The organism is Oleiagrimonas citrea, assembly GCF_012395255.1.
Classification (GTDB): Bacteria; Pseudomonadota; Gammaproteobacteria; order Xanthomonadales; family Rhodanobacteraceae; genus Oleiagrimonas; species Oleiagrimonas citrea.
Map to the genome: position 1 here is coordinate 630,107 of NZ_JAAZQD010000001.1, position 56,771 is coordinate 686,877.

Annotated in this window: 55 protein-coding genes and 1 riboswitch (1 of these 56 cut by a window edge); of the genes, 31 read left to right on the forward strand and 24 right to left on the reverse strand. The window is 65.9% G+C overall.

The features are described 5' to 3' along the window. On the reverse strand, nucleotides 1-180 hold the start of the coding sequence (locus HF690_RS02780; protein WP_168608357.1) for an alpha/beta hydrolase. Its footprint begins 342 nt before the window's first position; 180 of the gene's 522 nt are visible here — the first part of the coding sequence; it begins with the start codon at nucleotides 178-180; its stop codon lies off the left edge, out of view. An 86-nt stretch (nucleotides 181-266) separates the two neighbouring features. Here HF690_RS02780 and HF690_RS02785 point away from each other — a divergent pair, with 86 nt between their 5' ends. The 4 genes from HF690_RS02785 (at nucleotide 267) to HF690_RS02800 (ending at nucleotide 2,992) form a co-directional block, all read left to right on the forward strand. Further along, nucleotides 267-833 (forward strand): N-acetylmuramoyl-L-alanine amidase, encoded by a 567-nt coding sequence (locus tag HF690_RS02785; RefSeq protein WP_168608358.1) that lies wholly within the window; start codon nucleotides 267-269, stop codon nucleotides 831-833. Between the two features lie 51 nt (nucleotides 834-884). Further along, on the forward strand, nucleotides 885-1,757 hold the full coding sequence (locus tag HF690_RS02790; RefSeq protein WP_113065225.1) for an acyl-CoA thioesterase: 873 nt from the start codon (nucleotides 885-887) through the stop codon (nucleotides 1,755-1,757). A gap of 21 nt (nucleotides 1,758-1,778) precedes the next feature. Then, nucleotides 1,779-2,180: a putative signal transducing protein gene (locus HF690_RS02795; RefSeq protein ID WP_113065226.1), complete on the forward strand. Its 402-nt coding sequence runs from the start codon at nucleotides 1,779-1,781 to the stop codon at nucleotides 2,178-2,180. A 74-nt stretch (nucleotides 2,181-2,254) separates the two neighbouring features. Continuing rightward, entirely contained in the window at nucleotides 2,255-2,992 is a 738-nt protein-coding gene (locus tag HF690_RS02800; protein WP_113065227.1) for an arginyltransferase, read from the forward strand. A 142-nt stretch (nucleotides 2,993-3,134) separates the two neighbouring features. Here the strand turns inward: HF690_RS02800 and purT are convergent, their stop codons facing one another. Next, entirely contained in the window at nucleotides 3,135-4,316 is a 1,182-nt protein-coding gene (purT, locus tag HF690_RS02805; protein WP_113065228.1) for a formate-dependent phosphoribosylglycinamide formyltransferase, read from the reverse strand. 84 nt (nucleotides 4,317-4,400) lie between these two features. Further along, nucleotides 4,401-4,778, reverse strand: coding sequence for a DUF423 domain-containing protein (locus HF690_RS02810; protein WP_168608359.1), 378 nt, complete (start codon nucleotides 4,776-4,778; stop codon nucleotides 4,401-4,403). Between the two features lie 52 nt (nucleotides 4,779-4,830). On the opposite strand from HF690_RS02810, the gene HF690_RS02815 reads away from it, so the two are divergent. Then, nucleotides 4,831-5,457, forward strand: a complete 627-nt coding sequence (locus HF690_RS02815; protein WP_113065230.1) for an SCO family protein — start codon at nucleotides 4,831-4,833, stop codon at nucleotides 5,455-5,457. 5 nt (nucleotides 5,458-5,462) lie between these two features. Continuing rightward, nucleotides 5,463-5,927: a copper chaperone PCu(A)C gene (locus tag HF690_RS02820; RefSeq protein ID WP_168608360.1), complete on the forward strand. Its 465-nt coding sequence runs from the start codon at nucleotides 5,463-5,465 to the stop codon at nucleotides 5,925-5,927. Here the strand turns inward: HF690_RS02820 and HF690_RS02825 are convergent. From HF690_RS02825 to HF690_RS02855, 7 genes are all read right to left on the reverse strand, one after another. Next, complete coding sequence (locus HF690_RS02825) at nucleotides 5,917-6,762, reverse strand: cytochrome c oxidase assembly protein (protein WP_168608361.1); 846 nt, start codon at nucleotides 6,760-6,762, stop codon at nucleotides 5,917-5,919. The genes HF690_RS02820 and HF690_RS02825 overlap by 11 nt on opposite strands. A 59-nt stretch (nucleotides 6,763-6,821) precedes the next feature. Continuing rightward, entirely contained in the window at nucleotides 6,822-8,669 is a 1,848-nt protein-coding gene (locus HF690_RS02830) for a Gldg family protein (protein ID WP_168608362.1), read from the reverse strand. A gap of 1 nt (nucleotide 8,670) precedes the next feature. Continuing rightward, complete coding sequence (locus HF690_RS02835) at nucleotides 8,671-9,405, reverse strand: ABC transporter permease subunit (protein ID WP_168608363.1); 735 nt, start codon at nucleotides 9,403-9,405, stop codon at nucleotides 8,671-8,673. Continuing rightward, nucleotides 9,402-10,337 (reverse strand): ABC transporter ATP-binding protein, encoded by a 936-nt coding sequence (locus HF690_RS02840; protein WP_168608364.1) that lies wholly within the window; start codon nucleotides 10,335-10,337, stop codon nucleotides 9,402-9,404. Before HF690_RS02840 ends, HF690_RS02835 begins: the two co-directional genes overlap by 4 nt. Nucleotides 10,338-10,526: 189 nt before the next feature. Further along, complete coding sequence (locus HF690_RS02845; RefSeq protein ID WP_168608365.1) at nucleotides 10,527-11,996, reverse strand: SRPBCC family protein; 1,470 nt, start codon at nucleotides 11,994-11,996, stop codon at nucleotides 10,527-10,529. 190 nt (nucleotides 11,997-12,186) lie between these two features. Continuing rightward, nucleotides 12,187-12,828 (reverse strand): response regulator, encoded by a 642-nt coding sequence (locus HF690_RS02850; protein WP_168608366.1) that lies wholly within the window; start codon nucleotides 12,826-12,828, stop codon nucleotides 12,187-12,189. A gap of 52 nt (nucleotides 12,829-12,880) precedes the next feature. Continuing rightward, nucleotides 12,881-14,110, reverse strand: a complete 1,230-nt coding sequence (locus HF690_RS02855) for a sensor histidine kinase (RefSeq protein ID WP_168608367.1) — start codon at nucleotides 14,108-14,110, stop codon at nucleotides 12,881-12,883. Between the two features lie 236 nt (nucleotides 14,111-14,346). On the opposite strand from HF690_RS02855, the gene HF690_RS02860 reads away from it, so the two are divergent. Genes HF690_RS02860 through HF690_RS02880 form a run of 5 tightly spaced genes read left to right on the forward strand, consistent with a single transcriptional unit; the run spans nucleotide 14,347 to nucleotide 17,352 of the window. Continuing rightward, nucleotides 14,347-14,961 carry a GNAT family N-acetyltransferase gene (locus HF690_RS02860; protein WP_113065239.1) on the forward strand — a complete coding sequence of 205 codons (615 nt, stop codon included), beginning with the start codon at nucleotides 14,347-14,349 and terminating at the stop codon, nucleotides 14,959-14,961. Continuing rightward, nucleotides 14,958-15,725, forward strand: a complete 768-nt coding sequence (minC, locus tag HF690_RS02865) for a septum site-determining protein MinC (RefSeq protein ID WP_168608368.1) — start codon at nucleotides 14,958-14,960, stop codon at nucleotides 15,723-15,725. Before HF690_RS02860 ends, minC begins: the two co-directional genes overlap by 4 nt. A gap of 49 nt (nucleotides 15,726-15,774) precedes the next feature. Then, nucleotides 15,775-16,587 (forward strand): septum site-determining protein MinD, encoded by an 813-nt coding sequence (gene minD, locus HF690_RS02870; RefSeq protein ID WP_168608369.1) that lies wholly within the window; start codon nucleotides 15,775-15,777, stop codon nucleotides 16,585-16,587. A 2-nt stretch (nucleotides 16,588-16,589) separates the two neighbouring features. Beyond that, nucleotides 16,590-16,856 (forward strand): cell division topological specificity factor MinE, encoded by a 267-nt coding sequence (gene minE, locus HF690_RS02875; RefSeq protein WP_113065383.1) that lies wholly within the window; start codon nucleotides 16,590-16,592, stop codon nucleotides 16,854-16,856. Then, on the forward strand, nucleotides 16,843-17,352 hold the full coding sequence (locus HF690_RS02880) for a hypothetical protein (protein ID WP_113065242.1): 510 nt from the start codon (nucleotides 16,843-16,845) through the stop codon (nucleotides 17,350-17,352). The genes minE and HF690_RS02880 overlap by 14 nt, the downstream gene beginning before the upstream one ends. A 15-nt stretch (nucleotides 17,353-17,367) precedes the next feature. On the opposite strand, the gene HF690_RS02885 is transcribed toward HF690_RS02880, so the two are convergent. Beyond that, complete coding sequence (locus HF690_RS02885; protein WP_168608370.1) at nucleotides 17,368-18,627, reverse strand: multidrug effflux MFS transporter; 1,260 nt, start codon at nucleotides 18,625-18,627, stop codon at nucleotides 17,368-17,370. 111 nt (nucleotides 18,628-18,738) lie between these two features. Continuing rightward, nucleotides 18,739-18,814, forward strand: a riboswitch (Fluoride riboswitch). 61 nt (nucleotides 18,815-18,875) lie between these two features. Here HF690_RS02885 and crcB point away from each other — a divergent pair. From crcB to HF690_RS02925, 8 genes are all read left to right on the forward strand, one after another. Next, the gene (gene crcB / locus HF690_RS02890) at nucleotides 18,876-19,262 is read left to right on the forward strand and encodes a fluoride efflux transporter CrcB (RefSeq protein ID WP_113065244.1); all 387 of its coding nucleotides are present in this window, start codon (nucleotides 18,876-18,878) and stop codon (nucleotides 19,260-19,262) included. A gap of 15 nt (nucleotides 19,263-19,277) precedes the next feature. Next, nucleotides 19,278-19,631 (forward strand): DUF190 domain-containing protein, encoded by a 354-nt coding sequence (locus tag HF690_RS02895; RefSeq protein WP_168608371.1) that lies wholly within the window; start codon nucleotides 19,278-19,280, stop codon nucleotides 19,629-19,631. Between the two features lie 173 nt (nucleotides 19,632-19,804). Next, nucleotides 19,805-22,186, forward strand: coding sequence for an alpha/beta hydrolase family protein (locus tag HF690_RS02900; protein WP_168608372.1), 2,382 nt, complete (start codon nucleotides 19,805-19,807; stop codon nucleotides 22,184-22,186). Between the two features lie 36 nt (nucleotides 22,187-22,222). Further along, the gene (cfa, locus tag HF690_RS02905) at nucleotides 22,223-23,356 is read left to right on the forward strand and encodes a cyclopropane fatty acyl phospholipid synthase (RefSeq protein ID WP_425495898.1); all 1,134 of its coding nucleotides are present in this window, start codon (nucleotides 22,223-22,225) and stop codon (nucleotides 23,354-23,356) included. A gap of 68 nt (nucleotides 23,357-23,424) precedes the next feature. Next, entirely contained in the window at nucleotides 23,425-24,300 is an 876-nt protein-coding gene (locus HF690_RS02910) for a TraB/GumN family protein (RefSeq protein ID WP_168608374.1), read from the forward strand. A 63-nt stretch (nucleotides 24,301-24,363) separates the two neighbouring features. Further along, nucleotides 24,364-26,604: a DNA topoisomerase IV subunit A gene (gene parC, locus HF690_RS02915; protein ID WP_113065248.1), complete on the forward strand. Its 2,241-nt coding sequence runs from the start codon at nucleotides 24,364-24,366 to the stop codon at nucleotides 26,602-26,604. A gap of 188 nt (nucleotides 26,605-26,792) precedes the next feature. Next, nucleotides 26,793-29,171, forward strand: a complete 2,379-nt coding sequence (locus HF690_RS02920; protein ID WP_168608375.1) for a penicillin acylase family protein — start codon at nucleotides 26,793-26,795, stop codon at nucleotides 29,169-29,171. Between the two features lie 767 nt (nucleotides 29,172-29,938). Further along, entirely contained in the window at nucleotides 29,939-31,180 is a 1,242-nt protein-coding gene (locus tag HF690_RS02925) for a toll/interleukin-1 receptor domain-containing protein (protein WP_168608376.1), read from the forward strand. Between the two features lie 479 nt (nucleotides 31,181-31,659). On the opposite strand, the gene HF690_RS02930 is transcribed toward HF690_RS02925, so the two are convergent. Beyond that, entirely contained in the window at nucleotides 31,660-32,493 is an 834-nt protein-coding gene (locus tag HF690_RS02930) for an oxidoreductase (protein ID WP_168608377.1), read from the reverse strand. A 151-nt stretch (nucleotides 32,494-32,644) separates the two neighbouring features. On the opposite strand from HF690_RS02930, the gene HF690_RS02935 reads away from it, so the two are divergent. Together HF690_RS02935 and dbpA are read left to right on the forward strand one after the other, a co-directional pair. Further along, a complete protein-coding gene (locus HF690_RS02935; protein ID WP_193568362.1) occupies nucleotides 32,645-33,556 on the forward strand; it encodes an AraC family transcriptional regulator in 912 nt (303 codons plus the stop codon). Nucleotides 33,557-33,827: 271 nt separating this feature from the next. Then, complete coding sequence (gene dbpA / locus HF690_RS02940) at nucleotides 33,828-35,222, forward strand: ATP-dependent RNA helicase DbpA (RefSeq protein ID WP_168608379.1); 1,395 nt, start codon at nucleotides 33,828-33,830, stop codon at nucleotides 35,220-35,222. 163 nt (nucleotides 35,223-35,385) lie between these two features. On the opposite strand, the gene HF690_RS02945 is transcribed toward dbpA, so the two are convergent. Continuing rightward, the gene (locus HF690_RS02945) at nucleotides 35,386-35,874 is read right to left on the reverse strand and encodes an NUDIX hydrolase (RefSeq protein WP_113065253.1); all 489 of its coding nucleotides are present in this window, start codon (nucleotides 35,872-35,874) and stop codon (nucleotides 35,386-35,388) included. A 161-nt stretch (nucleotides 35,875-36,035) separates the two neighbouring features. On the opposite strand from HF690_RS02945, the gene HF690_RS02950 reads away from it, so the two are divergent. The 4 genes from HF690_RS02950 (at nucleotide 36,036) to dsbG (ending at nucleotide 40,692) form a co-directional block, all read left to right on the forward strand. After that, nucleotides 36,036-36,803: a phosphodiester glycosidase family protein gene (locus HF690_RS02950; protein WP_240151535.1), complete on the forward strand. Its 768-nt coding sequence runs from the start codon at nucleotides 36,036-36,038 to the stop codon at nucleotides 36,801-36,803. A gap of 123 nt (nucleotides 36,804-36,926) precedes the next feature. Continuing rightward, the gene (locus tag HF690_RS02955; RefSeq protein ID WP_425495899.1) at nucleotides 36,927-38,888 is read left to right on the forward strand and encodes a CocE/NonD family hydrolase; all 1,962 of its coding nucleotides are present in this window, start codon (nucleotides 36,927-36,929) and stop codon (nucleotides 38,886-38,888) included. Nucleotides 38,889-39,079: 191 nt separating this feature from the next. Next, nucleotides 39,080-39,919: a TlpA family protein disulfide reductase gene (locus HF690_RS02960; protein ID WP_338042867.1), complete on the forward strand. Its 840-nt coding sequence runs from the start codon at nucleotides 39,080-39,082 to the stop codon at nucleotides 39,917-39,919. Next, entirely contained in the window at nucleotides 39,916-40,692 is a 777-nt protein-coding gene (dsbG, locus tag HF690_RS02965; RefSeq protein WP_113065255.1) for a thiol:disulfide interchange protein DsbG, read from the forward strand. Before HF690_RS02960 ends, dsbG begins: the two co-directional genes overlap by 4 nt. A gap of 16 nt (nucleotides 40,693-40,708) precedes the next feature. On the opposite strand, the gene HF690_RS02970 is transcribed toward dsbG, so the two are convergent. The 11 genes from HF690_RS02970 to map form a co-directional block, all read right to left on the reverse strand. Then, nucleotides 40,709-41,545, reverse strand: a complete 837-nt coding sequence (locus HF690_RS02970; protein WP_168608381.1) for an RsiV family protein — start codon at nucleotides 41,543-41,545, stop codon at nucleotides 40,709-40,711. A 3-nt stretch (nucleotides 41,546-41,548) separates the two neighbouring features. Beyond that, on the reverse strand, nucleotides 41,549-42,322 hold the full coding sequence (locus HF690_RS02975) for an alpha/beta hydrolase (RefSeq protein WP_168608382.1): 774 nt from the start codon (nucleotides 42,320-42,322) through the stop codon (nucleotides 41,549-41,551). A gap of 138 nt (nucleotides 42,323-42,460) precedes the next feature. Continuing rightward, nucleotides 42,461-42,874, reverse strand: coding sequence for an NUDIX hydrolase (locus HF690_RS02980; protein ID WP_168608383.1), 414 nt, complete (start codon nucleotides 42,872-42,874; stop codon nucleotides 42,461-42,463). Nucleotides 42,875-42,935: 61 nt separating this feature from the next. Continuing rightward, nucleotides 42,936-44,066, reverse strand: a complete 1,131-nt coding sequence (gene dapE / locus HF690_RS02985; protein ID WP_168608384.1) for a succinyl-diaminopimelate desuccinylase — start codon at nucleotides 44,064-44,066, stop codon at nucleotides 42,936-42,938. Nucleotides 44,067-44,133: 67 nt separating this feature from the next. Further along, nucleotides 44,134-44,619, reverse strand: coding sequence for an AAA family ATPase (locus HF690_RS02990; RefSeq protein ID WP_168608385.1), 486 nt, complete (start codon nucleotides 44,617-44,619; stop codon nucleotides 44,134-44,136). 50 nt (nucleotides 44,620-44,669) lie between these two features. Beyond that, a complete protein-coding gene (locus HF690_RS02995; protein WP_113065261.1) occupies nucleotides 44,670-45,728 on the reverse strand; it encodes a VIT1/CCC1 transporter family protein in 1,059 nt (352 codons plus the stop codon). 1 nt (nucleotide 45,729) lies between these two features. Continuing rightward, on the reverse strand, nucleotides 45,730-46,086 hold the full coding sequence (locus HF690_RS03000) for a Spx/MgsR family RNA polymerase-binding regulatory protein (protein WP_168608386.1): 357 nt from the start codon (nucleotides 46,084-46,086) through the stop codon (nucleotides 45,730-45,732). Then, a complete protein-coding gene (dapD, locus tag HF690_RS03005; RefSeq protein WP_168608387.1) occupies nucleotides 46,083-46,910 on the reverse strand; it encodes a 2,3,4,5-tetrahydropyridine-2,6-dicarboxylate N-succinyltransferase in 828 nt (275 codons plus the stop codon). The genes HF690_RS03000 and dapD overlap by 4 nt, the downstream gene beginning before the upstream one ends. Nucleotides 46,911-47,042: 132 nt before the next feature. Continuing rightward, on the reverse strand, nucleotides 47,043-47,633 hold the full coding sequence (locus HF690_RS03010; RefSeq protein WP_168608388.1) for a DsrE family protein: 591 nt from the start codon (nucleotides 47,631-47,633) through the stop codon (nucleotides 47,043-47,045). Nucleotides 47,634-47,718: 85 nt separating this feature from the next. Further along, nucleotides 47,719-50,382: a [protein-PII] uridylyltransferase gene (gene glnD, locus HF690_RS03015; protein ID WP_240601807.1), complete on the reverse strand. Its 2,664-nt coding sequence runs from the start codon at nucleotides 50,380-50,382 to the stop codon at nucleotides 47,719-47,721. A 266-nt stretch (nucleotides 50,383-50,648) separates the two neighbouring features. Beyond that, nucleotides 50,649-51,413, reverse strand: coding sequence for a type I methionyl aminopeptidase (gene map, locus HF690_RS03020; RefSeq protein ID WP_113065265.1), 765 nt, complete (start codon nucleotides 51,411-51,413; stop codon nucleotides 50,649-50,651). 348 nt (nucleotides 51,414-51,761) lie between these two features. On the opposite strand from map, the gene rpsB reads away from it, so the two are divergent. From rpsB to HF690_RS03050, 6 genes are all read left to right on the forward strand, one after another. Then, entirely contained in the window at nucleotides 51,762-52,643 is an 882-nt protein-coding gene (rpsB, locus tag HF690_RS03025; protein WP_113065266.1) for a 30S ribosomal protein S2, read from the forward strand. 60 nt (nucleotides 52,644-52,703) lie between these two features. Next, a complete protein-coding gene (gene tsf, locus HF690_RS03030; protein ID WP_168608389.1) occupies nucleotides 52,704-53,582 on the forward strand; it encodes a translation elongation factor Ts in 879 nt (292 codons plus the stop codon). A 167-nt stretch (nucleotides 53,583-53,749) separates the two neighbouring features. After that, on the forward strand, nucleotides 53,750-54,475 hold the full coding sequence (gene pyrH, locus HF690_RS03035) for a UMP kinase (RefSeq protein ID WP_113065268.1): 726 nt from the start codon (nucleotides 53,750-53,752) through the stop codon (nucleotides 54,473-54,475). A gap of 97 nt (nucleotides 54,476-54,572) precedes the next feature. Beyond that, complete coding sequence (gene frr / locus HF690_RS03040) at nucleotides 54,573-55,130, forward strand: ribosome recycling factor (RefSeq protein ID WP_113065269.1); 558 nt, start codon at nucleotides 54,573-54,575, stop codon at nucleotides 55,128-55,130. Nucleotides 55,131-55,155: 25 nt separating this feature from the next. After that, a complete protein-coding gene (uppS, locus tag HF690_RS03045) occupies nucleotides 55,156-55,905 on the forward strand; it encodes a polyprenyl diphosphate synthase (RefSeq protein ID WP_168608390.1) in 750 nt (249 codons plus the stop codon). A gap of 15 nt (nucleotides 55,906-55,920) precedes the next feature. Further along, nucleotides 55,921-56,742 carry a phosphatidate cytidylyltransferase gene (locus HF690_RS03050; RefSeq protein ID WP_168608391.1) on the forward strand — a complete coding sequence of 274 codons (822 nt, stop codon included), beginning with the start codon at nucleotides 55,921-55,923 and terminating at the stop codon, nucleotides 56,740-56,742. Nucleotides 56,743-56,771 lie beyond the last annotated feature (29 nt).

Here is a 56,771-nt window from a genome sequence, read left to right on the forward strand (position 1 = left end):
TTCCAGCAGACGCTCGACGCGCGGCGCGACCGAAGCCTGCTCGCCCAGCTCGTCGCAGTCGCGATAATCCGGCCGCTCGGTGGAATAGCCCAGCGCCTCGGCGGTCTCGGCCAGCACGCTGACCTTGGTCGCCTGCGGTCCGCTGCCGGTACCGTGGGAAAGAATGACGTGGCCGCGCATGAGCGCTCCGATACGATGAACAGATCGCCCATTGTAGCCGCTGCCGCCGCCATGACGCGGCGCTGGCTGCATGCGACACTGCGCGCATGCCTTTGCCGCCTCCGCACATCCACGACCAGCCCCTGCCCTACGTGGCCAAGCTCGACGAGCGCCCGGCCAGCGCCGTCGATCTGGTGGTGATCCACTGCACCGAACTGCCCGATCTGGCCACCGCGCGCCGCTACGGCGAAAAAGTGCTGTACGCCTCGGGCACCGGCAACAGCGGCCATTTCTACATCGACCGCGATGGCCAGGTGTACCGCTACGTGCCGGGCACGCGGGTCGCCAACCACACCCGCGGCTACAACGAGCGCTCGATCGGCATCGAACTGGTCAACAGCGGCCGTTATCCGGACTGGCTCGACAGCCGCCACCAGACCATGACCCAGCCCTACACCGCCGCGCAGATCGCCAGCCTGCGCGCGCTGCTGGGGCAGTTACGGCACGACTATCCGAACCTGCGCTGGATCGCCGGACACGAGGACCTGGACACCACCCTGGTGCCGGCCAGCGACGATCCGTCGATCCAGGTCCACCGCAAACTCGACCCCGGCCCGCAGTTCCCCTGGCCGAAGGTGCTCGAGGGCCTGTCCCTGCAGCGCCTGCATCCCTGAGCGCGGCCCCGCCCCGCTATACTTGCGTCCATTCCCGCACCCGGATTCCGCATGAGCAACACGCACGTCGGCGAGCTGATCGAACTGCTGCGCCTGGAGCGCCTCGAAGACAATCTTTTCCGCGGCCAGAGCCGCGACATCGGCACCCGCTTCGTGTTCGGCGGACAGGTACTCGGCCAGGCGCTTTCGGCGGCACAGCAGACCGTCGAACCGCACCGCCATGCCCATTCGCTGCATGCCTACTTCCTGCGCGCCGGCGACATCAACGCACCGATCGTGTACTCGGTCGAGCGCGCGCGCGACGGGCACAGCTTCTCCTCGCGGCGCATCGTCGCCATCCAGCACGGCAAGCCGATCCTCAACTGCGCCGTGTCGTTCCAGATCGAGGAAGAAGGCTTCGAGCACCAGACCTCGATGCCCGAGGTGCCCGCGCCCGAGGACATCGCACCGCAGGACCCGCTGCCGCCGGAGGAATTCGCCAAGCTGCCGGTGAAGCTGCAACGCTGGCTCGGCGCCGACCGCCCGTTCGAGTTCCGCCAGGTCTGGCCGCGCGATGAGATGCATCCGGCCAAGCGACCGCCCTACCAGCACATCTGGTTCCGCCTGACCGCGCCGGTGCCCGACGCCACGGCCGATCAGCAGCGCGCGCTGCTGGCCTATGCCTCGGATTTCCACCTGATCGGCACCAGCACGCTACCGCACGGGATTTCCTACATCAGCCACAACGTGCAGATGGCCAGCCTCGACCACGCGATGTGGTTCCACCGCCCGTTCCGCGTCGACGAGTGGCTGCTGTACTCGTTCGACAGCCCGACGGCGCAAGGTGCGCGCGGCCTGGCGCGCGGCATGATCTTCCGCCGCGACGGCACGCTGGTGGCCTCGACCGCGCAGGAAGGCCTGGTGCGCCTGCGCGACGACGACTGAGCCACGGAGTATCCTTGTCCCATGCGCGAGATCTACACCTCCCCTCGAGACGAGAACATCAACCGCGTGGTCGCCATGCTCGCCGAGCATGGCATCGAGACCAAGATCAACAACCGCGCGTCCTACCAGCGCTCCAGCTACAAGCGCTTCAGCTACACGCAGCCGGGCGATACCCAGCGCTGGCCGCAGGTGGAAGTGCGCTTCGCCGATGATCTGCCCAAGGCACGCGCGCTGCTGCGCGAGGCCGGACTGGAACCGCTGACGCGGCATGCCGACGTGCTGGCTGCCTCACGCGCCAGCGACAGTGCCGAACGCGCCGTGCTCAAGCGCAAGTCCACCGTGCGGCGCGCCCGCACGATCGCCTTCGCCGCCATCGTCGCCGTGATCGCGCTGATGGTGCTGCGGATGACGTTCTCCAGCTGACCCGCCCACGTGCAGCTGGACGCGTTCCGCCGCGATCGTCGTAGACTGTGGATGGACCCCGCCGGACCGATTCGATGCGCTCCGAACGCATTCGCCTGTTCCTGACCCTGCCCCACGCCTGTGGCTACTACGCCGACCGCGCGGCGCAGAATCTGGTGCTGGACCCGGCCGCACCGAACCTCGACCGTCTCTATCCGGGCGCGCTGGCGCAGGGCTTTCGTCGCGCCGGCGGACATCTGTATCGACCGCGCTGCGCGCGATGCCAGGCCTGCATCCCCTGCCGGGTGCCGGTCGAGCACTTTCGTCCCGACCGCAGCCAGCGACGCTGTCTGAAACGCAACGCGGATCTGACCCTGCACGAAGCCGAACCCACCTACACCGAGGAACGCTTCGCGCTGTACACCAAGTACCTGCGCAGCCGGCACCCGGGCGGCGGCATGGACGAGGCCGAGCCGGACGATTTTCGCCACTTCCTGAGCGCGCCGTGGAGTCCGACGCTGTTCCTGGAGATGCGCAAGAACGGCCACCTGCTCGGCGTCGCCGTCACCGACGTCTGCGTCAGCGGCCTGTCGGCCGTCTACACCTTCTTCGACCCGGACGCATCGGCGCGCAGCCTGGGCACCTTCGGCATCCTCAGCCAGCTCGAGCTGGCGCGACGACGCGGCCTGGAATACCTCTACCTCGGCTACTGGATCGAAGGTCACCCGAAGATGGACTATAAGCGGCGCTTCCGCCCGCTGGAGGTCCTCCGCGAAGAGCGCTGGACACCGTTGCGGGACGATACCGACGCGGCAAAGCCGTCAGGAGCGTGAACGGCTTTGCCAACCGGATGGCACGGCCGCCACCTTTCCGGCCATTCTTCGCGTACAGCGACGCTCATGACGCTGGCGAATGGTGGAAACGCGGTCCTCGTGCAACCGACGTCCCGCCTCGGCTGACCCCCGCCTCACGCCGCTAGAACGTAACCTTTATCTGCGCCGCGGCGTCCCGCGCCTTCGCGCGCGCCTCGTCGACGTTCTCTCCGCGCGCCAGCGTCACCGCCATGCGCCGGCGACCGGACACTTCCGGCTTGCCGAACACGCGCAAAGCCGTATCGGGTTCGGCCAACGCCTTGTCCAGCCCGTGGTAGACCGGATGCCGTCCCTCGCCCTCGACCAGCACCGCGCAGGACGCGGACGGCCCGAAACTGCGGATCGCCGGAATCGGCAGGCCCAGAATCGCCCGCGCATGCAGGGCGAATTCGGACAGATCCTGCGAGATCAACGTCACCAGTCCGGTGTCGTGCGGGCGCGGGCTGACCTCGGAGAAGATCACCGTATCGCCCTGGACAAAGCACTCGACGCCGAACAGTCCGTACCCGCCGAGCGCTTCGGTCATGCGAGCGGCGATGCGTTCGGCCTCGGCCCGCGCGGCGTCGCTCATCGGCTGCGGCTGCCACGACTCGCGGTAGTCGCCGTCTTCCTGCACGTGCCCGACAGGGTCGCAGAACGACGTGCCGTCACGATGGCGCACGGTCAGCAACGTGATCTCGTACTCGAAATCGACGAAACCCTCGACGATCACCCGCCCCTGCCCGGCACGGCCCCCGGACTGGGCGTATTCCCAGGCCGGCCCGATGTCGTCGCGCGTGCGCAGCACGCTCTGCCCCTTGCCGGAGGAACTCATCACCGGCTTGACCACGCACGGCAGACCCACCGCTTCGATGGCCTGCTCGTATTCCTCGCGCGTGCCGCAGAACCGATACGGCGACGTCGGCAGCCCCAGCTCCTCGGCCGCCAGGCGGCGGATGCCTTCACGATCCATGGTCAGTCGTGCGGCGCGCGCGGTCGGGATCACATGCAGGCCCTCGCGCTCCATCGCTTCCAGCGTGGGCGTGTGGATCGCCTCGATCTCTGGCACCACCAGGTCCGGCTTCTCCTGCTCGATGAGGCGGCGCAATGCTTCGCCATCGAGCATGTCGATCACGTGGCTGCGATGCGCGACCTGCATGGCCGGCGCGTCCGCGTAACGATCCACGGCGATGACCTCGACCGCGAAACGCTGCAGCTCGATCGCCACTTCCTTGCCGAGTTCGCCCGAACCCAGCAACAGCACGCGCGTGGCGCGTTCGCTCAAGGGTGTGCCCAGTGCTTTCATGATGACTCCAGAGGCTGTCGATCCATTGTAGCGGTCAGCGTTCGCCATGAACGGCGATCGCGTGCCGTGCAGACGGCGACGCCGCTAGTGACGCACGCGCATCGACCACCCCAGGGCCAGCCAGCCGACCACGAAGGCGATGCCGCCGAACGGCGTGACGATGCCGGTCCACCGCGGCGCACCGAGCGCCAGCGCATAGAGGCTGCCGCTGAACAGCACGATACCCAGCGCGAACGCAACCAACGCGACCTTCACCGAACGCCCGCTGGGCGCGAGAACGACCGTCAGCGCCAGCGCCAGTGCATGCCAGAACTGATACTGCACGGCGGTTTCCCAGATCTGCATGTGCTGCGCGTCCAGCGTGGCGCGCAGGCCGTGCGCACCGAACGCGCCCAGCAGCACCGCGCTGGCGCCGGCGATGGCCACCAGCCAGCCACCTGGGGAAGGGACAGAATGTCGCATGCATCGGCTCCCGAAACGAAAACCCGGCCATCTTGGCGTATGCTGACCGGCCATGAACAGCCCTCGCCTACCTCTTCGTCGCGCAGGCCTGCTGACCGGCCTGATCGCGACCCTGCTCGCCGCGGCCCTGCTGGCCGGTTGCCACAGCGCACCGAAGCTGAAATTCCGCCTGACCGATGTCACCGGCCACCTGCCCGACCTGAAGTTCCAGCTGACCGACGATGACGGCCAGACCGTGACCGCGAAGCACTACCGCGGCAAGGTCACGATGCTGTATTTCGGCTACACCCACTGCCCCGACGTATGCCCGCTGACGCTGACCCGCATCCACGTGGTGATGCAGCGCCTGGGCAAGCTGGCTGACGGCGCGCGCTTCCTGTTCGTCACCGTGGACCCGGCGCGCGATACCGTGCCCGTGCTGCACCAGTACGTGACCGCCTTCGACAAGCACGCCGTGGGCCTGACCGGCACCCGCGCGCAGATCCGCGCACTGGCCAAGCGCTACCGCGCCGCGTTCGACCGCGGCAAGCAGGCCAAGAACGGCGGCTACGAGGTCAACCACAGCTCGGCTATCTACATCTTCGACCGCCAGGGCCGCGCCCGCGTGCTGGCCACGCCGGCCACCAGCAACGACGACCTGGTGCATGACCTGCACCTGCTGCTCAACACGGGAGACTGACCGACATGCGCATCCCCAAGACGCTCGCCCTGGCCTTCGTGTTCGTTCTCGCGCTACCCGCTCTGGCTCTGGCCCAGGCCAAGGAAAGCGCTGCCGTGCACGTCAGCGCGGCGTGGATTCGCGTACTGCCTGGCGCGCTGCCCAACGCCGGCTACGCGGTGCTGCACAACGACAGCGATAGCGCCGTGAAGCTGGTCGGTGCCAGCAGTCCGGCCTACGGACAGGTGATGCTGCACAAGAGCAGCGAGTCGGGTGGCGTTTCGCGCATGCATATGGTGCCGAGCCTGACCATTCCGGCGCACGGCAAGGTCGAGTTCGCGCCCGGCGGCTATCACCTGATGCTGATGCGCGCCGTGCACCCGGTGAAAGCCGGCACCCATGTCGCGATCCAGCTGCGCTTCGCCGACGGCAGCATCCTGCACGCTGGTTTCCTGGCCCGCCCGGCCAACGCCACCGGCATCAGCGACTGACGCGACCGCGCACTCCGCGCCTCGGCAGACGGCCGCGCGCGGACAGCGACATCCAATTGCGCAGCGCGATCAATGCGGCGATCACGCTCATCATCGCGCTGGGAATCCACAGCACCAACCCGCCGATCAGCTGCGAGGTCATCGTGCTGATGGACGGGAAGGCACGCCCGCAGATGTCGTAGATCGGATACAGATCATGACGCGCGAAGGTGACCATCGCGCCGATCAGGATCTGCGGTACCGCAACCGCCAGTGCGATCAGCACGCGCACGCCCGGCGCCAGCCGCGCGGGCGGACTCGGTCGTCGATCCAGCACCAGCCACCAGAACATCAACCCGTCGACGGTGACGCTCCAGTTCATGACCCGGTACCAGCGCCAATCCAGCATCGCCACGAAGTGGATCGGCGGCCACAGCCAGATGTAGATCACGCCGAAGAACAGGATCGACGCCACCCACGGATTGAGCAGCACATCGAACAGCACATGCCACACCGGTCCGGCCTGCATACGCGCCAGACCGCGCGTGCGCCAGCGTAGTGGCAGACCCGCACGCAGTACCGGCCCCGGCGCGGACAATGCGATCAGGAACGGCCCGAGATGGTGCAGCGCCAGATGCTGGATACGGTGGATGAAGAATTCGCGTTCGGCGTAGTAGTCCAGGTAGGTATGCAGCGCCACGTAGATCAGCGCCAGACCGGTCCAGAACGCAAATTGCCGCCAGAACCCCGGTGGGCGCCGTCGCGCGCCGCGCACGTACAGCACGGCAGCCATCGCGCAGAACACGACGACCGTCGGCGAGAATTCCCAGGGCACGAACCAGTGCAGCACGCTCATTCGATCCATTACACCAGAGTCACGCCCGCCACGCCTCCGCACTGGCCACGCTTGCGCCCTTATGTCGCATCGCGCTTGCCGCTGCGGCGCTGTCGCAGCCATCCGTAGAGCATGCCGAACAGCATCACCAGCAACGGCATCAACAGGATGTTGAACGCCTTCACGCGCGTGCCCAGTGTATCGATCTCCGCGTCCAGCTGATGTTGCACCTCGCGCAGCTGCCGGCGAATCGACAGCTTGCGCTTGAGCGCCTTTTCCAACTGCTGCTTGACCTTGTTGTCCGGCGCCGCAGTGCCGCTCTTGTCCGGCTGCAGCTTGGCCAGCTCCTGCTCGGTCGCCGCCAGCTCGTCTTCCAGCGCCTTCTCGCGATTGTGGAATTTCACGTCAGCCGCGCGGCGCAGCCCCTGCACGCGTGTGAATGGACGCTGCGAGATGGCATGTCCGCGCACGGAAAGCAGTGCCGAGGAACCGCCCAGATTGTCCAGAATGTTGGCAACGAAATCGCCATTGTTGGCGAACGCGCTGAGCAACTGCTCGCCCAGGAACGGCGTGCGCCGCACCCACAGACGATCCGACAGCAGATCGGTGTCGGCCACCAGAATCACCTGCCCCGGTTCACGCATGCGATCCAGGTGATGCGGCCCCGTCCGATTCGGGAAGGCCGACTGGAACTGTCCGCGCAGCCGCGCGGCGATCACATAGTGCTCGCCGGTCGGCCGGTAGTCCTTGTACAGCTCGGTCGGGTCGGCCGTGTCGCGGACGCGGTCGGCGGAAACCGGCATGGCTTCGCCGCTGGTCTGCACCAGCGGAAACAGGCGTGAATTCGTGTGGCGCACCAGCTCGAAATAGCCGCTGCTGGAGACATCGATGTTCTGCAGGCTCGCCGTGATCACGTCGCGATGATTGAGCTCCTGCGCTCCTAGCCCGAGCACCGCGAAATCACGCACCGGCGCCGAGTTTCCACCCAGCGAGATCGACAGCGAGAGCGAACGGTCCAGCACCACGCGATTCGGATCGAATTCCACACCCCAGGCCCGGAACAGGCGCGGAAGGTCGGAACTGCTGCCCGCGACCGTCCCGGCCAGCGATCCGACCGGCAGCGCATCCATTTCGGCGTCGGGATCGACAAACACTGCCAGATGACCGCCATGCATGACGTACTGGTCGATGGCGTACAGCTCGTCATCGCTGAGGTTCTTCGGATGCACGATCATCAACACGCTGAGCTTGTCGTTGATCTGCGACGGATCGTTCGGGTCCAGCATGTGCACGTCGAACAGCTGATGCAGCTGCCGCATCACGGCCCAGGGCGGCGTGCCGCTAATCGCACTGCCGTCGATGGGCAGCGTACTGAGAATGCCGATCCGCGGCTTGCTGGGCGCGTCCAGCTCGTAGACCAGCCGCGTGATGTTGTATTCCAGAAAGGCTTCCTGACCCGGGTCGAAGAACGGGATCGAAAGCTCGGTGCCGCTGGCCGTGCGTCCGGCCAGACCGAAGAACACGCGTTCGCCATTGCTGCCGCCCGGCATGGCCGTCAGGCCGCCGCCCAGGGCTCGATCCTCGTCGTCCGAGTAGGGCACCGGGTCGACCACCGAAAGATGCAGGCGCCCATGCGAGCGCGACACCATTTCCTGCAGCAGCTCGCGCACCCGCTGTTCGTAGCTGCGCAGTTGCGGAAGATCCCGCGTGGCGTGCCGCGAGAAATACAGCGTCAGGTGCACCGGGCGATGCAGCCCCTCGATAATCTTCTGGGTACCGGGGGACAGGCTGTACAGATGATCCGAAGTCAGGTCCACCCGCACTCCGCGCAGCCACATCGCATTCGCGAAGATGACCCCGACGAATGCAGCCAGCAGCGCTAACAGCCCCAGACGCAGAAGGAACGAGCGGCGAACCAGCGTGCGCATCTCAGTCCCCCCGCTTCAATTGCAGGACGATCACGCCGGCCCAGAGCCAGACCACGATCGAGGTCACGAAGTAGACCAGGTCCTGCACATCGAGCACGCCCCGTGCAATGGCGCGGAAATGAAACAGGATGCTGAACGCGGACACCATCCCGACCAACCGACTCGGGAGCCAGTCGATCAGCATGTCCTGGATCGCCGGCAGACCCGCCAGCACCAGCACGAAACACACCGCGGCGGTCAGGATGAACGCCACGACCTGGCTGCGGGTTAGCGCCGAAAGGCAACAGCCGACGGCCAGGAAACTACCCGCCATCAGCCAACTTCCCAGGTAGCCGGCAAGGATCACGCCGTTGTCCGGGTTGCCGAGATAGTTCACCGTGAGCCACATCGGAAAACTGAGCACGAGCGCCAGCGCGACGAACAGCCAGGCGGCGAGGAACTTGCCCAGCATTGCCTGAGTTACGCTGATCGGCAGCGTCAGCAGCAGCTCCAGCGTGCCGCTCTTTCGCTCCTCAGCCCACAACCGCATGGTCAGCGCCGGCGCGAGCACCAGGTACAGCCATGGGTGGAAATTGAAGAACGGCTGCAGATCGGCCAGACCGCGCTCGTAGAAGTCACCGACATAGAAAGTCAGTACACCGGCCATGAACAGGAAGATGACCAGGAACACGTACGCCAGCGGCGTCACGAAATAGCTGCGCAGTTCGCGCCGCATGATCGCCAGGACCGCGCTCATGCCTCGCCCTCCCGGGCCCGAGCGGTCATGGTTCGGAACACTTCCTCGAGGCGACCGCGTTCGAGCTGGATCTCCAGCACCTTCAAGCCCTGTGCACGCAATAACTCCTGCACCGGGTCGAGCAGTTTCTTGCCCGGCTCGGGCAGCACCGTGACACGGCCGTCGAGCGGGTCGACCTCGACCGCCGCCACCCCGGGCATGCGTTCGAGCATGGCTCGTGCCACGCCTGCGCCCGCGGCGCTGAACGACACCGCACCGTGGTAGCGCGAGCGCGTCTCCAGTTCGGCCGGCGTCGCGTCCGCCAACAGACGCCCTCGCGCCACGATCAGAACGCGGTTGCACAGGGCGTGCACTTCTTCCAGCAGGTGCGTCGAAATCAGGATGGTGCGCTTGCGCGCCATGGCGTCGATCAGCGCGCGCACCTCGCGCTTCTGGTTCGGATCGAGGCCGTCGGTGGGCTCGTCGAGCATGAGCACGGCCGGTTCGTGCAGAATCGCGCGCGCCAGTCCGACGCGGCGGCGGAAGCCCTTCGACAGCGTGTCGATGGTCGAATGCAGCACATCGTGCAAATCAAGGTGCTCGACCGCTGCATCGATATGTCGATGCAGCTCGCTGCCGCGCAAGCCACGCACGCGCCCGATGAAAAGCAGGAACTCGCGTACGGTCAGTTCGCCGTAGCTGGGTGCACCCTCAGGCAGATAGCCGAGCACGCGCTTGGCGGCCAGCGGCGACTTGCGCACATCGTGCCCGCACACGCGCGCCGTGCCGGCAGAGGGTGCGATGAAGCCGCTGATCATGCGCATCACGGTGGACTTGCCCGCACCGTTCGGCCCCAGCAGACCGACGACCTCGCCCGGCTCGGCGCGGAAACTCAGATCGTCCACCGCGGTGAGTCGTCCGTATCTGCGCGTCAGGTGTTCGGCTTCGATCATCAGGCGGCGTTCGTCATGCAGAGGGCGGGCACTCGGGCAATGTACCGTATGGCGCGCGGTGAACAAACGCCCCGTTCCGGCGCCACGTCCGCAACCGTCCGCGTCACGTGCATCGCGCCCTGCCTCGCGTGCAAAAAGAAACGGACCCTCCCGAGGGAGAGTCCGTTTCCATAGAACTGCCTTTCGGCCTCAGTTGGCGCTTTCGGCATCCGCAGGCTCGGCGCTGCTGGCGGCAGGTGCGGCACTGCTGGAATCGGCGGGCGCGCTGCTGGAGGCATCGGCCGGCTGATCGGTCATGCCTGCAGCCTGTTCCGGCGTCTGCTCCGGCGCATCGGTCACCGGCAGGAAGACGTGGAAGGTCTGCTCGTCGTACAGCACCTCGCTGCCATCCGGCTTCTTCGATTCGTACGCGACGATCTGCTTGTTGTAGAAGCGGTGCACCACGGTGTCGGTGTCGTAACCGTGCGTGGCGGCATAGGCTTCCAGCTTCAGGCGGGTCGGCGGAATGCCGGCCGGGTTACCGGTCCAGCTCGCTTCCAGCGCACGACCGCCGAAGGCCAGCATGCCGCGCACGTTCTGATCGACGATCAGATGGCCGTACTTGTCGCGGGTGCCCGGCTTCGGACCGGTGTCCATGTCGGCCTTGTCGGCCTTCTTGCCGGACTTGGCATCGGCCTTGGCGACCTTGTCGGCGCTGGCGGCCATCGCCGGCGCGGCCGCCGAAGCGCCTGCTGCCGCACTGGCACCCTCGGCCGGCGCGCTGGAAGCGCTGCCCGGTCCTTCCAGCTTCGGCTGGACCGGCGCCGTCAGCGCGTAGTCCTGACCGTCGATCTTCAGCGTGCTGGCGTCGATCGGCACAGCCACGTCGAACGTGTAGTTCTGATCACCGTAGTTGGTGGTGAAGATGATGCGCGGACCGGCCTGCTTGACGCCCAGCTTCTTCATCGCGTCCTGAAGCTGCGTCATCGCCGTGGCAGTCGCCGCATCGACATCGGTCAGATTGCGCTTGGCCGCCGTGGAGACGTACAGCACAGGCTGCTGCGGCGTGTCCACCAGCTTCGGGTTCAGATCGTCATAGACGATGTTCGGCACGGCGGCGAGCATGCTCTGCACGTTGCCGAGGCTGTACTGGACCATCGAATCCGGCGTGCCGTGGATGAACAGGTTGGAGTAGCGATCCAGCAGGTTCCAGCCGTAGTCGACGTCGTAGTTCCAGGTCACCTTGACCAGACGCTTGCCGCGACCAGCGCGCTCCATGTTGATGGTGAAGCGCTTGTTCTCGCCCGGCCAGTCGTTGGTGACCTTCCAGACGATCGTGGCCGAACCCTGCTCGCCGACATCGGCGAAACCGGGCGTGGCGGAGGCGATTTCCAGACGGCCGTTGCCGACCTTGGGCACGTCGCTGGTCCAGCTGATCGCAGCGCCCGGACCGTAGGCCTTGCCCTCGAGCTTGTAGGTCAGATTCGGGTCATAGACACGCAGAACGGCGTAGTCCTGGAATCGACGGAAGTTGTTAAAGACATCGTATACGTCACGAATGTCCTTGCTGACCATGGTGGTGCGATCCACATGGCCGGAGCTGGGCATGAGAACGCCGATCACCACGGCAAGAACAGCCACGATGATCAGGGCGGTGATGAATTCTAAAACACGCGTCATTCGACAAGTCTCCGAACGTGGTACCGGTGCGCGCCTCTCCGGCCCTGGCCGGACACAGGCACACCCAACAATTGCGGCGCGCCGTTCCCAAGGTGCGACACCGAAGTCCCCGATGGTACTTGTTCACGCTGCGCCGGGCTAGGGGCAGCGAAAAATTTCCGTTTTGCGCCGTCCGCGCAGGCTCTGCGCCCTACACGATCCCCAATTCCAGCGCCTTGAGCACTGCACGGGTACGGTCCCGGACCCCCAGCTTGGACAGGATGTTGGACACGTGATTCTTCACGGTGCCCTCCGCCACGCGCAAGGAATTGGCGATTTCCTTGTTGCTGTAGCCGCCCGCCAGCAGACGCAGGATCTCCGTCTCACGCTCCGTGAGAGGGTCCGGTTGTTCCAGGCTGGTGAATTCATTCTGGATCCGCCCGACGCCGGCCTTGAGCCGCTGCGTCACCACCGGCGCCACCAGCGAGCCGCCCGCGGCAACCGTCCGCACGGCCTCGACCAGCTGGTCCAGCGACACATCCTTGAGCAGATAACCGCGCGCACCCGCCTTCAGGCCCGCCAGCACCAGTTGATCGTCGTCGAACGTGGTCAGAATCACCGTCGGCGGCAGCGCATCACTGGCCGACAGACGCTGCAGCACCTCGATGCCGGTCATCTTCGGCATGCGCAGATCCAGCAGCACCACATCCGGCTTGAGCTTGGGAATCTGCTCCACCGCCTCGGCGCCATCGGCGCACTCGGCCACCACCTGCACATCTTCGGCCAGATCCAGCAGCGAACGGATGCCTTGCCGCACCAGATTCTGATCGTCGACCAGACACACTGAAATCATGAGTTTTCCTCGCAACCAGTCATGATGAATCGGGCCTCATGCCCACCTGTGTTCATGCCGCGCCCGACGCCTTCGGTCTCGCGCTCACCCCGGGCAGGCCGACCTCGGGCTCCAGCGGCAGCCAGGCGCTGAGGTGAAAGCCGCGCGTCTGCGGGTGAGGAATGTCCAGACGACCGCCGACCTCGGCCAGCCGCTCGCGCATGCCGACCAGTCCGTTGCCCGGCTTCAACTGCGGCGCGCCCCGACCGTCGTCGCGCGCATCCAGCTGCAGGCCGCCGTAGGCCGTGCGTTCGATGTGAAGCCAGAGGTTGCTGGCATGCGCATGGCGCACGGTATTGGTCAGCACCTCCTGCACGCAGCGCAGCAGCACCTGGGCGCGCTGCGGATCCTCCACGGCGAAACGCGGCGGCATCTTCAAGTGCACATGCAGACTGGGCACGCCCTCGATCAGGCTGTTCAGCGCCTGCGTCAGATCCAGTTCGGCGTCCTGGCGCAACTCGCTGACCACCTCTCGCACATCGGCGAGCAATTGCTTGGCCGTACCCTGCGCCTTGCGCACGTGATCGGCCGCCGGCGGCTGCGCCAGATGGCTGGCTACTTCGAGATTCAGGCTCAACGCGGTCAGATGGTGACCGACCAGATCATGCAGTTCGCGCGAAATGCGCATGCGCTCGGCGATGCGGCTGGATTCGGCCAGCAGCGCACGCGTGGCGCGCAATTCGGAATTGAGTTGCCGCTGGCGCTCGCGCTCCTCCGCCTGCTGCTTGGCGACCAGCGACACCACGAAAGCCAGCGCGGCAATGCCCAGATAGACGCTCGACTGCAGCAGAGCCGTGGCGATGCTGTACTGGTTCTCGGGAAACCGCGAGAACACCATCACCAGACTCAGGTTCTGCAGCACCATCCACGCCACACCGATCCACAGTGGCAACAGCCACGGCAGCACTACGGTGATCACCACCATCAGCATGGCCGACAGACCGCTGTGGCTGATCCAACCGACCATGATCGACGCCGCCGTCATCACAGCCAGGCCCAGCGTCTTCAGGACCCAGTAGCGCCGCGAGCCGAAGTTGTGGGTCAGCAGCCAGTAGATGACGCCGAACACCAGATAGCAGCCGGCCCAGATCAGCAAGGCCATATTGGGCCGCTGCAGCATACTCAGACGCTGATTCGCCCATGTGGTCACCAGCGGCACGCCCACACAGAGATAGGTGAACAGGGCCGCGTAGCGCAGCATGCTGGTGTGATTGAGCTTGATGCCGAACATGGCTTGCATCATAGACGCCGCGGAGGGCGAAGCAATCGGTCCGAAGTCATGGCCGCAGCCAGGACGAAATCTGAACGCGCTGTGCATCATGATGCCTCACGACGCCTGCGTCCGTGCGATAATGCGCGGTGTCATGGCAGACGAGGGCTGCCGGATTCGACTGCGATGCGCCCGGCACATGGCCGCGTCGCAAGGGACCCCGCGACGCCTGTGCGGCGCGGTTTCACGTTGTATCAAGCGGAGTAGCAATGGTCTTGGCCGTCCGTGACGTGTGCGAGCACGACCTGGATTCCGTACTGGCAGTCAACAATGCTGCCGGCGAAGGCATCCTCCCCATGAGTAAAGCGCAACTGCGCCACTTCTTCGACACTGCCGACTATTTCCGCGTCGCCGAAATGGACGGCGCCATCGCCGGCTTCCTCATTGCCGTTCGCGAGTACGCGGATCATGACAGTCCCAACTTTCTCTGGTTCCGCGAGCGCCTGCCGCGCTTCCTCTACATCGACCGCATCGTGATCGCCCGCAACAGCCGTCGCCACGGGCTTGGCCGCGTGTTCTACAGCGACGTGCAGAGCTACGCCGAGGTGCGTGTGCCCCAGCTCACCTGCGAAGTCTTCCTGGAGCCGCGCGACGACGCCACGCTGCTGTTCCATGGCAGCTTCGGCTTCCATGAGGTCGGCCAGCAGCGGATGCCCGGCAGCGACCGTCCGGTCAGCCTGCTCAGCAAGAGCCTGTGCAGCTACGACTTCGTCCGCGAGCGCTACCTCGAACAGGGCGGCCTGCCCGACGTACCCTGGCTTTGCGAGCGCCGACGCGCAGATGCCGAGGCACCGCAGCACGCCGTGGGGACCGGCCACGCATGAACGCCGTGAATACTTCTCTCGAATCCGCTTGCGACCTGCGCTTCGGCCAGGTCGGCATGGCCTGTGTGCGCGTGCGCCAGGCTGACGCCGCCGCCATTTGCGAAGAACTGGAACGCCGTGTACAGGCCGCGCCGCAGCTGTTCCTGCGCACCGCCGTGGTGCTGGACCTGAGCCATCTTTCCGACTTGCCGGACGACGGCATGGTCGACGCCATGCTCGAAGCCGTCCGCACGGCCGGCATGCTGCCGGTCGGTCTGGCCTACGGCACCAAGGAAACCGAGGCGCTGGCCGAGCGCATGCATCTGCCGCTGATCGCCAAGTTCCGCAGTGCCTACGAGCGCGCCGACGGCTCGGTCACGGCAGCAGCGCCCGCACCGACAGCAGCGTCGGCAGCCGCAGCTCCCGCTCCGCAGCCGGCCGCCGCGGACACGCTCGGCCTGCGCAGCCAGTACCACGACGGTCAGGTGCGTTCCGGCCAGCAGATCTATGCACGAGAGCGCGACCTGGTCGTGAACGGCGTCGTGGCCAACGCCGCCGAAGTCATCGCCGACGGCTCCATCCACGTCTACGGCACCTTGCGCGGCCGCGCCCTCGCCGGTGCGCAGGGCGACGAGGACGCACGCATTTTCTGCTCCGACTTCCGCGCCGAGCTGGTGTCCATCGCCGGCCAGTACCGCGTGTTCGAACAATTACCCGCCGACATCGCCGGCAAAGCGGTACAGTGCCGTCTGGATGGCGACAAGCTGCTCATCGAACCCCTTTGATCTTCCACCGAACGCAAACAGGGCAACCCCCGAATCTGGAGATACCCACTTGACTGAGATCCTCGTTGTCACGTCCGGCAAGGGCGGCGTCGGCAAGACCACCACCAGCGCTTCGCTGGCGACTGGTCTGGCTCAGCTCGGCAAGAAGGTTGCCGTGATCGACTTCGACGTCGGTCTGCGCAATCTCGACCTCATCATGGGCTGCGAGCGCCGCGTGGTGTACGACTTCGTCAACGTCATCCAGGGCGAAGCGACGCTGAAGCAGGCGCTGATCCGCGACAAACGCCTGGACAACCTCTACGTGCTCGCCGCCTCGCAGACGCGCGACAAGGACGCGCTGACCCAGGAGGGCGTGGAAAAGGTCCTCAAGGGTCTGGAAGAGGACAAGTTCGATTACGTGGTCTGCGACTCGCCCGCCGGCATCGAGAAAGGCGCACATCTGGCCATGTACTTCGCCGACCAGGCCGTCGTCGTGGTCAACCCGGAAGTGTCCTCGGTGCGCGACTCCGACCGCATCCTGGGCCTGCTCGCCAGCAAGACGCGCCATGCCGAGAACGGCAGCGGCGAGGTAGCTCAGCACCTGTTGCTGAGCCGCTACAACCCGGTCCGCGTGGCCGCCGGCGAAATGCTCAGCGTGCAGGACGTCGAGGAAATCCTGGGCATCTCGGTGGTCGGCGTGATCCCCGAGTCCGAGCAGGTCCTGGCTGCCTCCAACGCCGGCGTGCCGGTGATCCTGGACAATGAATCCCTGGCCGGCCAGGCATATCAGGACACGGTCGCACGCATCCTCGGCGAGGAACGTCCGCTGCGCTTTCTGGACGTGCAGCGCAAGGGTCTGCTGAAGCGCATGTTCGGAGGTTGATGATGGGAATCCTGGATTTTCTGCGCAGCAAGCCGAAGAACACCGCCAACCTGGCGCGCGAGCGCCTGCGCATCATCGTCGCGCAGGAACGCAGCACGCGAGGCGGACCGGACTACCTGCCCCTGTTGCGCAGCGAGTTGCTGGAAGTGATCCGCAAATACGTGCACGTCGATCCGGACGCGGTCAACGTCAACCTCGAATCCGACAGCGGCCACGACGTGCTGGAACTGTCCGTGGCGCTGCCCGAATCGGAAGATGACAACGCCTGACCACGCCGTAGCGGAGGCCGAAGCCGATACCGTGCTGCGCGTCGTCGACATCACCTTCGGCGACGCGCAGCATCTGCTCGCCCGTCACGGACTGCAACTCCAGCTCGTCGCGGACGACGCGCCGATTCCCGGCAGCTACTGGGGCGAGCCCGAGGCCGGCATCATCGGCGCGCAGGTCTTCGTGCGTGGCGACACGCCCGTGCACTCGATGCTGCACGAAGCCTGCCATCTGATCGTTCTTCCCGCGGAACGCCGCGCGCAGGTGCACACCGATGCCACCGACTCCATCGAGGAAGAAGACGCGACCTGCTTCCTGCAGATCGTGCTCGCCGATGCCCTGCCCGGCGTAGGCCGCGAACGGCTGATGCGCGACATGGATGCCTGGGGCTACAGCTTCCGGCTCGGCAGTACCCGGGCGTGGTTCGAACAGGACGCCGAGAATGCCCGCGTCTGGTTGGCGCAGCGCCAGCTGTTACCGGACCTCGCCGCCGCCTGATCTGCGCCGGCTGACTCAGGCCGGCTCCACCGGCTCGCTCTCCGCCGGCACCGCTTCCGGTCCCGCCGTCGGGTGCAGGCGCCGCAACGAGCATTCGCAGCGATACCAGGCCACCCACCCGATCGCCGTGAGCAAACAGGCGCCCCAGGCCAGCTCCACCATCGACACCGACAGCAGTGGCGAGAAGACACCGGCGACGATGGCGTTGAACAGCAGACTCAACCCCGCCTGCACCGCCGACACCGAACCGCGCCGATGCGGAAAGCGATCCAGCAGCAGCAGTGTCAGCGTGGGAAACGCCAGTTGCACTCCGATGCCCTGCACCGCCAGCGGCAGCATCGACCACGGCACGCGCGGCTGCGGCAGTGCATAGGCCAGCGTCACGTGCGCCACGCACGCCACGAGCATCAACAGATAGCCCATGCGGATCGTGCGGCGTGCGCTGATGCGGCCGGCCAGCTGTCCGGACAGCGCGCTTCCGCCCATCAGGCCGATCACCACCGGCACGAACAGCCACGGAAATCCGTGCGCTCCCAGTCCGAGATGCTGAAGCACGATCACTGGTGCCGAAGCGATGTACAGGAACAGACTGCTGAAATTGACCGTGGCCGCGATCGTCAACTGCCAGAAACGGCTGTCGCGCGCGATGGCGCGATAGCCCGCAAGCAATGGCCCCGGCGCGAATCGCGTCCGAGCGGCGTGCGGATGCGACTCGGCCAGCAACAGCGCGCAGGCCAGCGCCATCAGCCAGGCGAATCCGGCCAGGCACCAGAAGATCGCGCGCCAACCGCTGACGCCGAGAATGAACGCCCCCACCATCGGCGCGATCGCCGGCGCCACGCTGAAGATCATCAGGGCACGCGCCAGCAGACGCTGCGCCGCCGCACCCTCCAGCCGATCGCGCACCACGGCGCGACCGACCACGATGCCCGCGCCCGCGCAGAGTCCCTGCAAGCCGCGGAATACCAGCAGCATGGTGAAGGAATCAGCCAGCGCCGCACCCATCGAGGCCACGCCGTAGCACAGCATGCCAATCACGATGACCGGCTTGCGGCCATAGGCATCAGACAGCGCGCCGTGGAACAGGCTCATCGCCGCGTAGGCCAGCAGATACACGCTGACCGTCTGCTGCATCGCGTCCGCGCCGACACCGAACTCCGCGCCGATGCGCTCGAAAGCCGGAAAGATCGCATCGATGGAGAACGGCCCGATCATCGACAGGGCCGCAAGCAGCACGGCCAGCAAGCCGTAGCGCTGGGAATCGTTTCGAGTCATGACGGGTTCGCGTGAGCGGGCATCCGATTGTAGCGGGTCTGCCCCGCGCCGCCCGACAGGTGACGCCAACCATGGCAGGCAGTTATGATTCGCCGACGGGCCTCCGGCAATGGGGTCCGGGGAGATGGCATGCCTCCCGTCCGGCCTCCGGACGAACCGCCCGAGGGCTGATGATGTCTGTTCCGTCGAACCCCGCGCCATTCCGGTCGCGGGGTTTCGCTGGCTGACAGGATCACGAGGGAGTCCCGATGGGCATCACCGCAATCATCGCCATTGCCTGCGGCGCCGGTCTCGGCGCACTGCTGCGCTACTGGCTGGGCATGCTGTTCAATCCGATCTTTCCGACGCTGCCGATCGGCACGCTGGCCGCCAACCTGCTGGGCGGTCTGCTGATGGGTGTCGCACTCGGCGCGTTCGCGCATTACCGAACGCTCCCGGCCGAAGTGCAACTGATGATCGGCACAGGTTTCCTCGGCGGTCTGACCACGTTCTCGACCTTCTCGGCCGAGGCCACGACCCTGCTGCTGCGCCAGCAGTACATGTGGTTCGCCGGCCATGTCGCGGTGCACGTGATCGGTTCGATCACCATGACCATCGTCGGCCTGACCTTGATCCGCACCCTGCTGCGCGCTTGAATGGAGACCTGCCGCATGAATGCTACCGAGACGATGCACCTGCAAGGCGTCAATCTGCGCTTCTACGTACACAGCAATGCCAAGCACAAGGGCCGGCTGCTGTACGAATGGATTCTGGAACAGGCCCGTGACCAGGGCCTGGCCGGCGGCTCGGCCTTCCGCGCCATCGCCGGTTTCGGCCGCCACGGCGTGCTGCACGAGGAAGCCTTCTTCGAACTCGCCGGCGACATGCCGGTGCGCGTGGAATTCGTGCTGCGCGACTCGGAAGCCGAACAGCTGTTGAACACGGTGCGCGAGGCCGAAGTGGAACTGGTCTACACCAGCTCGCCCGTCGAGATCGGCGTACTGGGGCAGCACAAGAACAACTGAAGCACCGCCAGCGCGACGAACACGCGCCACCACGGCCCTCGCGCACTGGCATAGGCACGCCGGGGCGCGCGTGGATGCCCCGTATGCAGGACAGGCCATTCACCATACTCGGGAAGTATGGACAAATGGCTCCGCACAGGGGAGTACCGATGCATATTCGTACGTGGCTCGTCATGGCAGCATGCGCTGTCTCCTTTCTGGGCAGCGCTCATGCAGCGCAGCATCGATTCACCGTCAAGGACGACATCCGCATCGCCACCTTCGGCGACTACCCCGTCCCACCCATCACTTGGTCGCCGGACCGCAGCAAGGCCGCCGTCTATGTCGAACGCGGGCAGCTCGAGCAGAACAAAGTCGAAGGCATCCTTCGCATCTATTCCACACGCGCACTGAAGAAATGGATCACGGGACCCAAATCCGCTGTACCACCGACGCCGCTGTGGACCATCGCGATGGCGCCCTACAAGGAAGGGCCGGCAATGAGCAACATTCGCTGGACGCCGGATTCACGCGCTCTGACTTTCCTGAAGTTCGTTCACGGCAAACACCGTCTGGTCTACGCCGATTTGTCCGGTAAACGCCTGCAAATACTTTCACTGCCCGGGCAGGACGTCACTGCGGCGGACATCCACGACCGACATCACTACGTCTACGCGGCACGCGATCCGAAAATCTACAAGCCCCGCGCCAGGCAAACCGGCAGCGAGGACGTGACCGGACGACCGCTGTTCACCATCGTCTACCCAGTCGACAAGTATCCGCAGCAAGCCAAGTTCTATGAACGCAGCGAGTTGTGGGCCGCACGGGGCGGCGCACCGACGCGCCTGGAAGATCCCAACAGCGGCAAGCCGCTGTACATCTTCGGCGAGGGCCAACGCGACCTCAGTCTGTCGCCGGACGGAAATTGGCTGCTTACGGCCCTTCCAGTGCGCAACGTCCCTGTCGCCTGGGAGCAGTGGCCCGTCGTCCTGAAGACCTACAGCGTGCATGGTGGACCGCAGGATCTCGGTCCGCTCAGCCTCAACCAACGCCTCGTCAGCCGCTACGCGCTGATCAACCTGAAAACCGGCGCGCAACGCTTCCCGTCGAAAGCACCGACCGGCTTCTCCGCGACCTGGTTCACGCTGGTGCAGCCGGCATGGTCGCCCGATTCCCGACGCGTGCTACTTCCGGACCAGTTCCTGTTCGGTGCGGACGGGAGCATCACTCGGAACCCGCCATGCGTCGCTCTGGCTCGCGTCGACCATGCAGGCGTGTCCTGCATCGAGCACCTGAAACCGCTCTATGTGGACGGCAAGCCCGCTCGCAAGGAATCGCTCAAGCACCTGCGCTTTGGCGGTCCCGACAACCGTGAAATTCTGATCGACGTCGAGCGTCTGCATGTCCGCGATCACCGCAACGTGACACGCCGCTACATGCCCCATGGGCAACACGACTGGACGCTACTCACCGCGAAAACCGGACACGACGCGACCGACAGCGACACGCTGAAGCTGTCCATCCGCCAACGCTACGACCTGCCGCCGAAGCTGGTCGCGACCGATACCGCGAATCACCGCTCCCGCATTGTCTGGGACCCGAACCCCCAACTGGCCAACGTGACCCTGAACCCGATTTCGATCTTCCACTGGAAGCTTCCGAACGGCCACGTCATGACCGGCGGCCTGTTCAAGCCCGCGGATTATCTACCGGGCAAACGCTATCCGCTGGTCATCCAGACGCACGGCTTTCACATCGGCAAGTTCAGCCCGAGCGGCGTCTACACGACGGCCTTCGCCGCCCAGGAACTGGCCGCGCAGGGCTTCATCGTGCTGCAGACCAACAGCTGCCCGGAAATCCTGACGCCCGACGAAGCCCCCTGCCAGGCGCGTTCGTACGACGCCGCGATCGACAAGCTGCAACGGCTGAAATGGATCGACCCGCAACGCATTGGCATCGTCGGCTTCAGCCGCACCTGCTACTACGTGCTGGAAGCACTGACCCGAGGCAAGCACCATTACGCGACCGCCACCATCACCGACGGCGTCAATGCCGGCTACTGGCAGTACATGCTGTCCCTGGATGCATTCGGCAACAGCACGTCCCGTGAAGACGACACGCTCAACCAGGCGGCCCCCTTCGGCAAGGGTCTGCAGAAATGGCTGAAGAATGCGCCCACCTTCCACATGGACAAGGTGACCACGCCGCTGCTCGTCGTCGGCACCGAAGCCAGCGGCGTCGAATTCCTGTGGGAACCGTATGCCGCGCTGCGCTATCTGCACAAGCCCGTCGCCATGAACTTGCTGCACTCCGACGAGCACGAAAACACGCAGCCGGCCGCGCGCATGGCCTCGCAAGGTGGCACCGTTGACTGGATGCGTTTCTGGCTGCAGGGTCACGAAGACCCGGCACCGGAGAAACGCGCACAGTACCGACGGTGGGAGCATCTCTGCGACATGCAGCGCGCGCAACATCCCGAAGACCCGAGCTTCTGCGTGAAATCACCCGCGTCCATCCCCACTTCGGATACGGCGGCGAGCCACGTATCGAAACAGGGTACGCACACAAGGACCTGACACGACCCGCGACGTTCGCCCCGAAAACTTTTCCGCATCGAGGAGCAGCCTGTGAGCGACGATTCACTCAAGGAACGCGCCATCGCCCTGCTGGCGAAGGCGGACATCCACCTCGACGGCCCCGCGCCGACCGACATCCATGTGCATGACTCCCGTCTGTACGCACGCGTGTTCGCGCATGGTTCGCTCGGTCTGGGCGAGGCCTACATGGAGGGCTGGTGGGATGCCGAGGACCTGCCCGGCTTCTTCACCCGCATTCTGGCCGCGCAGCTGGATCGCGACCTGAAGACGCTGGACACGCTGATCGCGCACCTCAAGGCGCGCTTCGTCAATCTGCAACGCGGCGAACACGCCTTCGAGATCGGCAAGGCCCATTACGATCTCGGCAACGACCTGTTCAAGGCCATGCTGGGCAAACGCCTGGTCTACTCCTGCGGCTACTGGGCCGAAGCCGACAACGTCGACGACGCGCAGGAGGCCAAGCTCGACCTGGTCTGCCGCAAGCTGAAGCTCAAGCCCGGCATGCGCGTGCTCGACATCGGCTGCGGCTGGGGCGAAGCGCTGAAATTCGCCGCCGAACGCTATGGCGTGGAAGGCGTCGGCGTGACCGTATCGCAGGAACAGGCCGAGTTCGCACGCGAACTGTGTGCCGGACTGCCCGTCGAGATCCGCCTGCAGGACTATCACGACGTCGACGAAACCTTCGACGCCATCTACTCGATTGGCATGTTCGAACACGTCGGCGGCAAGAACTACCGCAGCTACTTCGAGATGGTGCGTCGCTGCCTGAAGCCGGACGGTCTGTCGGTGCTGCACACCATCGGCAGCAACGGCGCGCCGGCGCAGCCGGACCCGTGGATCGAGAAGTACATCTTTCCCAACTCCATGATCCCCGCCGCCAGCCAGGTCGCGTCCGCACTGGAGGACCTGTTCGTGGTCGAGGACTGGCACAACTTCGGCCCCGACTACGACCGCACGCTGATGGCCTGGACGGCCAATTTCGACGCCGCCTGGCCGCAGCTTTCGGCGAACTACGACGAGACCTTCCGTCGCATGTGGCACTTCTACCTGGCCACGTCGGCCGCGGTGTTCCGTTCGCGCCGCGACCAGCTCTGGCAACTGACACTCAGCCCGGACGGCGTGCCCGGCGGCTATCGCGTGCCGCGTTGACCCGCACCGGTCGCGCGCCGCGCGAATCGCGCTAAAGTAGGCGGATCGTCGTCCCACGAAGGACCGCCATGACGCTTCTACAACGCCTCGCGCGACTGGCCGTGGTCGCGCTCGCCCTGCTCGCGCTGCCGGCGCTGGCGCAGCCCGCGCTGTGGGTCGCCCACAGCGGCAACAGCACCCTGTACCTGTTCGGCACCGTGCACCTGCTGCCCGACCACACGAATTGGCACGACGCGCAGCTGGACAAGGCGCTGAAGTCCAGCAAGACGCTGTACATCGAGCTGACCGACGACAACCAGGCCAACGTGCAGATGCTGGCGCTGAAGTACGGCCTGGACCTGTCGCACCCGCTGTCCAGCAAGGTCAACGAGGCCGACATGCGCCGCCTGCAGCAGGCCGCGCGGGTCGCCGGCCTGCCCGGCGGCGAAGCCACGCTGGAGCCGATGCGCCCGTGGCTGGCGGGGCTGACGCTGAGCGTCGCCCCTCTGCTGAAGGCCGGCATGGACCCCAACAGCGGCGTCGACAAGCAGCTCAAGGCGCAGTTCGAACAGGCCGGCAAGCCGGTCAAGGGACTGGAGACCGCCGAGCAGCAGATCCGCTTCTTCGCCGACATGCCGCCAGCCATGGAACTGGCCTTCCTGCACAGCGTGCTGAAGGATTTCGGCAACGCCAAGAAGGATCTCAACGAGCTGGTCGGCTACTGGCAGAGCGGCAACGTCGATGCCATCGCGCGCAAGGCCGACCTGAAACTGCGCAAGCAAGCTCCCGGCCTGTACAAACGCCTCATCGCCGACCGCAATGCGCGCTGGGGCAGAAAACTGCACGACATCATGCAGACGCCCGGCGTGTATTTCGTCGCCGTCGGTGCGGCGCATCTGGCCGGTCCCGATAGCGTACAGATGCAACTGGCCAAGCACGGCATCCAGACCCGACGCCTGCCCTGAACGACTTCTCGCGCGCATCACCGGGCGCGCTGGACCCACAGAACGACACAGCAGAACCCACGCATGAACCTGCAAGCCAACTACGAACAGATCCCGCTCAAGGAATACGCTGAACGCGCCTATCTCGACTACTCGATGTACGTCGTGCTGGACCGCGCACTACCCTTCGTCGGCGACGGGCTGAAGCCGGTGCAGCGGCGCATCATCTACGCCATGAGCGAACTGGGCCTGGCCGCCAGCGCCAAGCCGAAGAAATCCGCGCGCACCGTCGGCGACGTGATCGGCAAATTCCACCCGCACGGTGACTCGGCCTGCTACGAGGCCATGGTGCTGATGGCGCAGCCGTTCTCGTACCGTTACCCGCTGATCGACGGCCAGGGCAACTTCGGTTCGCCGGACGACCCCAAGAGCTTCGCGGCGATGCGCTACACCGAGTCCAAGCTGCATCCCATTGCCGAAGTGCTGCTGGCCGAACTGGGCCAGGGCACGGTGGACTGGTCGCCGAATTTCGACGGCACGCTGGAAGAACCCTCGTGGCTGCCCGCGCGCCTGCCGCACGTACTGCTGAACGGCTCCACCGGCATCGCCGTGGGCATGGCCACCGACATCCCGCCGCACAACCTGCGCGAAGTCGCCACCGCCGCGATCCGGCTGCTGGAAGAGCCGAAGTCCACGGTGGCCGACCTGTGCGAGCACGTGAAGGGCCCGGACTACCCCACCGCCTCGGAGATCATCACGCCGCGCGAGGCACTGCTGGAGATCTACGAGAAGGGCACCGGCTCGGTGCGCGCGCGCGCCATCTACCGCGAAGAGAACGGCAACGTCGTCATTACCGCGCTGCCGCACCAGGTCAGCCCGTCCAAGGTGCTCGAGCAGATCGCCGCGCAGATGCGCGCCAAGAAGCTGCCCATGCTGGAAGATCTGCGCGACGAATCCGATCACGAGAACCCGGTGCGCCTGGTGCTGGTCCCGCGCTCTTCGCGCGTGGACACCGAAGGCATGATGCAGCACCTGTTCGCCACCACCGACCTGGAGAAGAGCTACCGGGTCAACCTGAACATGATCGGCCTGGACGGCCGGCCGCAGGTGAAGGATCTCAAGACCATCCTCGGCGAATGGCTGAAGTTCCGCACCGCTACGGTAACGCGCCGCCTGGAACACCGCCTGGCCAAGGTCGAGCGCCGCCTGCACCTGCTCGAAGGCTTGCGCATCGCCTTCCTCAACATCGATGAAGTCATCCGCATCATCCGCACCGAGGACGAACCCAAGCCGGTGCTGATGGAGCGCTTCGGCCTCAGCGTCGAGCAGGCCGAGTACATCCTCGAGACCAAGCTGCGCCAGCTGGCCCGACTCGAAGAAGTGAAGATCAACGCCGAGTGCGACAAGCTCGAGGAAGAGCGCGCGCGCATCAACGTGCTGCTGAAGTCGCCGACCAAGCTCAAGCGCCTGATCCGCGACGAGATCAAGGCCGACGCCGAGAAGTTCGGCGACGACCGTCGCTCGCCGCTGGTCGAACGCGACGCCGCACAGGCGCTGGACGAGAGCGACCTGGTGGTCTCCGAACCGGTGACCGTGGTGCTGTCTCAGAAGGGCTGGGTGCGCGCGGCCAAGGGCCACGATGTCGACGCCGAAGGCCTCAACTACCGCGAAGGCGACCAGCTCGGCTGCGCCGTGCCCAGCCGCACCAACCAGCAGGTCGCGTTCGTCGATTCCACCGGCCGCAGCTACTCGACCCTGGCGCACACCCTGCCCTCGGCGCGCGGCAACGGCGAACCGCTGACCGGCCGCTTCAGCCCGCCCGCCGGCGCGCGCTTCGACGTCATGGCCAGCGGCGGCAACGACACCCGTCTGGTGCTGGCCTCGGACTTCGGCTACGGCTTCGTCGCCCGCTTCGAATCGATGCTCTCGAACAAGAAGGCCGGCAAGCAGCTCATCAACCTGCCCGACGGCGCGCACATGCTGCCGCCGCCGGTCACCGCCGAGCCATCGCGCGACCGCATCGTCGTCGCCACCACCGCCGGCCATCTGCTGATGTTCTCCGTCGCCGAGCTGCCGGAACTGGACAAGGGCAAGGGCAACAAGCTCATCAGCATCCCCAAGGCCAAGCTGGACAGCGGCGACGAACGCGTCGCCGGCGTCGCCGTGATCGCCGAAGGCAGCGGCGAGGTCACCCTGTTCGCCGGCCAGCGCAAACTGATCCTGAAGTGGGCCGACCTGGTCGAATACGGTGGCACCCGCGCCACCCGCGGCGGACTGCTGCCGCGCGGGTTCCGCCGCGTCGACCGCCTCGTCGCCTCGGCCTGACGCCTATCGCCTCCCCGTCACCGTCACGCCTGTCGTGCCGGTGACGGCCCTCGACGCCCCCGGATTCCGGCTCACTTTTGCATCGACCGCCGAGTGCGCGATGATGGGCGCATCGGGGATATCGTCACGGGGCAGTCCCGCACCGTCCACGCACACAGCGTCGGCGGCATCGGGCAAGGGAAAACACAATGATGCGTTGGATCAAGCGGATTCTGGCCGGGATCGTGCTCCTGGTGCTGGTGGTGGCGGCTGCCGGCTACCTGGCCTTCGCCGGCAGCGAGGCGCGACTGGACGGACGGATCACCGCCAAGGGCCTGTCAGCCCCCGTGACCATCGCCCGCGATCACCTCGGCGTCGCCACCATCACCGCCGACAACCGCACCGACCTCGCCTACGCCCTGGGCTTCGAACACGCCCAGGAACGCTTCTTCCAGATGGACCTGCAACGGCGCATGGCCGCCGGCGAACTGGCCGCCCTGGTCGGTCCGGGCGCGCTGAAGCTCGACCTCGACCATCGTCGCCACCGCTTCCGCGAGCGCGACCGCGCGCTCATCAAGAACCTGCCGGCCGAACAGCGCGCACTGCTCGCCGCCTACCGCGATGGCGTCAACGCCGGCCTGAAGAAACTGCGCGTGCGTCCGTGGGAATACCTGCTGCTGCGCACCAAGCCAAAACCGTGGCGACTGGAGGACACCTTCCTCACCGTCGACGCGATGTTCCTCGACCTCAACCGCAACGGCGACGACTTGCGCGAGATGGACATCGAACGCCTGCGCAAGGCGCTTCCGCGCCCCGTCGCCGACCTGCTGATGGCACGCTCGCCGCGCTGGGAAGCCCCGTTGCAGGGCGATCCCTCACCCGCACCCGTGCTGCCGGACGCCAGCGTCTTCACCCTGCGCGGCCAGCCGCCCGCACCCGCCGCCAGCGTCGCCCTGGTCGGCCCCGACGCCGCATTCCCCGGCAGCAACAACTTCGCCGTGGCCGGCAGCCTGACCGGCGGCGGCGCCATCGTCGCCAACGACATGCACCTGAGCCTGCGCGTGCCCAACATCTGGTTCCGCGCGCAGCTGCGCTACAAGAACGACGTCGGTGCGCTGGTCGTACTCAACGGCCTCACCCTGCCCGGCACGCCGATGCTGATCGACGGCAGCAACGGTCACATCGCCTGGGCCTTCACCAACTCCTACGGCGACTGGCAGGACTGGGTGCGCGTCGATCTCGACCCGAAGAACCCGAACCGCTACCGCACGCCGGACGGCTGGGCGCCCATCCAGGACCATCAGGAAACCATCGCGGTCAAAGGCGAAACCGCGCGCACGCTGACCGTGCGCGAGACGCGCTGGGGACCGATCATGGGCAAGGACCTGGACGGCACGCCGCTGGCGCTGTCCTGGATCGCCCACCTGCCGCGCACGCACAACCTCAACCTGCTGAAGCTGGAACAGGTCGATACCGTGCATCAGGCCTTGCTGGTCGCGCCGACCATCGGCATGCCGCCGCAGAACTTCACCGTCGGCGACGCCGCCGGCCACATCGGCTGGACCGTCACCGGCAACGCGCTGCCGCTGCGCTCGGGCTTCGACCCGCTGGTGCCGGCCGACTGGTCGGTGCAGGGCACGGGCTGGATCGGCTTCGCCTCGCCGCTGCAGTTCCCGCGCATCGAGGACCCGGTCGACGGCCGCCTCTGGACCGCCAACAACCGCACCACCTCCGGCGACTGGCTGACGCTGCTCGGCGACGGCGGCTACGACCGCGGCGCGCGCGCGCAACAGATCCGTGACGACCTCAACGCCCGCAACCGCTTCACCACCGAAAGCATGCTGGCGATCCAGCTCGACGACCGCGCCGTGTTCCTGACGCGCTGGCAGCAACTGCTGCAGGACGTGCTCAAGCGCCACGACGAAGTGCATCTGGACGCCCTGCAGAAGCTGACCGCGCACTGGCAGGGCCGCGCCAGCATCGGCAGCGTCGACTACCGCCTGGTGCGCGCTTTCCGCGAACAGGTCGTCGAACGCGTGCTGGCGCCATTCGTCGCCCGCGTGCGCAAGAAATACCCGGACTTCAAGCTGCCCATGCACAGCGAAGCCGCCGTCTGGACCATGATCCAGCAGCGCCCGATGAATCTGCTCGACCCGCGCTTCGCAGACTGGGATGCCCTGCTGCTCGACGCCGCGCAAGCCGTCAACCAGAACCTCGGCAGCCGCCCCGGCGGACTCGCCGCGCAGACCTGGGGCGCGCGCAACACCGCCGCCATCCGGCACCCGCTCGCACGCGTACTGCCCGGCTTCCTCGCCCGCCGCCTGTCGATGCCGGCGCAGCCGCTGCCCGGCGACCACGACATGCCGCGCGTGCAGACGCCGGACTTCGGTGCCTCCGAACGCTTCGGCATCATGCCGGGGCACGAGGCGCGGTCGTATCTGCACATGCCGGGTGGGCAGAGCGATCATCCGTTGTCGCCGTTTTTCGGAGCGGGGCATGAGGCTTGGGTGCATGGGCGGCCTACGCCGCTTTTGCCGGGGCCGGTGGAGCATTCGTTGACGTTGGAGCCTGCGGCTTCGGGGAGCTGAGTCGTCACCCGGCAACATGGTGCTGCGGGTTAACCGCTTTGCTCGCGAACAGTGTGCTTTGCGCATGCTTGATGCGTTTCGGTTCCGCTCGCCTGACGGCGCGCGTGTTCATTTTCTTGCTTGCCCAAGAAAACGACCGAAGGGAGTGCCTTTGGTACGAACCAAAAGAAGGGCACCCCAGCGTCCGCGCCCTACGCGCCTACGGCGCTACGGGTTCGCTCCGGGTTCCGGGGGTTCGCCGACAGGTCATCCTGACCTGACGGCGAACTGGCGCACATCCCTGTGCGCCACCCTGCGGGCCTGATCCTCCACCCTCCGCCGCAACCGGAGGGGAAGGGTTGCAAGCCGGATCATCCGGCAGGGATTAATTGCCTCCGTCCCCTTTGCGCATCTTGGCTGACCTGCCGCGGAGCATGGGAGCACCTACCTCTCCTCTGACGGATGCCCCGCCGATCGTTGCGGGCATCGGCGCAATCATCACCTTAAGCATCGCAGGACGACAGTTCTATCGACTCTGGCAGTGACAGCACGGAAAAGCGGAGGCGTGCACGGTCTGCGGTTGCCTTTTAGGCATTGAGTATCAAGCCCGCTGGAATGTGGGCCGTCGGTGTCTAGGGTGTCGGAAGTTTGTCCATAGACGCTGATCTATTCGCTCACTTGGCAACAAATGCTTGCGCTTGTTAACAAGCAATGAGACGGATAGGGTCAAAATGGAGCGGCGATGAGAGGTCAATGGACCCGAAACCAGAAAATGCGAGGCAAACACCATGGGTATCGAGTTTAGCCGTGGGGGGCGCAAGATGTCCTCGAACGATTTCTTCAAGGGCATCATGGATGATGCCGTAAAAAACGCTATCTCCTCCTACGCCGAAACGCTTCATGGAAAGGCGTCATCAGTCGTGGATCCCGAGACGGGGAAACACGCGCCTGTATTCGTGAGAAGCATCGGCAAGGAAAAATTGACGATCCATACCAGTGGATCTGCGGCATTTGCCCACGCATTGGAACAGCGACTGGGTCTCAACCATGGGGAAGTCCGAAGCATGAATGAACCGGGTAATCGTGAGCGGTTGGTGTATCTAGCCCATGCTTGGGAGGACAAGCATCTCGCCAAGCCCCTGGCGGAAGGGCTAATGGGGCTCGGTATCAACGTCTGGTATGACAATTGGGAAATTGGCTCTGGCGACAGCTTGCGCCGAAAGATGGAGGAAGGACTAGGCAACTGCACGCATTTCATCGTCCTCTTGACGGAAACTTCCATCAAAAAGAATTGGGTCAACGAAGAAATCGACGCAGGCCTGATGAATGCCGTCGAGGGATCCGCAAAGTTCATCGGCCTGCGCCACAAGCTGCCGTTGTCAGCCGTTTCTCCCTTTTTGAAAACGCGACTTACACCGGAGTTTCAGCCTGGTGATGAGGGTCTCCATGCGCTGGCCAGTGACATCTATGGCGTCAGCAAAAAGCCTCCACTCGGCGAGAAGCCTCGCTATGTGGAGACCCATCAATCTGGTTCGACCTGGTCTGCAGGTGCACGGGTTGTCGCGGAATATTTTGTCCGCAACAGTGAGAACGGCCAACCTCTAGAGCCCATGGCAACCCATGAAGAAATCCATCAAGAAACAGGACTGCCGATACCAGATGTGCGTATCGGCACACTCGACCTCGTGGGCGCAGGGCTGTTGGAAGAGCATGGATATAACGGTGGAGACAGTCACTTTTCACCCAAAAGCGACCTGTTTGCCACCTTCGATGGCGACTTCATGGACTGGAAGCCTGACGAGGACGCCCGTGATCTGGCCGTTCACCTGCTCAACTTGGATACTCAACAAGCGGATGCCAGTGAAGTTTCTGAGTCACTTGGCTGGCAAGCCCGTCGGTTCAATGCTGCTGCTGCCTATCTCGTGTCGGCGCGTGTCGTGAAGCCCATCGAATACATGGGCGGCGGCGACCACTGGCCTCCGGCATTCATGCTTGGAGATGAGCTTCTGCGGTTCGTCCGAAGCCTTTAACGGATACGATTGACGACTCAAAAATGGTGCCCAAAAATGGTGCCAGGGACAATTTTTACGACACCGCACCATACGTGACCGTCCACAATGGGTCGGTAACGGGCTTTAGGAGGCGGCTGCCCGTGATGGTCGCTTTTAAGGGGACGAAGGTAATTAATTCCTGCCGAGTGCTCCGATGTACACCCTCCCCTTCGGTAGCGGCGGAGGGTGGAGGATCAGGCCCGCAGGGTGGCGCACAGGGATGTGCGCCAGCGTTTCGTCAGCACAGGATGTGCTGTCGAAACACCCCCGGAACCCGGAGCGAACCCGGAGCGCCGCAGGCGCGGAGGGCGCGGACGTTGGGGTGTCCTTGTCTTGGTGACTTCTATTGGACAAGCAATAGAAGTCACTCGGCCGGCGCCAGCCGGGCGAAACCCTAAGTCCCGCTCTCAGGAACTGCCGAATAGTGCGGAATGAATCAACGCCACCGCGCCAGCCCCTCACCCATCCGTCGAAACAGTAACCTCCTCCCACGCCCGAATCTCATCCTCCAGCGCCGCCAGCTTGTCACGCACCAGTCCCAATGCATCGCTGCCTAACAGCAGATGCGCCGGCGGCGGCTCGGCAGCCATCACCGCAAGCATCGCGCGCGCCGCCTTGCGTGGGTCGCCGAGCTGCTTGCCGCTCTTCTCCTCGCGTGCCTGGCGGATGGGATCGAACAGACGGTCATAGTCCGGAATCGAGCGCGGCGTCCTCGCCATCGAGCGTCCGGCCCAGTCGGTGCGGAACGAGCCCGGTGCGACCGCCGTCACGGCGATGCCGAATGGCGCGACTTCCTTGCCGAGCGTTTCGGAAATGCCTTCCAGTGCGAATTTGCTGCCGCAGTAGTAGGCGATGCCCGGCATGGTGATGTAGCCGCCCATCGAGGTGATGTTGAGAATGCGTCCGCGCCGGCGCGTGCGCATGAAGGGCAGTACGGCCTTCATCATGGCGACAGCGCCGAACACGTTCACGTCGAACTGCTTGCGGATGTCCGACAGAGGCGACTCTTCCAGGATGCCCTCGTGACCGTAGCCGGCGTTGTTCACCAGCACATCCACGGGACCCACGTTCGCCTCGATATCCGCCACGACACCGTCGATGGCATCGAAGTCGGTCACATCGAGCACGTAGCCGAACGCGGCATCCACGGACAGCGATTCGAAGGCTTGCTTGTCTTCCATGCTTCGCACGGTGCCGACGACCTTGTGCCCTGCGGCCAGGGCCTCTTCGGCAAGCGCACGGCCGAAGCCGCTGCTGACGCCGGTGATGAGCAGTATTTGGCTGGATGCCATCGAAGCTTCTCCAAAGAGCAAATCGGAGCGTGCATGCTAGTCTTCGTTATGAATCGAAATAAGCCGAATTTCGCTTCATTTCTTGCCTAAAACTATGAATAGACACTCTTCGCCGCATCGCACGCAACCCGCGGACCCTGACCGGAAGCGCATGGTGACGCTGCTGCACGCATTGGCGCCCGAGGAGGGCTACAACCTCACGCCCCTGCCGAGCGTGCGCATCCTGCGCTCGAATCGCGCGCTGGCGCGCACGCCGGTGCTGTACGACCCCGGCATCGTGATCGTGCTGCAGGGGTGCAAGCGTGGCTATTTCGGCGACCGGGTGTACGTGTACGACGAGCACCACTACCTGGCCGTGTCCGTGCCCGTTCCGTTCAGCATGGAGACCGATGCGACGCCGGAGCGCCCGCTGCTGGCCCTGTACCTGCATCTCGATTTCGCCCTGGCTGCCGAGCTGGCCGCACAGCTCGACCGCGCCAGCACATCGGTCCGCATGCAGCCGCCGCAAAGCATGATGTCGACACCGATGGACGCGGCGATGCAGCAATCCGTGCTGCGTTTCCTCGAAGCAATGCACCGACCGCTGGAAGCCTCGGTACTCGGTCCGGGGCTGCTACGCGAACTGTATTTCCGCGTGCTGACCGGCCCGCAGGGCGACTCGATGCGCGAGGCCCTGGCGATGCGCGGACAGTTCGGCAAGATCGGCCGGTCGCTGCGCCTCATCCACGCCCGGTATGCGCAACCGCTCGACGTGACGACGCTGGCCGAGGAAGCCGGCATGAGCGTTCCCAGCTTCCACAGCCACTTCAAAGCGATCACGCAGGTATCACCCATGCAGTACGTGAAATCCACGCGCCTGCACCAGGCGCGCCTGCTGATGGTGCGCCAGGAGCTGACCGCCGAAGCGGCAAGCCACGCGGTCGGCTACGCCAGCCCATCGCAGTTCAGCCGTGAATTCAAGCGGCTGTTCGGCGCAACGCCCGCAGCGGAAGCGCGCCGCATGCGCGAGAGCTTCGCCATACCGTCTGCCTTCGCGGATGCCGTCTACGTTTCGTCGCATTGAACGAACCTGCCATGGACGCGCGCCTCACGGATCTTGCGCCATCCATGCACCGGCTCCCTCCATGCCAGACCGGCCCAGCCAACGGGCGAAATGCACATGCACGCCCTTTCCCGCGATGGGAAAGAACCAAGGCCATGAATCCATGCATCGGCTCTCCAAGACCGGCACAGCGTAAACACGTCCATCACTCTCCTCGGATCGCCGAGCGTCTACTGGACCACTTCCTTAACAGGATGCTCGGAGCGACTGCCGATTGATGCGATCATGTCGCATGACCGCCTTCACTTCCCTCCCCCTCAAGCCCGCGCTGCTCGACAGCGTGGCGACCCTTGGCTATGCCGAGATGACCCCGGTGCAGGCGCGCAGCCTGCCGCCGATCGTCGACGGGCGCGACGTGATCGCGCAGGCGGTGACGGGCAGCGGCAAAACGGCGGCGTTCGGGCTGGGCCTGTTGCAGGCGCTGGAGGTGGACACGATCCGGCTGCAGGCGCTGGTGTTGTGCCCGACGCGCGAACTGGCCGATCAGGTCAGCAAGACCCTGCGCAAGCTGGCAGCCAGCATTCCCAACGTGAAAGTGCTGACCTTGTGCGGCGGCATGCCGCTGGGGCCGCAGCTGGCCTCGCTGACGCACGATCCGCATATCGTGGTCGGAACGCCGGGGCGCGTGCAGGAACATCTCAAGCGGAAGAGCCTGCACGGCGGCGGCATCAAGATGCTGGTGCTGGACGAGGCCGACCGCATGCTGGACATGGGCTTCGGCGAGGCCATCGACGACATCGTCGGGCGCATCGCCAAGAGCCACCAGACCCTGCTGTTCTCGGCCACCTATCCCGACGCGATCCGTGCCGTCAGCACGCGCCTGCAACGCGACCCGGTGACGGTGACCGTGGATACGCCGGCCGCAGAACAGCCGGCCATCGAGCAGCGCTTCCACGAGGTCGATCCGGCGCGCAAGGCCGATGCGCTGGCACAGCTGCTGTCCGCCGCGCACGAGCGCAGCGCCGAAGGTGCGCATGCGCTGGTGTTCTGCAACATGCGACGCGACGTGGACGCCGTAGCCAAGGACCTGGATCAACGCGGCTTCTCGGCGCTGGCCCTGCACGGCGACATGGATCAGCGCGACCGCGAGGAAGTGCTGGTGCGCTTCGCCAACCGCAGTTGCGCGGTGCTGGTCGCCACGGACGTGGCCGCGCGCGGACTCGACATCATCGGCCTGCCACTGGTCATCAGCTATGACGTCGCCCACGACCCCGACACCCACGTGCACCGCATCGGCCGCACCGCCCGTGCCGGCGAGCGCGGCGTGGCCATCACCCTGTGCACCCCGCGCGAACGTCCCAAAACCCTGAACATCGAGGACATGCAGGGCCAGCCGATACCGTGGCACCCGCTGAAGCTGGCGCCGCCGTCCGCCAAGACCCTGCACCTGGCGCCGATGAAGACCGTGGTGATCGACGCCGGTCGCCGCGACAAGCTACGCCCCGGCGACATCCTCGGCGCGCTGACCGGCGAGGCCGGGCTGAAGGCCGAAGCCATCGGCAAGATCGACGTCTACGCCACCCGCGCCTACGTCGCCATCCGACGCGACCTCGCCGGCAAGGCACTGCAGCGCCTGCGCGACGGCCGCATCAAGGGACGCAACTTCCGGGTTCGGGCGCTGGGCTGATCTGCGGCGAGACCCGGAACCCGGAGCGAACCTGGAGGCCCGAAGGGCCGGAAGGCACGGACGCCGGGGCGTCCTTGTCTTGGTCGCTTCTATTGGACAAGCAACAGAAGTGACTCGGCCGCCGAAAGGCGGTCGAAACCAGAACCTCAACGCACGACAGAAGTCAGAACCGACTGAACGCCCACGACTGCATCCGTCCGTTCTCGTAAGGCATCACCCCATGAAACGGCCGCGGATCGTCATCGAACACCAGCGGCAGGAAGTGTCGGTCGCCCTCCCACATCGGCAGCTCCATCATGCGTGAACGGTCGACCCACTCCAGCGTTCCTTCGTGGTTGCCGTCGTGCGGTTCGCCCTCGAAGCCATCGATGAGGAACAGGAAACCCAGCCAGTCCTCGCCGTGCTTGCCGAAGCCCGGCCAGCTGATGGTGCCGCGCAACTGCATCGACACGCACTCGATGCCCGATTCCTCGCGGATCTCGCGGCGCATGCCGGCGGCAACGTCCTCGTTCGGCTCCAGCTTGCCGCCCAGGCCGTTGTACTTGCCCAGGTGATGGTCGTCCTTGCGCGCGTTGCGGTGGATCATCAGCACTCGCTCGCGGTCGGGCGAGAGCACGTAGCCGAGCGTTCCGATGATGGGCGTGTAAGGCATGGCAAGGTCCGCGCGAAAAGCTCCATTCTAGACCACGCACCGACCGTGCCCGCCGAACATGAACGGTTCCGACAAAGTCGCTTGCGCGGTTTTCCGACGAACGCGACCATGCAGGCATGAACCTTTTTCCGCCCCGCTCCCGTGGTCGCCTCCTGCATCGCATGCTGCCTGCCCTGCTGCTCTGCGCAGCAGCGCTGGCGGGCTGCGGCTCGCGTGCGGCGCAGTCCGGTGAACAGGTGCGCTTCGATGGCGCGGTGTATCGCGTGGTGTCGGTCGACCTCCGCCATGCCGACCTGACGCTGCACTGGCGCGACCCGGATACCGGCAAGCCGTTCGCCGACATCGATGCGCTGCGTGAATGGGGCAAGCGCCACGGCAAGGTGCTGCGCTTCGCCGCCAACGCCGGCATCTACGACCGCAAGGGCGCGCCGCTGGGGCTGTACGTCGAGGACGGCAAACGGCTGGAACCGCTGAACACCGCGCACGGCGACCCTTCAGCCGGCAACTTCTCGCTGCGCCCGAACGGCGTATTCCTGATCGACAAGCAGAACCATGCCCGCGTGATGAGCACGAGCGATTACCAGACCCAGCGGCCCGATCCACGCCTGGCGACGCAGTCCGGGCCGATGCTGGTGATCGACGGCGCGCTGAATCCGCATTTCATTGCCGATTCGAACAGTCTGAAATGGCGCAGCGGCGTCTGTGCGCGCTCGCCGGACCGGGTCGTCTTCGCGATCAGCGAGACACCGGTCAATTTCCACGCCTTCGCGCGCCTGTTCCGAGACAGGCTGGGCTGCCGCAACGCGCTGTATCTGGACGGCACCATCTCGCAGTTCTACGACCACGGCGACTATTTCGGCCCGCCGCTGTTCATGACCAAGCCCTACGCGGGCATGTTCGCGGTGTTCGAGGACGCGGCCCGGCACTGAACGGGAAAAGCACACCGACATCACACCCCCTGAAGTTGCGCAATGCGCGCCCATGCACAGAGCATCTAACCGCGCTATGTTTGTGCTTGGCCGTCCATCCGGGGGTGATTCGTGAAACGTTCCATTCGCCATTTCTGTATCGCGCTGCTTGTCGGCGTCTGTCTTACGGTCGCCTCCCAGGCCGCCGTCGCGCTGCGACCGCTCTACCCGCAACTGAAGAGCGAGACGCCGACGCAGTTCAAGCCGTCGCGCGACGCCTTCAACTACACCATCCGCGACGTGATGATCCCGATGCGCGACGGCGTGCGGCTGCATACCGTCATCGTGATTCCGAAGGGCGCCAAGGACGCGCCGATCCTTCTTACGCGCACGCCGTACAACGCCTCCGGCATGGTCACGCACATGGTCGACGGCCACGAAAGCGCGCACATGGGACCGGCGCTGCAGGGCTACGACAATGCCGTCGACACCATCATCGACGGCGGTTACATCCGCGTGATCCAGGACATCCGCGGCAAGTACGGTTCGGAAGGCGATTACGTGATGAACCGGCCGCTGCGCGGCCCGCTCAACGACACACCGGTGGACGAGTCGACCGACACCTGGGACACCATCGACTGGCTGGTGAAGCACCTGCCGCAGAGCAACGGAAAGGTCGGCATCCTGGGCATCTCCTACGATGGCTTCGAACCACTGATGGCCCTGGTGCACCCGCATCCGGCGCTGAAGGTCTCGGTGCCGATGAACCCGATGGTCGACGGCTGGATGGGCGACGACTGGTTCCACCACGGCGCGTTCCGCCAGCAGAACCTGCCCTACATCTACGAGCAGGAAGCCACGCGCGACAACACCCAGCACTGGTGGAGCGCGTTCCACGACGACTACGACCTGTACATGCACTACGGCTCCGCCGGCGCGATGGGCAAGGCCTACGGCATGGAGCAGCTGGGTTTCTGGAACAAGATCGTCGAACACCCGGCCTACGACAGCTTCTGGCAGCAGCAGGCGATGGACAAGGTACTGGCCAAGGAGCCGCTGAAGGTGCCGGTGATGCTGGTGCACAGCCTGTGGGACCAGGAGGACATCTATGGTGCGCCCGCCGTGTACCGCGCGCTGGAACCGAAGGACACGCACAACAACATGGTCTACCTGGTGATGGGCCCGTGGCATCACGGCCAGGAGATCGAGGACGCCCGTTCGCTCGGCGCGATCCAGTTCGGCAGCGATACCGGCACCTATTTCCGCAAGCACATCCTGGCGCCGTTCCTGGCGCATTACCTGAAGGACAACGCCCCGCCGAACCCGGTCGCGCCGGTCACGGCCTATCGCACCGGCGCGAATCAGTGGGAGCGTCTGCAATCGTGGCCGTCCGGCTGCGCCCACGGCTGCGCCATCCAGCCGACGCCGTTCTATCTGCATGCCGACGGCAAGGCCGGCTTCCAAGCGCCAACCGCCAGCGAAGCCAAGGACACGAGCTATGTCTCCGATCCGGCCAAGCCGGTGCCGTATCGCGCGCGCCCGAGTCAGCCGGTCGGCTACGACGGCGGACTGACCTGGCCGCAGTGGCTGGTCGACGACCAGCGCACGTTCTCCGGCCGTACCGACGTGGCGACTTTCGTCTCTCCGGTGCTCGACCACGATGTCACCATCGCCGGCATGCCCAAGGTGCATCTGGTCGCATCCACCAGCGGCACCGATTCGGATTGGGTGGTGAAGCTGATCGACGTATACCCGGACCAGGTCGCCGACGACCCGCAGATGGGCGGCTATCAGCTGGCGGTGGCGATGGACATCTTCCGCGGCCGCTACCGTGAGAGCTACGCCCACCCGCACCCACTGACGCCGAACAAGCCGCTGCTGTATCGCTTCGAGCTGCCCACGGCGAACCATATGTTCCGCAAGGGTCACCGCATCATGGTGCAGGTGCAGTCGAGCTGGTTCCCGCTCTACGACCGCAACCCGCAGACCTACGTGAAGAACATCTTCTTCGCCAAGCCGAAGGACTACGTGAAGGCCACCCAGCGCATCTACCACGCGCCGGGCGAGGCCAGCTACGTCGAACTGCCGGTGGTCGAGAAGCACTGACGCACCCGTCGCCGCCCGCCCTGGCGCGGGCGGCGACATTCGGGCGACATTCGGTCGCACCGATTTCCACATGCGGGGACCGCCGCCTAAGATGCGTGTTCCGACGTTTTTTCGAGACCGTGTGAAACTGTCGACGCCCCTCGCAGCGCATCGAAGCCTTGCCACCCGCGCCTGTCGACGCAGGAATCCGCGTGGATAAGGGCATCGCGATCGGTCCGTTCCTGTTCCAGACGCCGCTGCTGGTGCTGCTACTGGCCGTCGCCGTGGCGATGATGGCGGCCGGCGCACTACAGAAACGCGGCACCGCGTCGGTGCAAACGCCGCTCTGGATCGCCCTGCTCGCCGCGCTGCTGGTCGCACGCGTCGCCTTCGTCGTGCGCCGCTGGCCCGACTACGCCGCCCATCCGCTGAGCATGCTGAACGTGCGTGACGGTGGCTTCATGGCCTGGCCCGGCGTCATCGCGCTGCTCGTCGCACTGCTCGTGCTGCTGTGGCGACGACCGCGTCTGCGCATGCCGCTGACCGTCGCCGGCAGTTTCGGCCTCGGCACCTGGCTCGTCGCCACGCTGGTCGTCGCGCAGTTGTCCGCCGCCATGCAGCGGCCGCTACCGGATCTGACCTTGCACGACCTGAAGGGCGCGCCCGTTTCGCTGCGCGCCTTGACCGGCAAGCCGATGGTCATCAACCTGTGGGCGACCTGGTGCCCACCCTGTCGTCGTGAGATGCCCATGCTGATCGACGCGCAGGCGCGCGACACCGGGGTCCGCTTCGTGTTCGTCGACCAGGCCGAATCGGCCGAGACGGTCCGCACCTACCTGCGCGGGCTCCCGCGCGCGCCGCGCCACGTGCTGATCGACGACAGTCAGCAGCTCGCTCGCCAGTTCAATCTGCGCGGCACGCCGACGACGCTGTTCGTCGACGCCGATGGCACCGTGCGAGACATCCACGTCGGTGAACTTTCCGCCGCGACGCTGGCCGAAGGTCTGTCGCACCTCGCTTCCCCCGCCCCCGTTTCCGGAGACGCCCCTTGAAACTGACTTCCGTTCTTTCGCTCGGCCTGCTGTGCCTGGCTCTGCTGGCCCCGGGCCACGCGCGCGCCGACAGCGGCAAGACCGCCTACCCCGCCCCCGTTCGCGCCCTGAAGGCCAACGGCATCGACATCCGCGGAACCATGCCCGCGCCGGACGGCTTCAAGGGCTTCATCGGGGAATACCGCGGGCAGCCGATGCCGGTCTATCTGCTGCCCGATGGCAAGCACACCGTGGTCGGCAACCTGTTCGACGCCGACGGCAAGGACCTCACTCGCGACGCCTTCGCCGACCGCGCTTCGGCAGGCATCGACAAGAATGCCTGGAGCAAGCTGGCCAAGGCCGACTGGATTTCGGAAGGCGCGAAGCACGCCAAGCGCACGGTCTACGTGTTCACCGACACCGAATGCCCGTACTGCCATCGCCTGTGGAACGCGATCCGCCCGCAGGTGAAGAACGGCGAAGTGCAGGTGCGCTACCTGCTGGTCGCCGTCATCAAGCCGCAGAGCCTGCCGCGCGCAGCATCGGTGCTGGACGCCGCCGACCCGATCAAGGCGTTCGCCCGCAACGAACGCGACTTCCGCGACAGCCCGATCAAGCTGGCCGCCACGATTCCGCCGGCCACGCGCGCGAAGATTGCCGCGAATGTCGAGCTGATGAACACGTTCGGCATCGACGGCACGCCGGGCATCGTCTACAAGGACGAGCAGGGCCGCATCCACAGCCTCAGCGGCATGCCGCCCGAAAGCGGCATCAAGGCCATCTTCGGCCCCTGAATCCTCTTCCGTCCGCTCAGGGCGCCAATCCGAAGGCGCCCCGGTATGGCGGCTTCAGCATCGACGCGAAGTCCTTGAGCGGCACCTTCACGGTCTGCGCCCCGTACACGTAGGGCGCGACCTGATACGGCGAGAACACCAGGACCAGCGACGGCGGCGCATCGAGACCGCCGCCGTCGACCAGGAATTCGCCGAAGTTCTGCGCGGTCGGTCGCGTGCCGTCGTCGATCATGCCGCGCATGTTGTCCTGCCACTGTTTGCGCACCTTGGCCGACGTCTTGTCGCCGCCCGGCACTTTGTCCAGCAGCTTCGCGTACAGCGCCTTGCGCGCAAGAACGGACAGCCTCGCGCGCGCCGCGACAGGATCGACGAAGAGATCGTCGAACGCCACCAGTCTGCGATGCGGCAGGTCGAACACGAACGTTCCGTCGAGCGGAATCGGATGCGCGCCGCCCGTGTCTATCATTCCCTGCTCGCGCACACTGACGAAGGCCGGCGTGCGCGACGCCACCTTGTAGTCGATCATCATCCGCAGCTGGCGATCGGCGAATTCAGGCAGGGTCTTCGGATCAGGCAGTCCCTTCATGAAATCGACCCGGGCTGCTTCGGTACGCGCATGCAGGGCCCGCGCCAGGACATCGGCCTCGGGCGACAACGGCGGATAGGTGACGTCGATACGGTAGCGCCTGGTGCTGATGTGCTGCTGCAAAGCCGTCGATGATTCCGCCGCCGACGAAGTGCTCGCGGAGGACGCCGAGCCCGAGCCCGTCTGCGGTGAGGAAGACGGACCGCATGCAGCCAGCGCGGCCGCGACCGCGCCAAGGGCCAGAACCCGGAGCGTCGTCGATGTCATGCCTCAGTGCTCCGGATGAGCACCGACCGGCGCCTCGCCGACCTTGCGCAAAAAGGCCTCGAAACTACGCAGGTTCGCCTTGCAGCCCTTGGGGTCGCGCGAGCAGATCATGGTCGAGGCGCCATGCATGCCGGCCTTGGGCCGGTAACGCGTGATGTTCGCACCATGTGCATCGCGCAGAACGTTGCTCACGCGCCCTTCTTCCTTCGGATCCGTGGTGATGTACAGCGGCACCTTGATCTTGGCCGCCGCCTGCTTGATCAGGTTCTTGTCGGCGAAATACTCGCCTGGGGAAAAGCTCGCCACCGCCGCAAGGTCGCCGGGATGCTTCGCGGCAAGCCGCAGCACCAGCGAAGCGGAATACGAACTGCCCACCGCCACGATGGTGGCGTACTTGCGCGCCTTGGCCCAGGCCAGCGCGGCTTCCAGGTCCCGTTGCGCATCCAGATAGTCGCCGGAGGCGCCCAACTTGGCCACGGTCTCGTTGTGCCCCCCGAAATAGCCGCCGCCCGAACGCTGGTCGATCGCCAGCGTGTCATAACCGAGCTTGTTGAACACCGGGATCAGCGGCGCGTATTCATGCCGGCTGGCGCCAGCTTGGTGGAACAGCAGAAGAATCTTGCCGCCATGTCCGGACGTCGGTGTGAACGTGCCGTAGACCGACACGCCGTCGCTCGTATGCAGCGTGACCGGCTTCCCTGCAAACGCGAGCATCGGCGCGAGCAGCAGCATGAGTACGCCGAGACGCATGGCGTGACGCAGATTCGTGATTCGCATGAGGGCATTCTCCATTCCTGGCCGGATCTCGCATCCTACCCCCTCGAGCCAGACGCCGACAGAAACACGGCAGGCGAGTCCCTGTGCACCGCGCCGCGAAGGACGACGCCGCGCGATGCAACCGACCCGCGCGGACAACTACAGCGTCTGTCGCCAGCGCAAGAAAGCGGGAAGAATGTGCTTCGCGCTCAGCGGCGCGACCCGCACGTCGCGCGGCCCCTGCGGATCGACCCAGGCCATGGCCTCGATTTCCGCCTGCGGCGAGGGCGTTCCGACCACCGACACATGGAATGCCTGCGCCCGCACGCGTCGACCCGGTTCGTGCACGGCGCGTTCCTCGAATTCGCCCAGATGCACGGCCGTGGCCGGATCGAGCCGCACGCCGAGCTCCTCTTCAAGCTCTCGCGCCAGCGTCTCCAGCCACGCCTCGCCCGGCTCGATCTTTCCACCGGGCTGAATGAAGGTATCGGAAGCGCGCTTGCGTACGAGCAGCACCTCGCCGGCATCGTTCGCGATCACGGCGGCGACGGTTCGTATGAGATCGGCGGACATGAATCAGCTTCGTCTTCGTTCGATTCGTGCACAGGGGCCGAGCACAGCGGCCTGCATGCGTTCAGAGAAGGGATACGGCAATGGCCCCGTAGAGTCCCGGCAGGCGCTCCAGGTCCGCGACCGCGACACATTCGTCGACTTTATGGATGGTGGCATTGGCCGGCCCCAGCTCGACCACCTCCACGCCCAGCGGGGCGACGAAACGGCCATCGGACGTCCCCCCACCGGTACTCTGCTCGGGGTCGAGGCCGACGTGTTCACGGCAGACCGTGACGACGGTCTCGCGCAGCCTGCCACCGGGCGGGGAGAGAAACGGACGGCCGGAATCGTGCCAGTGGATATGCCAATCCAGCGCGTGCCGATCGAGGATCGCCTCGGCGCGCGCACGCAGCTGTTCTGCGGTGCTCGCGGTGCTGTAGCGGAAGTTGAACAGGGCTTCCAGCGTGCCCGGAATGACGTTGTTGGCACCGGTGCCGGCATGGATGTTGGACACCTGCAGCGAGGTCGGCGGGAAGTCGTCGTTGCCGTCGTCCCAGTGTTCGGCGACCAGTTCGGCCAGCGCGGGTGCGAACCGGTGGATCGGATTGTCGGCCTGCTGCGGATAGGCCACGTGGCCCTGCACGCCGCGCACGGTCAGCGTGGCCGAGAGCGACCCGCGACGACCTACGCGGATCAGATCGCCGAGCTGCGCCTTCGCCGACGGCTCGCCGACGACGCACCAGTCGATGCGTTCGTCGCGCGCCTTGAAGGCATCGGCCACCTTGCGCACACCGTCGATGGCGTCGCCTTCCTCGTCACTGGTCAACAGCAGCGCCACGCGACCATCATGATCGGGATGCGCGGCGACGAAGGCTTCCAGCGCCACCACCATCGCTGCGACGCTGCCCTTCATGTCCGCCGCGCCGCGGCCGTACAGCACGCCATCGCGGATCGTCGGCTCGAACGGCGGCGTGGCCCAGGCGTCCTCGGGACCGCTGGGCACGACATCGGTGTGGCCCAGAAACGCCAGTGTCGGAGCGTCCTTCGCACCATGCGTGACCCACAGGTTGTCGACCTCGCCGAAACGCAGGCGCTCGATGCGGAATCCTGCGCGTTCCAGACGCGCGGCGATCAGATCCTGGCAACCGGCATCCTCCGGCGTCACGGAACGGCGGCGGATCAGTTCGCAGGTGAGATCGAGAACGTCGGACATGGAAGACATGTGAGCGGGAGTATCGCGTCGAGGCTGACGCAAGGCCGCGCGACGCGCAAGTACTGCGTCAGTCCATCGCCGGCAGCGTGGTGTATTCGGTCTTCTCGCCAGCATGCGCATCGAACAGGCGACGATGCGCGGCGTAGGACCAGGCGTCGTCGCGTTCGTAGTAGCCGCTCACCCAGGCCTGCAGGTTGTCCAGCATCGCGTCCTGCTTTGCCGGCGAGTCGTACTTGTGCGGCTCCCACGGCCGACGCCGGTTGTTGGCCAGACAGGCCTCGCGTCCGGGATTGAGAAACAGCAGCTCGGTGCAGGCGTGCGCCGCATGTTCGACCAGATCGCCGTAGCAGCCTTCGATGACCCAGGCGTCGTGCTGCGCGATGAACGCATCGAGATCGGCCAGCACCCGCTCCATCGGTCGCGCCTCCGCGATGCGCCCCGGCTCCCAGACGATGGTGTCCAGGTCGAGATGCGCGCAACCATGCCGCGCGGCGAGCCTTTTCGCCAGCGTGCTCTTGCCGGAACCGGAGTTGCCGAAGATCAGCGCGCGCATGAAAGTCTCGTCTCGCAAAAACGCTCAGGATGCCCGAGACAGCCGACCGGTCAGCTCAGCACCGCGCCCAGCGCGTTGCCCAACAGCCAGGTGACACCGGCGGCCGCCGTGGTGATGGCGAACTGGCGCGCGATGGAGAACCCGACATTCCGGCCAGTGAACAACGAGGTCGCGGTGGCGATCAGCGCCAGACCGGCAGCCGCCGCGATCACGCTGCCGACCAGCGCCGCGCGACCGTGCAGGAACACATACGGCGCAACCGGAAACGCCGCGCCCAACGCGAACAGCGCGAACGACGACAGCGCCGCGCTCCAGGCCGAACCACCCAGGTCTTCCGGGTCGACGCCCATGTCCTCACGCACCAGCAGGTCCAGCGCCGAACGCGGACTGTCGACCAGCTGCGCGGCCATGGTTTCGGAAGCGGCCTCGCCCAGCCCCTTCTCGCGATAGATCGCGGCGATGTGCTGGCGCACGTCTTCCGGTGCGACCGCCAGCCGCTCTGCGCGCGCGGTGATCTGCGCCTGATAGAACTCGCGCGAGCTGTTCACCGACAGCCATTCGCCCAGCGCCATGGAGCAGGCGCCCGCGACCAGACCGGCCAGTCCCGCCAGCAGCACCGCGTGATCGGCCACGGCGGCGCCGGCCATGCCCATGACCAGACTGACGTTGGAGACCAGACCGTCGTTGGCGCCCAGTACCGCCGCACGCAGGGTATTGCCGTCCTGCCCGCGCAGTCCGCTGCGCGGCAGCGCGTGGCCAGCATTGCGGAAATGATCGCGGTAATCCCGGCGATCGACCGGCGTATCGTGATGATCCGCATGCGTGATGCGCGCCACGGTCGGCATGACGAAGTCGCTGCCGAAGCGCTCCGCCAGCCACAGCAGCGAACGCACGCGGATGCTGGGACGATAAGGCGGCGCGGACACGCCGAGCGCCTGCAATTGCCCGGCCCAGAAATCCGCATTAGCGCACTCCGCCTCAGCGATCCGGCGATAGGCGCGTGCAGCACGGGCGTCGTCGCTGAGCGCGGCCAGGCCGTCGTACAGCGCGGCGTTGTCACGCTCGATGCGCAGGTTGGTCAGATAGCGGCGAGTCACGGCGCGTTTCATGTCAGCGTCCGAACCGTTGCTTGAACAGGTTGTCCTTGAAGCCGACGCTGACGCTGCCGTCGTCCAGCACCACGACCGGACGGCGCACCAGCGCGGGGCATTCCTTGATCAGCAGCGTCCATTCCGGATCGCTGCCCGGATCCTTGCGCTGCGGCAGCAGGTTGCGCCAGGTGGTCGAAGCCTTGTTGACCAGCTTCTCCCAGCCGCCCAATTGCCCCGCCCAGTCCTTCAGCGTGGCGGCCGGCACCGGCTGCTCGCGATAGTCGACGAAGTCGTAGGCAACCTCGAAGCGGTCCAGCCACTTGCGCGCCTTGCGGCAGGTATCGCAGGTCTTCAGTCCGTAGACGGTGACGGTCATTGCGCGGCCCTCAGCAGTTCGTTGATACCGGTCTTGGCGCGGGTCTTCTCGTCGACCTGCTTGACGATGATGGCGGCGTACAGGCTGTGCGATCCGTCCTTGGCCGGCAGGCTGCCGGCAACCACGACGCTGCCGGCGGGCACGCGGCCGTAGCTGATCTCGCTGGTGGCACGGTTGTAGATGCGCGTGGACTGACCCAGGAACACGCCCATGCCGATCACGCTTCCGCGTTCGACCACCACGCCCTCGACCACTTCCGAACGCGCGCCGATGAAGCAGTTGTCCTCGATGATGGTCGGACCGGCCTGCAGCGGTTCCAGCACACCGCCGATGCCGACGCCGCCGGACAGATGCACGTGCGCGCCGATCTGTGCGCAGGAACCGACGGTGGCCCAGGTGTCGACCATGGTGCCCTCGCCGACGTGCGCGCCGATGTTGACGTAGCTGGGCATCAGCACGGCGTTCCGGGCGATGTGCGCACCGCGGCGCACCAGCGCGCCCGGCACCACGCGTGCGCCGAGGTTCAGCAGCTCGTCGTGGTCGCCCAGCGGAAAACGCAGCGGCACCTTGTCGAACGCTTGCGCGGGGCCGCCGTCGACCACCTTGTTGTCGTTGATGCGGAAGTACAGCAGCACCGCCTTCTTCAGCCACTGATGCACGGTCCAGTCGCCGTTCTCCTCGCGCGTGGCGACGCGACGCTCGCCGGATTCGAGCAGGTCCAGCGCCTGCGCCACGGCCGGACGGATGTGCGTCTCGATCTCGCTCTGGGTCAGTTCGTTGCGGCGCTCGAAGGCGTCGTCGATGAGGGCTTCGATGGAAGACATGCGGCGGGGATTCCAGGATCTCGATACAAGCTGCAAAGAGTACACGCAGGCACCGCGTGCTGTCACCGTCGCGGCACGAAAAACGGCCGCCGCGTCGCCGCGACGGCCGTCCATATGGGCAATGCGGAAAGCCTACAGTTGCATGTAGCTGTAGCCGCGATGGCCGTAGATGACCGTGTCGGTCAGCGCCGACAGGGTGATGGTCACGGCGGAATCGATCTGGTCGTCCTTGATGCCGTGTCCGGCCATGGCCTGGCTGCAGATCATCAGCTTCACGCCAGCCTTCTTCAGCGCGTGCAGCACGGCCAGATTCGGATTGTCGTGCTTGAACAGCTTGCGGTAGGTGGCATTGTCCAGCGCCAGCGGCGTCGCCTTGCCTTCCAGCAGCGCAACGATGTGCACGTGATCGGACGGCACCTTGGCGAAACCCATCAGGTTCACCAAACGGGCCAGGCGATCCAGCGAGCCGGACATCTTGCCCGGGTCGTCGTTGGCGCTGACCACGTCGACGAAGACTTTGTAGTCGACCGCCGGATCGGGCTGCATGTCGACGTCCGTGCGCGGGTGCACGCCGCCGAACTTGGCGATCACGGGATGGATCCAGCTGACCTCCGCCGCCTTGTGCTTGGGCGCCTGATGGTGCTCGGCAGCCAGTGAAGGCAGCGCGAACGCGCACAACGCCAATGCGACCAGGACCGAACGGCCTGACTTTCCGATGTTCATGTCGTTTCCCCGAATGGTGACCGCGCGATGCGGAGTGCGACGACGATACGTGACGCCGCGCCGTTCACCAAGCATCGCCCCGGATTCAGGACGCCTCGCGCTGCGGCCCCACCAGAGGCAGCAGGGCCTCGCGTAGACGGGTCTGCAACGCGGGATCGAGTCGTCCGTTTTCGCCGTCCGTGAGCTGGAAGAAATCCTCCACGCGTTCACCGAACGTGGCGATGCGCGCATCGTGCACGCGCACGCCGACCTCGACGAACGCCTGCGCCACCACGGCCAGCAGCCCCGGCCGGTCGGTGCAGACCAGCGCCAGCTGGGTCCGCCCGGCGGCGACGTCGTCCGTGAACTCGATGCGCGGAGCCATCTGGAAATGTCGCTGTCGCCGCGTCAGATTGCGCTTGGCCGGCTGCGCGCGGGCCGGCCTGGCCAGCGCGCGTGCCAGCCGCACGCGCAGGTCCTCGGCGCGCTCCAGGCTGGCCGGTTCCTGCGTCTCCGATTCCAGCAGCAGGAAGGTGTCGAGCGCCATGCCCGTAGGCGAGCCCAGCACGCGTGCCTGCACCACGGAGAAACGCATGCGGTCGAGCATGGCGGTCACGGTGGCGAACAGACCGTCGCGATCCGGCGCGTACACGAACACCTCAGTGCAACCACGCACCGAGAACGGATGCACTTCGACCAGCGGCAACTCGCCCTTGGCATTGAGGATGGCGGTGGTCTGCCAGGCGACCTGTTCCGGGCGATGTCGCAGAAAGCTGAGATCGGGGAAGTCGGCCCAAATGTGGGCGACATCGTCGGCATCGAAGCCATCATCGAGCAGCATCGACAACGCGCGTTCACGGCAGTCGCGCACACGCGCCTCGGCGCGCAGCGGCAGGGCCAGGTCCGAGCGCAACGCGTAGCGCGCAGCCACGTAGAGATCGGCCAGCAGACGATCCTTCCACGAATTCCACAGCTTCGGGCTGGTGCCGATGATGTCGGCGATGGTCAGCAGGTAGAGATGGTCAAGATGTTCCCAGTCACCGACCTCGGTGGCGAAGCGATGCACCACGTCCGGGTCGGTGATGTCCTGCCGCTGCGCCGTGGTACTCATCAGCAGATGCCAGCGCACCAGCCAGGCGACCAGGGCCCCGTCCTCGTCGGGCACGCCGAGACGCGTGCAGAAATCGCGCGCGTCGGCCTCGCCCAGCACGGAATGATCGCCACCGCGCCCCTTGGCAATGTCGTGGAACAGCGCGGCCAGAAGCAGGATTTCCGGGCGATCCAGCGTCGCCCAGATCTCGCAGGCGATGGGAAACTCGCGGCGCGCCTGCGGATCGGCAAAACGCGCCACATTGCGCAGCACGCGCATGGTGTGCTCGTCGACGGTGTAGACGTGAAACAGGTCGTACTGCATGCGCCCGACCACGCGCGCGAACGGCGGCAGGATCGCGGCGAGCAGCCCGAAGCGGTTCATCCGCCACAGCGCCTCGACCGCCGGCGCACCGCGATGCAGCAAGGCGCGCAACGCATCCAGCACCGCGCGATCCTCGCCAATCTCGGTGCCGCGGTCGGCTGCGGCCTGCTGGATCCGGCGCATGGTCTCGGCGGTGAAGCCGACCAGCTCGGGATGATCCAGGCGCAGCACGAAGCCTTCGATCAACGCAGCGGGACGACGCAGGAAAAGGTCGGGATCGCGCGGTTCCAGACGCGCGCCTAAACGCATGAAATCATCGTTGAGCGGCTCCGGCGTCACATCGGGCTCGAGCAGTTCCTCGAAACGCTCGCCGAGTTGCACGCCCAGCCGCTCGATCACCGTGGCGGCGCGGTAGTAGCCCTGCATGAACTGCTCGACACCCAGATTCTTGGCATGCTCGTCCTCGAAACCCAGCCTCGCGGCCAGTGCGCGCTGGTAGTCGAACAGCAGACGCTCCTCGGCGCGCCCCGCTTCCAGATGCAGCGCGAACCGGTAGCGCTGCAGGGTCGATTCGGCACTGACAATGGCTTCGTGCTCGGCCGGATCGAGCAACCCCTCGGCGGCCATGGCATCGAAATCACCGACGCCGGCCACGCGCCGCCCGAGCCAGCGCATCAGATCCAACGTGCGCAGACCGCCCGGACCGTCCTTGAGATTCGGTTCGAGATTGTGCGCGGTATCGTCGTGCCGCGCGTGGCGTTGGGCCTGTTCGGCCAGCTTGGCTTCGAGAAAAGCCTGCGGCGGCCACAGCGCCGGATCCTCGACGATCGCGTTGTAATCGCCCTGCATGCCCGCGTCGCCGGCCAGCCAGCGCCCTTCGATCATGCTGGTGAAGACGCTGACGTCCTCGGCGGCCAGCGCGCGGCATTGTTCGGCATCGCGCACCGCGCTGCCGGGCTTCAGACCGATATCCCACAGACAAGCGAAGAATCGCTGCAGCGCCGGCGCCTGCCGCTCGCCGGACTGCGGGGTGACCAGCACCAGCAGGTCCACGTCCGAATGCGGGAACAGCAAGCCACGCCCGAAACCGCCGACCGCGAACAGGGAAACGCCTTCGGGCGCACCGAGAAAGGCGGTCCAGACATGCAGCAGCACGCGCTGCACCAGCTCGCAACGGCGCCGCGCCAGCGCACCGGCGTCCGCACCGGCCGCAAAGGAGGCCGCCAGAGCCCGGTCGGCATCGGCGATCAGCAGCCGCAGCGCACGTCGCGCATCCGCCGACACGCCCGAACGCGGCACGCCGCGTGGCAGGCGCGGCAGAGCGGGCAGTAGACGACGAGTGGCGAGTTCGGGCACGGTGCGTATCAGAAGTGGGACATCGAGAAACGAGTAAAGGCGGATTCCACGCAGGACGCAAGACATCGACGCCCTTGTTCCATGCACCCGCCCCGGTCTGCATGCCCGGAGCAGCTCCGTTGCAGGCAACGCGGCGCGGCGCGGTACATCTCAACGCACGCCCGGAGAAAGGCCCCGGAGCATTCGGTCAGAAGCCAACCGCCGTCCGCATGCCGAAGAATTCCGGCACGCACGCCGTCCTCACTTCTCCCCGCTCACTTGCGCCTTCAGGCGTCCGGCCAGGGCGTCAGGATCTCGAAGCCGTCGTCGGTGACGGCGATGGTGTGCTCCCACTGCGCGGACAGCGAATGGTCTTTCGTGACCACCGTCCAGCCATCCGGCAACGAGCGGGTGCCGGCCTTGCCAGCGTTGATCATCGGCTCGACCGTGAAGGTCATGCCCTTCTCCAGCTTCAGACCGGCGCCGGGCTTGCCGTAATGCAGCACCTGCGGCTCATCGTGGTAGATCTTGCCGATGCCGTGACCGCAGTATTCGCGCACCACGGAGAAGCCGGCGGCCTCGGCGTGCTTCTGGATGGCGTGACCGACATCGCCCAGGGTCGCGCCCGGACGCACCGCCTCGATGCCCTTCATCATGGCTTCCCAGGTCACGTCCACCAGGCGCTGCGCGCGCACGCTGGGCGTGCCGGCGATGAACATGCGGCTGGTGTCTCCGTGCCAGCCATCCTTGATGACGGTGACGTCGCAATTGACGATGTCGCCGTCCTTGAGCACCTTGCGCTCGTTCGGAATGCCATGGCAGATGACATGGTTGACCGAGGTGCACAGCGTCTTCGGAAAACCGCGATAGCCGACGTTGGCCGGCACGGCCTTCTGCACGTTGACGATGTGCTCGTAAGCGATGCGATCGAGCTCTTCCGTGGTCACGCCGGGTTTGACGTGCTCCTTGAGCAACGCCAGAACCTCGGCAGCGAGGCGTCCGGCGACGCGCATCTTCTCGATTTCTTCGGGGGTCTTGGGTACTGCGGGCATACGCCGAATCCTGTGCTTTTCCGGTTCCGCCGCGACGACCGTTCGTCGCCGGGCGGCTGAACAATTTTCCCGAACCGTTTCAGCTGCTTGTGGAAGCCTTCCGCATGCAGCTACAATTGGCCGGTTCTGTCGCCGCCGAGTGCCTGTTCGGCCCCATGCGGCGCGCGGAGCGAAAGACGATTGTAACCCCTGTGCGGGATACTCGTCGGGCCGGAAGCGAAATGGTTCGCGCCGGCACACTACAACGCCACACACGCATCGACACCGGTTTCGGGGTGCCCTGCCCGCTTTTCAAGCGCCAGGGTCGAGGTCGGGGATGCGTGGAGGTTCAACCCCAAGGAGTACAACATGCCTCAAGTCACCATGCGCCAGATGCTCGAAGCCGGCGTGCATTTCGGTCATCAGACCCGTTACTGGAATCCGAAGATGGGTCCGTACATCTTCGGCGCCCGCGGCAAGATCCACATCGTCAACCTCGAGAAGACGCTGCCGCTGTTCAACGACGCCATGAACTACGTGTCGGGCCTGGCGCAGAAGCGCGGCACGATGCTGTTCGTCGGCACCAAGCGCGCCGCGCGCGAAGCCGTTGCCGAGGAAGCCGCCCGCTGCGGCATGCCGTTCGTCTCCCAGCGCTGGCTGGGCGGCATGCTGACCAACTTCCGCACCGTCAAGCAGTCGGTCGCGCGCCTGAAGGAGCTGGAAGCAGCCGAGACCGACGGCACCTTCGAGAAGCTGGTCAAGCACGAAGTGCTGTCGCTGCGTCGCGAGCGCGACAAGCTGGAGAAGTCGCTGGGCGGCATCAAGGACATGAACCGCCTGCCGGACGCCCTGTTCGTCATCGACATCGGTCACGAGGACATCGCCGTGCAGGAAGCCCGCAAGCTGGGCATCCCGGTGGTCGCCGTGGTCGACACCAACTACGACCCGAGCCTGGTGGACTACGCCATTCCGGGCAACGATGACGCCATCCGCGCCATCCAGCTGTACACCCGCGCCGCGGCCGACTCCGTGCTGGAAGGCAAGGCCGCTTCGCCGGCCGCCGCCCAGGGCGACGGCAACGACTTCGTCGAACTCGACGCCGAGGGCAACCCGGTGATGAAGGCCGACGACAAGAAGAAGGCGCCGGCCAAGAAGGCTGCGGCCAAGAAGCCTGCCGCCAAGAAGGACGCCGAGCCCGCCGCCGAAGCCAAGGCCGACAAGGCCGAGGCCAAGGAAGCCGACAGCAAGTAAGTCATTCACGACGCACGCCCCGCGCGGGGCGTGCGCCCGCAAGAACATCGAGGAAATCCGATGCAGATCAGTGCACAACAGGTCAAGGAACTGCGCGAGCGCTCCGGCGCCGGCATGATGGAATGCAAGAAGGCCCTGGTGGCCAACGAGGGCGACATCGACGTCGCCATGGAATGGCTGCGCAAGCAGGGTCTGGCCAAGGCCGACAAGAAGGCCGGCCGCGTGGCCGCCGAAGGCCGCATCGTCGCGGCGCAGGACGGCGGCAAGGCGGTCCTGGTCGAAGTCAACTGCGAGACCGACTTCGTGGCCAAGGACGAGAACTTCCTGACCTTCAGCGACAACGTTGCCAAGGTGGCCCTGGAGTCGGGCGCCGCCGACGTCGACGCGCTGAAGAGCGCCGCCTACCCGGGCGGTGACAGCGTCGAGGACACCGCCAAGGGCCTGATCGCCAAGATCGGCGAGAACATCCAGGTGCGTCGCATGGCGCGCGTGGACGTCGACGGCGTGATCGGCAGCTACATTCACGGCGGCCGCATCGGCGTGCTGGTGGCCCTGAAGGGCGGTTCCGAGGAACTGGCCAAGGGCATCGCCATGCACGTGGCGGCGATGAACCCGAACTTCATCCACCCCGAGGACGTGCCGTCCGAGGTGCTGGAGAAGGAGAAGGAAATCGCCCTGGCGCAGATGACCGAGAAGGACAAGGCCAAGCCGGCCGAGATCCAGGAGAAGATGATCCAGGGCAAGCTGCGCAAGCTGTGCGCGGAACAGTCCCTGACCGGTCAGGCCTACGTCATGGACACCGGCAGCAACGTCGGTGACGTGCTGAAGAAGGAAGGCGCCGAGATCCTGGCCGTCGAGCGTCTCGCCGTGGGCGAAGGCATCGAGAAGGCCGAAGACGACTTCGCCGCCGAGGTGATGAAGCAGGCCGGCCTGGCCTGATTCACCCTCCACCGCTGTACCGAAGAAGGGCCGCGCCTGTCGCGGCCCTTCTTTTATGCCCGCGGCCTGTCCGCGGCATTTCGTCCGAACGGCGCGCGCAGACTGCTATGCCGCGCCGGCATCCGCTACAATCTCGGGCGTTTGCCCGCCTCTCTGGAAATCCGCCCATGTCCGAATCCGCGCCGAAATATCGCCGCATCCTGCTGAAACTCTCCGGTGAGGCCCTGATGGGCGACGAGGACTACGGGATCGATCCCAAGGTCATCGGTCGACTGGCCGACGAAATCATCGAGGCCAGCAAGGCGGGTGTGGAGATCGGCGTGGTCATCGGCGGCGGCAACATCTTCCGCGGCGCAGGCCTGGCCGCAGCAGGCATGGACCGCGTCACCGGCGACCACATGGGCATGCTGGCCACAGTCATGAATGCGCTGGCCATGCAGGACGCGCTGGAGAAGCGCGGCGCCTATGCGCGCGTGATGAGCGCGATCCCCATCCATGACGTGTGCGAGGACTTCATCCGTCGCCGCGCCATCCGCCATATCGAGAAGGGCCGCATCGCCCTGTTCGCGGCCGGCATCGGCAACCCGTTCTTCACCACCGACTCGGCCGCGGCCCTGCGCGCGGTCGAACTCGGCGCGGACCTGCTGCTGAAAGCCACCAAGGTCGACGGCGTGTACACCGCCGATCCAGCCACGCACAGCGATGCGGTGCGCTTCGAGACGCTGACCTACGACGAGGTCATCGAGCGCAAGCTGGCAGTCATGGACACCGCGGCCATCGCCCTGTGCCGCGATCACGGCATGCCGCTGCGCATCTACGACCAGACCAAGCCGGGCAACCTCGCGCGCATCCTGCGCGGCGAGCCCGTCGGCACCCTGGTCGAAGCCGCCTGATCCCGCGCCGCAGCCGCGGCGAAGACTTTCCCCTCGCGCCGGTTGCACGCCGGCGCGCTGCTATACTCGCCGGATCGCCCGGCCCCTGGAGTCCTGCATGATCAACGACATCAAGAACGATGCACAAACCCGCATGGGCAAGAGCGTCGAGTCGCTCAGGCACGAACTGCAACGCCTGCGCACCGGTCGCGCCAGCGTCGCCCTGGTCGAAGGCATCAAGGTGCCCTACTACGGCTCGGACATGCCGCTGACCCAGGTCGCCGGCGTCGCCGTGACCGACGGCCGCTCGCTGACCATCACGCCGTGGGAAAAGGACATGGTCGGCCCCATCGAGAAGGCCATCATGGCTTCCGACATCGGCATCACGCCGACCACCGCCGGCATGGTGATCCGCCTGAACCTGCCGCCGCTCACCGAGGAGCGCCGCAAGGAACTGGCCAAGCACGTCGCCGGCGAGGGCGAGAACGCCAAGATCGCCATCCGCAACATCCGCCGCGACGCGCTGCATCAGGTCAAGGAACTGGAAAAGGCCAAGGAAATCAGCGAGGACGACGAGCGTCGCGCCGAGGAAGAGATCCAGCGCCTGACCGATCATTTCGTGAAGGAAGTCGACGCCGTGGCGCAGGCCAAGGAAGAGGAGCTGATGGCGGTCTGATCCGCCCGGCTTCATCTCCGCGTCCATGAGCACCGACACGCCCAGCCTTCCGCGCCACGTCGCCATCATCATGGACGGCAACGGCCGCTGGGCCGAGCAGCGTCGCCAACCGCGCAGTTTCGGCCACCGAGCCGGCCAGAAGGCGGTGCGCCAGGCCATCGAGCACTGCATGCGCCGAGGCATCGGCGCCCTGACGCTGTTCGCCTTCTCGAGCGAGAACTGGCGCCGACCGGAGACCGAGGTTTCTGCGTTGATGACGCTGTTCCTGAAGGCCCTCGACAAGGAAGTCGATCAACTGCACGCGAATGGCGTGTGCCTGCGCTTCATCGGCGATCTGTCGCGCTTCGACGCGCCCCTGCGCGAACGCATGCACGCCGCGCGTGAGCGCACGGCAGGCAACACTGCACTGCACGTCAACGTGGCCGTGAACTACGGCGGTCACTGGGACATCGCGCAGGCCGCGAGATCGCTCGCCGAAGCCGCTGCGCGCGGCGATCTGGACCCGACCGGGATCGATGCCGAGATGCTCGGCGCGCACGTCTGTCTGGCCGACCTTCCCGCACCGGACCTGTTCATCCGCACCGGCGGCGAACACCGCATCAGCAATTTCCTGCTGTGGCAACTGGCCTATACGGAGCTGGTGTTCACGGATACGCTGTGGCCGGACTTCGATGCCGACTGTCTGGACGCGGCGCTCGACGACTTTGCCGGTCGCCAGCGCCGCTTCGGCCGTACCGGATCGCAAGTCGCCGAATCCACCGCGCCCCAACCCTAGGGACGACCGAAACGCATGCTTCTACAGCGCATCCTGACCGCTCTCATCCTCATTCCGCTCGCCCTCGCGGTGATGCTGCTGCCGCCGACCTGGCTGTTCGGCGTCATCGTCGGCGCCGTGTTCCTGGCCGCGCAGTGGGAATGGACGCGGCTGTGCGGCGTGCGCAAGGTTTCCGTGCGCCTGGCCTGGCTGACGCTGACGCTGATCGCGCTGATCGCGCTGTGGATATTGCGCGCACAGATCTGGATCTGGACGCTCGGCGTGGCCGTCGGCGTGCTGTGGTGGCTGACCAGCCTGCTGTGGCTGCGTCACTACAGCTTTGCGGCCTCACCGACGCACGAGCATGTCGCGCTGAAACTCACGGTCGGTCTGCTGATTTTCATACCGTCCTGGCTGGCCCTGATCGGCATGCACGGCGAGGCGCGAGGCCCCTGGTGGGTGCTGCTGGCGATCCTGCTGGTATGGGCCGCCGACACCGGCGCCTATTTTTCCGGCCGCCTGTTCGGCAAGCGCAAGCTGGCGCCACGCATCAGTCCGGGCAAGACCTGGGCCGGCGTCTATGGCGCGCTGATCCTGGGCGGCGCGGTCAGCGTCATCGGCGGCTGGCTGCTGGACATACGCCATCCGATCGCGCTACTGGGCATGCTGGTGCTGGGCGTGGTCACCGTCGCCGCTTCCATTCTGGGCGACCTGATCGAGAGCCTGTTCAAGCGCCAGGCCGACATCAAGGACTCCGGAACCCTGTTTCCCGGCCACGGCGGTCTGCTGGACCGACTCGACAGCGTGTTCGCCGCCCTGCCCGTGTTCGTGATCGCCAAGCTGCTGCTGGGCCTGTGATGGTCTTGTTCCGAACGCGAAAGGCGGAG

Bases quoted from the DNA above. Each gene is read 5' to 3' on its own strand.
- crcB (WP_113065244.1), top strand. From the start codon at position 18,876: ATGGGCATCACCGCAATCATCGCCATTGCCTGCGGCGCCGGTCTCGGC.
- HF690_RS02900 (WP_168608372.1), top strand. From the start codon at position 19,805: ATGGCAGCATGCGCTGTCTCCTTTCTGGGCAGCGCTCATGCAGCGCAG.
- parC (WP_113065248.1), top strand. From the start codon at position 24,364: ATGAACCTGCAAGCCAACTACGAACAGATCCCGCTCAAGGAATACGCT.
- minE (WP_113065383.1), top strand. From the start codon at position 16,590: ATGGGAATCCTGGATTTTCTGCGCAGCAAGCCGAAGAACACCGCCAAC.
- HF690_RS02860 (WP_113065239.1), top strand. From the start codon at position 14,347: ATGGTCTTGGCCGTCCGTGACGTGTGCGAGCACGACCTGGATTCCGTA.
- uppS (WP_168608390.1), top strand. From the start codon at position 55,156: ATGAGCACCGACACGCCCAGCCTTCCGCGCCACGTCGCCATCATCATG.
- HF690_RS02935 (WP_193568362.1), top strand. From the start codon at position 32,645: ATGGTGACGCTGCTGCACGCATTGGCGCCCGAGGAGGGCTACAACCTC.
- dbpA (WP_168608379.1), top strand. From the start codon at position 33,828: ATGACCGCCTTCACTTCCCTCCCCCTCAAGCCCGCGCTGCTCGACAGC.
- HF690_RS03050 (WP_168608391.1), top strand. From the start codon at position 55,921: ATGCTTCTACAGCGCATCCTGACCGCTCTCATCCTCATTCCGCTCGCC.
- HF690_RS02855 (WP_168608367.1), bottom strand. From the start codon at position 14,110: ATGATGCAAGCCATGTTCGGCATCAAGCTCAATCACACCAGCATGCTG.
- HF690_RS02995 (WP_113065261.1), bottom strand. From the start codon at position 45,728: ATGAAACGCGCCGTGACTCGCCGCTATCTGACCAACCTGCGCATCGAG.
- HF690_RS02820 (WP_168608360.1), top strand. From the start codon at position 5,463: ATGCGCATCCCCAAGACGCTCGCCCTGGCCTTCGTGTTCGTTCTCGCG.
- HF690_RS02835 (WP_168608363.1), bottom strand. From the start codon at position 9,405: ATGAGCGCGGTCCTGGCGATCATGCGGCGCGAACTGCGCAGCTATTTC.
- frr (WP_113065269.1), top strand. From the start codon at position 54,573: ATGATCAACGACATCAAGAACGATGCACAAACCCGCATGGGCAAGAGC.
- HF690_RS02990 (WP_168608385.1), bottom strand. From the start codon at position 44,619: ATGCGCGCGCTGATCTTCGGCAACTCCGGTTCCGGCAAGAGCACGCTG.
- map (WP_113065265.1), bottom strand. From the start codon at position 51,413: ATGCCCGCAGTACCCAAGACCCCCGAAGAAATCGAGAAGATGCGCGTC.
- minC (WP_168608368.1), top strand. From the start codon at position 14,958: ATGAACGCCGTGAATACTTCTCTCGAATCCGCTTGCGACCTGCGCTTC.
- HF690_RS02970 (WP_168608381.1), bottom strand. From the start codon at position 41,545: ATGACATCGACGACGCTCCGGGTTCTGGCCCTTGGCGCGGTCGCGGCC.
- HF690_RS02895 (WP_168608371.1), top strand. From the start codon at position 19,278: ATGAATGCTACCGAGACGATGCACCTGCAAGGCGTCAATCTGCGCTTC.
- HF690_RS02785 (WP_168608358.1), top strand. From the start codon at position 267: ATGCCTTTGCCGCCTCCGCACATCCACGACCAGCCCCTGCCCTACGTG.
- HF690_RS02850 (WP_168608366.1), bottom strand. From the start codon at position 12,828: ATGATTTCAGTGTGTCTGGTCGACGATCAGAATCTGGTGCGGCAAGGC.
- HF690_RS03010 (WP_168608388.1), bottom strand. From the start codon at position 47,633: ATGAACATCGGAAAGTCAGGCCGTTCGGTCCTGGTCGCATTGGCGTTG.
- dapD (WP_168608387.1), bottom strand. From the start codon at position 46,910: ATGTCTTCCATCGAAGCCCTCATCGACGACGCCTTCGAGCGCCGCAAC.
- HF690_RS02880 (WP_113065242.1), top strand. From the start codon at position 16,843: ATGACAACGCCTGACCACGCCGTAGCGGAGGCCGAAGCCGATACCGTG.
- HF690_RS02975 (WP_168608382.1), bottom strand. From the start codon at position 42,322: ATGCGAATCACGAATCTGCGTCACGCCATGCGTCTCGGCGTACTCATG.
- HF690_RS02795 (WP_113065226.1), top strand. From the start codon at position 1,779: ATGCGCGAGATCTACACCTCCCCTCGAGACGAGAACATCAACCGCGTG.
- HF690_RS02840 (WP_168608364.1), bottom strand. From the start codon at position 10,337: ATGATCGAAGCCGAACACCTGACGCGCAGATACGGACGACTCACCGCG.
- tsf (WP_168608389.1), top strand. From the start codon at position 52,704: ATGCAGATCAGTGCACAACAGGTCAAGGAACTGCGCGAGCGCTCCGGC.
- HF690_RS02845 (WP_168608365.1), bottom strand. From the start codon at position 11,996: ATGACGCGTGTTTTAGAATTCATCACCGCCCTGATCATCGTGGCTGTT.
- HF690_RS02950 (WP_240151535.1), top strand. From the start codon at position 36,036: ATGCTGCCTGCCCTGCTGCTCTGCGCAGCAGCGCTGGCGGGCTGCGGC.
- HF690_RS02920 (WP_168608375.1), top strand. From the start codon at position 26,793: ATGATGCGTTGGATCAAGCGGATTCTGGCCGGGATCGTGCTCCTGGTG.
- HF690_RS02980 (WP_168608383.1), bottom strand. From the start codon at position 42,874: ATGTCCGCCGATCTCATACGAACCGTCGCCGCCGTGATCGCGAACGAT.
- HF690_RS02815 (WP_113065230.1), top strand. From the start codon at position 4,831: ATGAACAGCCCTCGCCTACCTCTTCGTCGCGCAGGCCTGCTGACCGGC.
- HF690_RS02930 (WP_168608377.1), bottom strand. From the start codon at position 32,493: ATGGCATCCAGCCAAATACTGCTCATCACCGGCGTCAGCAGCGGCTTC.
- HF690_RS03000 (WP_168608386.1), bottom strand. From the start codon at position 46,086: ATGACCGTCACCGTCTACGGACTGAAGACCTGCGATACCTGCCGCAAG.
- pyrH (WP_113065268.1), top strand. From the start codon at position 53,750: ATGTCCGAATCCGCGCCGAAATATCGCCGCATCCTGCTGAAACTCTCC.
- HF690_RS02925 (WP_168608376.1), top strand. From the start codon at position 29,939: ATGGGTATCGAGTTTAGCCGTGGGGGGCGCAAGATGTCCTCGAACGAT.
- rpsB (WP_113065266.1), top strand. From the start codon at position 51,762: ATGCCTCAAGTCACCATGCGCCAGATGCTCGAAGCCGGCGTGCATTTC.
- dapE (WP_168608384.1), bottom strand. From the start codon at position 44,066: ATGTCCGACGTTCTCGATCTCACCTGCGAACTGATCCGCCGCCGTTCC.
- HF690_RS02910 (WP_168608374.1), top strand. From the start codon at position 23,425: ATGACGCTTCTACAACGCCTCGCGCGACTGGCCGTGGTCGCGCTCGCC.
- purT (WP_113065228.1), bottom strand. From the start codon at position 4,316: ATGAAAGCACTGGGCACACCCTTGAGCGAACGCGCCACGCGCGTGCTG.
- HF690_RS02800 (WP_113065227.1), top strand. From the start codon at position 2,255: ATGCGCTCCGAACGCATTCGCCTGTTCCTGACCCTGCCCCACGCCTGT.
- HF690_RS02790 (WP_113065225.1), top strand. From the start codon at position 885: ATGAGCAACACGCACGTCGGCGAGCTGATCGAACTGCTGCGCCTGGAG.
- HF690_RS02810 (WP_168608359.1), bottom strand. From the start codon at position 4,778: ATGCGACATTCTGTCCCTTCCCCAGGTGGCTGGCTGGTGGCCATCGCC.
- HF690_RS02885 (WP_168608370.1), bottom strand. From the start codon at position 18,627: ATGACTCGAAACGATTCCCAGCGCTACGGCTTGCTGGCCGTGCTGCTT.
- HF690_RS02945 (WP_113065253.1), bottom strand. From the start codon at position 35,874: ATGCCTTACACGCCCATCATCGGAACGCTCGGCTACGTGCTCTCGCCC.
- HF690_RS02825 (WP_168608361.1), bottom strand. From the start codon at position 6,762: ATGAGCGTGCTGCACTGGTTCGTGCCCTGGGAATTCTCGCCGACGGTC.
- HF690_RS02830 (WP_168608362.1), bottom strand. From the start codon at position 8,669: ATGCGCACGCTGGTTCGCCGCTCGTTCCTTCTGCGTCTGGGGCTGTTA.